This window comes from Streptomyces sp. NPDC006643, assembly GCF_042870175.1.
Lineage (GTDB): Bacteria > Actinomycetota > Actinomycetes > Streptomycetales > Streptomycetaceae > Streptomyces.
The window spans coordinates 288,358-345,529 of the sequence record NZ_JBIAHA010000001.1; the positions used below are offsets into that span (position 1 = coordinate 288,358).

A 57,172-nucleotide genomic window follows, 5' to 3' on the forward strand; every position below is an offset into this window, starting at 1 on the left:
ACGCTCGCCGCGAAGTATCTGATGGTCTGTGTGATGCCGGTGACCTCTCCGTAGGAGGCGCCGATCGCCCGGTTGACCGCGTCGGTGGAGGCCGGGGAGAGGAGCAGACCGATCCCCGCGCCGGCCAGCGCCACGTACGGCCACTGGTCGTGCGCGGAGAGGTCCGTCAGCTTTGACGCCCACAGGGCGAATCCGACCGCCCCGACCGCCGTGCCGAGCCTCATCGCCGGTCTGGCGCCCCGCTTGTCCAGGACGCGCCCGCCCCACTGCGACGCGAGGGCGAAGCCCACGAAAAAGTACAGCAGGAAGAGCGCGGCCTGGTTCGGCGACGAGCTCAGCGAGACCTGCGCGTAGACGGACGCGAAGAAGAACACCGGGACGAACGCGAGCATGGCGAAGAACAGCACCGCGCTGTCCACCGCGAAGGCCCTGTCCTTGAAGACCTGGAGCTTGACGAGCGGTTCCCGGACGCGGAGTTCGAAGAGGCAGAAGCAGACCAGGACGAGTACGCCGCCGACGATGCATCCCCAGGTGGCCGCGCTGCCCCACCCCCACGCGGACGCCTGCTGGAAGCCCAGCACGCTCAGCCCCATGCCGACGGCCACCAGCACGGCACCGGGCACGTCGAGCCGGTCACGGCGCGGGGTGTTCCTGATGTGCGCCCTGGCGGTCAGTACGAGGGCGATGACGGCGACCGGGACGTTGACCCAGAAGATCGCCCGCCAGGTCCAGCCGGTGAGCCAGCCGCCGAGGAGCGGGCCCACGGCGGTGAGGGCGCCGGAGAGTCCGAAGAACAGCGCCAGCGCCCGGCCGCGCCGCTCGACCGGGAACACGGCGATGACCACGGCGAGCGCGGCGGGAAACATCAGGGCGGCGCCGAGGCCCTGGCAGGCCCGGAAGATGATGAGCCAGCTCTGCGCGTAGCTCCCGGCCGGCACGCATCCGCACAGCACGGACGAGATCACGAAGACGAGGGTGCCGATCACCATGATCCGGCGATGCCCCACGATGTCGGCCAGCCGCCCGCCGAGCGCGAAGAACGCGGCCAGCGTCAGCAGATAGGCGTTGATCACCCACTGCATCCCGGAGGACGAGAGCCCCAGCTCGTCGACGATGTCCGGCGCGGCGATGGAGACGATCGTCTGGTCGATGAACGTCATCGAGACGGCGAACAGCATGGCCGCGAGGGCCACCGTCTGATTCGGCGCGCCAGTGGTGGAGGAATCGCCTCTTTCACTCATGGACCGGAATTTTCCCCTGCTCCACGCCGACGCGCACATTCAGCACATTTCAGTCACGGAGGGTGATCGTCCGGTGGGGGTCGACCGCCGGATTCGGCAGTGGTCCACGCCACACGAAGTGGTATGTGTAACCGCCGGAGCGCCGGGCATTCGCTCTCCAGGTCCCGCCGCGTTTCCCCCGTCGCGGCGGGGCCGCACAGCTCTGCGCCGGCCCGGCGGAGTCGATCAGGCGGGCCCGGTCACGCGTCGTGGGCTCCGGTGCCGGCCACCGAGTCCGGCTGGGTGCACGGCGCTATGTGGGCGACGTAGTCCTCGATGGCCGCGTCGAGACCTATGTCGTGCCCGGCCCTCTCGGACAGATACCACCGGTGCTCCAGCACCTCGTGGTAGGTCTGCGCCGCGTCCGTCCGGCTCCGCAGCTCCAGCGGTACGGCCCGTACGGTCGGCCGGAACACATCCCGGACCCAGCGGTGCGCCAGGACCTCGGGGCGCGCGCCCAGCGGGTCGCCAGGCGCGTAGTCGTCCTGGCCGGCCATCCAGCTCTCCAGGTCGTTGAGCAGCCGCCGTGCCTGGTTCTCCTCCGCGTCCAGGCCGGTCAGCCGCAGCAGTTGGCGCTGGTGGTGACCCGCGTCCACCACCTTGGGCAGGAAGGTGACCGTGTCGCCCACCGGCGACCGCTCTATCTGCATCTCCGCAACGTCGAAACCGAGTTCGTTGAGCCGGCGGATCCGGCGGTCGATGTAGTGGCCCTTGTCGACGGGGTAGACGGACTCCCGCGTCAGCTCGTGCCACAGGTCTTCGTAGCGCCGCACGATCGCCGCCCCGAACGGCACCGGGTCGACCGACGGATGCAGCGAGCCGGAGGCTTCCAGGTCCATCAGCTCGCCGGCGATGTTCACGCGTGCCAGCTCTATGTCGTAGTCGCGCTGGCCACGGCTGAGCGCGGGCTGGATCTGACCGGTCTCGGCGTCCACCAGATACGCGGCGTAGGCGCCCGCGTCGCGCCGGAAGAGCGCGTTGGACAACGAGCAGTCGCCCCACGCGAACCCCGTCAGATGCAACCTCACCAGGAGGACGGCGAGCGCGTCCATGAGGCGCTTCACCGTGCTGGGGCGCATGGTCGACTCGAACATCGAGCGGTACGGCAGCGAGCCCTTGAGGTGTCGCGTGATCAGCGCGGACGACAGCGGTCTGCCGTCCGCGTCGACCCGGCCCGTGACCACCGCGACCGGGTCGACCGCCGGTATGCCCAGCCGGTGCAGATCCCTGAGCAGCCCGAACTCGCGCACCGCCGGACGCTCCGCGATCTCCTTGACCGCCAGCACCTCGGAACCGGCGTCGGCGAAGCGCACGACATGGCGCGAGATGCCGCGCGGCAGCGCCACCAGGCGGTCCTCCAGCCACTCTTCGAGCGGGATGCCCCAGGGCAGGTCGAGGAGCACGGCCGGCTGCTCCGGGTTGGTCGCGCTGATCTGGAGCGCCATACGGCTCGCCTCCGACGTCTGTTCATCACTCGATGCCGTGCCATCAGGTCCTGACCTGTACGAGCCCGTGCGTCCCGCTCGTACGCCATGCCTGGTCCGTACCGCCGTCGGCCGTCTCTTCGAGCCGCGCCACGGTGCGCGGTTCGAGGCCGACGATCACATCGGACTTCAGGGTACGCAAGGCGGCCACCGGCCCCGGGAAGTACGCGGTCCGCCCGGCGAACGGCGTGGTCGGCGACCAGAGCCGATCACCCACGAGGCGCCGGTAGTTGAGGTCGCCCTTCACGATCGTCAGGACGGCACCGGCGAACTGCTCCCGCAGATCGGCGGGCATCTCGCCGTATCCGAACGGCGCGCAGAAGAACCCGTGCGCGCGGACGTCCAGCCGCCCGTCACCCATCGCGGCCCAGAGGCGCTTCCCGGCCTCGCCCGCACCGCCGGACGCCTGGGCGAGGCGGCGCGCGCAGTCGACGACGTCGGCCATGGTGGCGTCGGAGACGTAGTACGGATACGGCTTCACATGCAGGACGACACCGTCGGCGCGGCCCGAGTCGAGGAGGTAATCGATGAGGACGAGGTCGGGGATCAGCTCGCGGCCGGAGTTGTCGGCGACGAGGTGGACGGTCCGCGCGGTGCCCGGCGAGCCCACGCCGGGCAGCAGCGACCACAGCGCCTCGCTGTCGTCCGCGACGAGGGGCGGCGGGTCCTCGCCGGAACGCGCCTCCGAGCCCTCGCCGGTGCCCTGCGCACCGACGGTGAAGCCCAGGTCCGCGCGGTTGCCCCAGAGCGAGCCCTGGAGGTAGGCGGCGGCCCGCTCCCGGGCGGGCCGGCGGGCGAGCACGTCGAGCGCGGCGAGTTCGTCGTCCACGAGCGACCCGCGCAACTCGGCCTCTTTGAAAGGCGCGAACGGGTCGATGCCCTGCCAGGGGCCCGGCGCGAAGTGGCCGACGGCTTCGAGGAGCAGGCGGTAGAAGTAGCTCTCGGACCAGAGGAACGGCACGTCGAACCACGACCGGCCGAAGTACTCCGCGCCCCACGCGTCCCACTGCTCACGGTCGTGCGCGTCCGGACCCAGCGGTTCAATGACGCCTTCTGTGGAGGAGCGGAGCAACGCGTCGAGCGCCCGGTGCCGGTCCGGTGACCACGGGACGGCGTCCCTCACCTGCTGGATGAGGGCGGGATGGCGCTCGGCCAGCACGCTCCGCGCGAACGAACCGGGTGCGCTGCTCACGATCACGGGCGCGTCGTCCGCTTCAGCCATGGCTTCCTTGTCCTCCTGGGCCGGTCGGGGCGGTCTCCGACGGAGCGTACGCGGACCTACTCAGACGCCGCCCGAGTAGCCGCGCGGATACCGGGTCCCGCGCTCCGGACCGACGCTGATGCGCATGACGAAGACGAGCACGACCTCACGCCCTCTGAACCGTCCGCGCCGCACGGGCGCCCTGAACCGCGCGCGCTGGGCGGCGATGCGCGCCCTCCTGAAGACCGTCGGCCGCGCGAGCGCCGGGATCCGCGTCGGGTACCGGCACGGGTTCGACAGCGGATCGATGCTGGACTACGTGTACGTCAACAAGGCGGGCGGCTTCCCCCTCGTGGGGCATGTCATCGACCGCGTGTATCTGAACGCCGTCGGATGGCGTGCCATCCGGGCCCGCCGCGACCTGCTGAAGGACGTCCTCGTCAAGGAGATCGCGCGGCGCGGCGGCGGGGCGCGGGTCCTGGACGTGGCGTCGGGGCCCGGACGGTATCTCCAGGACCTCCTCACGGAGTATCCGCCCGGCGCCGTCCACGTCGAGTGCCGCGACATGGACCGCGCGGGCCTCGCCCAGGGCGAGCGCCAGGCGGCCGAGCGAGGACTGACGGGGATCTCGTACGCGTACGGGGACGCCCTCGACCCCGCGCCGTCCCCCGAAGCCCCCGACATCATCGTCGTGTCGGGGCTCTACGAACTGCTGCTGGACGACACCGTCATCGAGGCGTCCGTGGCGCGGCTGCGCGACATGCTCGCGCCCGGCGGAGTGCTGGTCTTCACGACCCAGACCCACCACCCTCAGCTGGAGTTCATCGCGAACGTCCTGCCGAACCGCGAGGGCGTCCTGTGGCAGATGAGGTGCCGCCCGGTGGAGCTCGCCGAACGGTGGGCCGCCCGGGCCGGGTTCACGGAGGTGGCGAGCCGGCGGGAGTCCGTGGGGCTGTTCACCGTCACGACAGCGAGGCGCTGACGATCAGCGCGAACCCCGCGACGGCGAAGAGCGTACGGACGGCGTGGAAGCGGTTCCAGCGGCTCTCGAAGGCCGCGCGGACGGCGCTGTCGGGGTTCGCCTCCGGCGACGCCTCGGAGGACGCCAGGGCGTTGTTGAGCGGGATGTTGCCCGCGACGGTGACGAGGTGGTTGACGACGACGCAGATCAGGCCCGCCAGCAGCAGCCACCACTGGGTGTCCGAGCGGTCGTCGACGGGGACGGCGAGCGCGGCGATCGGGAAGGCCACCTCGGCGAGGAACACGAGCAGGAACAGCCCGCGCGGTACTTCCTCGTTGACCCGGCGCATGGCCGTCACGAACTGCCCGTCCGTGAGGCGGGCGAGCGCGGGCATGATCCCGGTCAGGAAGATGAGCATGATGCCGGCGTACAGACCGGTGAAGACGACGGCGAGCGCGAGCAGGACAGTGGCCATGCCGCACATCATGGCGCGTGACGTGGGGCGGCGCAGCACCGTTTCGGCGCCGGATCCCCGAAGGACCCGCCGCACCGCCCCACGCTCTCCCGCTCACCGCCGGCCTCTCACGCGGTCGGCCTCAAGCGGTCAGCCCCGCGCCCGGTCCGCCTGGCCGATCGCCTCCGCCAGCTCTTCCACCGATTCGTCCTCCGTGGAGGCGGCCAACGTCCGTGCCCGCTTCTCCAGTTCGGCGAGATCGGGCGCCCCGGGCGGAGCGCCGTACGCCTCGCCGGTGCCCGCGTCGTCGGCCGACTCGCCGCGCAGCGCCTCGGCGAAGTACGCGGCGACGGCGGTGACCTGGAGCCGCGGCCTCGCCTCGCCCCAGAGCGGGGAGTCCACGGCGCCCACGCCGACCGAGCCCGACCGCTCGCGCGGCGCCCGGGTCCCGGGATCCAGCCAGCGCACCGTCGCCCTGGCCACCGCGCCGCTCGCGCCGGGCCGGAGCTTGACGGCGTACAGCGCCGTCACCGTGTGCCCCGGTCCGACCTCGCCGCCGTCGACGCGATCGTCCCGGAAGTCCTCGTCCGCGACGGCCCTGTTCTCGTAGCCGATCAGCCGGAACCGCTCGACCGCGCCCTTGTCGAACGCCACCTGCGCCTTGGCGTCCCTGGCGCGCAGTTCGACGTTCGTGGGGAGCTGGTCGACGAAGACCTTCCTGGCCTGTTCCCTGTCGGAGACGTAGGTGGTGTGTCCGTCGCCCCGGTCGGCCAGCTGTTCCATCAGGGCGTCGCCGTAGTCGCTGCCGACCCCGACGCCGAAGAGGGTGATGCCGTGCTCGGTACGGGCGTCCGCGATGCGTTCGAGGATCGCGTCGGCCTGTGTCTCGCCGGTGTTGGCCAGCGCGTCCGACAGCAGGACGACCCGGTTGGTGGCGCCGCCGCGCAGCCCCTCGACGGCCTGCGCGTAGCCGTGCTCGACGCCCGCCCCGAGGTTGGTCGACGCGGCCGGTTCCAACTCCTCGACGACATCGTGGATCCGGGAGCGGTTGTCGCCGACCCGGGTCATCGGCAGCCTGGTCTCGGCCTCGGCGCTGAAGGTGACCAGGGCGATCGAGTCGTCGCCGCGCAGCTCGTCCGTAAGGATGCCGAGCGATTCCTTGACGAGGTCGAGGCGGCCCCGCTCGGCCATGGAGCCCGAGATGTCGATCACGAACGTGAGCGCGGCCGACGGGCGTTCACCTCCGTGATCGGCCTGCCGGGTGGCGAGGCCGACGCGTACGAGGGACCAGTCGTCGGCCGCGCCGGGCGCCGCCGCGCCGTCCACCGTGACGGAGAAGCCGTCCGACTCGGGGCGCGGGTAGTCCTGGCGGAAGCTGTTGACGAACTCCTCGGGCCGTACGGTGCCGGGATCCGGCAGCCGTCCCTCGCCCAGGGTGCGGAGCGCGTATCCGTAGGAGGCGGTGTCCACGTCCAGTGCGAAGGTCGACAGGTAGTCCGGCTCCGGCGCGAAGTCGCTCCCCGGTTCCCGGTCCTGCTTCTGTTCGCCGTCCCGCTGCCCCTCGTCCTGTGCGAGACCGTCGGCCGGGCCCCCGGTCCCCGACCCCGAACCCGCTCCGGTGCCGGGCCCGCCCGCGCGGGCCGGTCCGTCGGCGCTGTGGCTCGTCTCCCCCGTACCGCCGCCCGAGCAGCCGGTGAGCAGCAGGCCGCCCGCCAGCAGGGCGGCCACCGCACCCCGGTATGTCGTCGTGCGGAGCCTTGTCCTTGTGTCGCGCTGAGTCACGGTCCCCCCTGGAATCACCGGCACTTGTGAATCTGACGTTCGAGACGGCCGGCAGGACCGGCGCCGGAGGTTGCGGATGAATCTCAATGCGGCAACGGGCGGAGGCAGTTCTCCGCCTCCACACCGTTTTGGCAAGGAGTCGCCACTCCCTGAACTGCACTTGTCACGGTGTGCAGTCTCATGAGTACATGGAGTGGCGTACGGCTCCGAGGGGATGGCGGGGGTGGTCAGCCGTGGCACATGTTCCGGGCTCCGTGCTCAACAGGTCGGCGCTGCCGAGAAGCGCACTGCGGGGGGACGCGGTGGAGAGTCTCCGACCGGCGAGCCGGCCGGTCCGCGGCACCCATCAGGTGGCCGCCACGCTGGCGGCGCTCGTCCGTTCCGCGCGTCACGAGTTGCTGACGTTCGACGATCCGGGCAACTCCCTGGGCAAGGGTCTGCCGTTGCCGTTCCTGGAGTTCGCCACGTCGTGCGTGCGCGCCGTGGCGGAACGGGCCGATCCCGAGGCGCGCGCGGAGCCGGGAGCGGGCGCCGGCGGTGGCTCAGGTGCCGGGGCGGGAGCGGGCAACGGCGCAGGCGCCGGAGCGGGATCCGATGCCAGGACCGCTCCCCTGCCCGCCGTTCCGCTCACGGTCCGCCGGATCGTGCCGCGCCGGGGCCTGGCGGCGCTGCCGTACGAGCTGCGGGCGCTCGCGCGCGGGGCACGGCAGACGGAGTCGATCCCGTTCAAGATGGTCCTCGTGGACCGTACGACGGCCGCACTCCCCCTCGACCTCGATCTCCATTTCAACGGGCTGCTGTTGGTCCAGGACCCCGTCGTCGTCGGCGCCCTGGTCCGTATCCATCAGCACTGGTGGGACAGCGGCGAGGAGTATCCCGCCCGGGGGTACGCGTCGGACGGCGCCCTGTGGGACCCGGCGACGGGCCCGGCACCGGCAGACACGGAGACCGGTGCGGGCTCCGGCGCCGCGGTGGGAGGCGGCCTTGAGACCGACGTCCTGCCGCCCCACTTACGTCCGGTGCTCGAAGCGATGCTGTGCGGGCTCACCGACGAGGCCGCGGCGGCGCGCCTCGGCATGTCACCCCGCACCTACAGCAGACGGGTCGGCCAGCTGCTCACGGCCCTCGGCACGACGAGCCGCTTCCGCGCGGGGGCGGAAGCGGCTCGTCGGGGCTGGCTGTGAGCGGGGCGCGCCCCGCCGTCAGGGGCTCAACTCACGATGTCCTTGCGGGAGAAGTTCCGGAAGGCGAGCGCGAAGAGGATCAGGGCGTAGGTGACGGAGATCGCCGAGCCCTTCAGCATGCCGGTCCACTCCAGCTGGGGCTGGACGGCGTCCGCCCAGGCGAACTGCCAGTGCGCGGGCAGGAATTCGCGCCAGTCCCCCAGCGCCGTCACCTGGTCCAGCACATTGCCGATGATCGTCAGCCCGACCGCGCCGCCCACCGCGCCGAGCGGCGCGTCGGTCTTGGTGGAGAGCCAGAAGGCGAGCCCCGCCGTGACCAGTTGGGAGACGAAGATGTACGCGATCACGAGCGCCAGGCGCGGTACGGTGTCGGCCGTCCCGAGGGACCCGCCGGTGGGCAGCTCCAGCGGCCCCCAGCCGTACGCGGCCGTGCCCGCCGCCAGTCCGACGACCGGCAGCAGCACCATCGCCGCCAGGCTCATGGCGAGCGCCACGGCCAGCTTGCTCCACAGCAGCCGGGCGCGCGGCACCGGCGCGGCCAGCAGATAGCGCAGGGAGGACCAGCTCGCCTCGGAGGCCACGGTGTCCCCGCAGAACAGCGCGACGGGCACGACCAGCAGGAAGCCCGCCGAGACGAAGAGACAGACGGCGGCGAAGTTGGCCCCGGACGCGGTCGCGGTGTCCATCAGGTTCAGCCGGCTGCCGCCCCCGCCGTCGCCGTCCTCGTCGCTGCCGGGCGTCCCGCCGATGGCGAAGGCGACGATCAGGACGAACGGCAGGATCGCGAGCACTCCGCCCATCGCCATCGTCCGCCTGCGCTTGAGCTGTCGCAGGAGTTCGACACGGAGCGGGAGGGTGCGGCCCGCCCGGTAGCCCGGAGCCGATTCGGTCAGCGCGCTCATGCGGAGGCTCCTGAGATGAGGGTGAGGAAGGCGTCCTCCAGGCGGCGGTGCGGCCCGACACCGGTCAACGCCACATCCAGCCGGATGAGTTCGGTGACCAGGGTGTTGGTGCTGGCGCCGTCGAGCCGTACGAGCAGACCCTCGTCCGTACGGATCGCGGATCCGATCCCGGCCAGCGCGGCGATCTTGTCGACGACCGGTTCGGGCACCTGTCCGGCCGTGGTGACGAGCACGGTGTCGCCGGAGCCGGTGATCTCGGCGACGGGACCGGCCTGTACGAGCCGGCCGCGGTCCATGACCACCAGATGCGTACAGGTCTGTTCGACCTCGGAGAGGAGATGGCTGGAGACGATCACGGTCCGGCCGTTGGCCGCGTAACGGATCATCACGTCGCGCATCTCACGGATCTGCGGCGGGTCGAGGCCGTTGGTCGGCTCGTCCAGGATGAGGAGGTCCGGCAGACCGAGCATGGCCTGGGCGATGGCGAGGCGCTGCCGCATGCCCTGCGAGTAGGTGCGCACGGCGCGGGCGAGGGCGTCGCCGAGCCCGGCGATCTCCAGGGCCTCCTCGATGTGCGAGTCCTCGGCGGGGCGGCCGGTGGCCCGCCAGTACAGCTCCAGGTTGTCCCGCCCGGACAGGTGCGGCAGGAAGCCCGCGCCCTCGACGAAGGAACCGACATGGGACAGGACGGGTGCGCCGGGCCTGATGGAGTGCCCGAAGACCCGGATGTCTCCCGCGTCGGGGGTGATGAGGCCCATCAGCATGCGCAGGGTCGTGGTCTTGCCCGCGCCGTTCGGGCCGAGGAGCCCGAGCACCTGCCCCTTCTCGACCCGGAAGGAGAGGTCCCGTACGGCATAGCGGTCGGCGGACTTGGCGTAGCGCTTCGACAGGTCCGTGATCTGGAGCGGCACATCGGCCAGCGCCGGATCGGGCGCCGGTGCGCTGACGCGGCGGCGCGCGGTGAACAGCAGCGCGGCGGCGATCAGCACACCCGCCGACGGCAGGCCCCAGACCCACCAGGCGAGCGTGGGCGCGGCGGTGGTGAGGGCGGGCGCCGTGGGTACGGACAGGTCGCCGGCCGGGGTGACGGTGTAGCCGGCGGGGGCGAGAGGTGAGGCGTAGGCGAGGTCGGTCGACGCGAGGACGACACGCAGCCGGTGCCCGGCCTCCAGTTTATGGTCGACGGCCGGCAGGGTCAGTTCGACGGTCCGGCCGTTGCCCGTCTTGACGCCTTCGAGGCGCATGGGGGCGACGAGTTGGGAGGGCAGGACCTGGCGGCCGTCGGGTCCGACGTCGTAGACCTTGCCGAAGAGCACGGCGTCATCGGTGTCGGCCTTGACGGTGACCCGGACGGTCGGTGAGCCCGTGATCTGGAGCGACCGGTCGAGCGGGCGCGAGTCGAAGCGGGCGAACTGACCGGGGAAGTCGAGGGCGAGTCCCATGCCGAACGAGGACAGCTGGGACAGTCCGCCGCCGACGCCCGGCACGGTGGAGATGGCGGGCGGGCTGGCGCCCGCGGGGTTGTCGAAGGACTGCGGGCGGCCGGAGAGCGGGACGTTCGTTATGCCGCTCCGCAGACCCGGGTAGCTGTCGCTGCTCGCGCCCCGGAGCAGCGCCTGCCCGTCGGTGGAGTCGACACCGCCGGTCCGGCTGACCCGGAAGGCGGGTCCGGTGTCGGCGCTCGTGTCCTTCTTGAGGTAGTGGTCGAACCAGGACGAGATACGGCTCTCGATACGGCCGGTCTCGGCGTTCCCGCCGTCGTGGCCGCCGGCCATCCAGTCGACGGCGACGGGCGCGCCGTTGCTCTTGATCGCCTTCGCCATGGCGTCGGACTGGCTGAGCGGGAAGAGCGAGTCGGTCTGCCCCTGGATGATCAGCGAGGGCACCTTGATGCGGTCGCCGACCGCGGACGGGCTGCGCTCCGCGAGGAGTTCACCGGCCGCCGCGTCGGGCTTCCCGGCGACGGCGACCCGGTCGTACATCTCGCAGAGCTGCTTCTCGAAGGTGTCGCAGCCGCCACCGGTGGAGAAGAAGATCCCGGCCCAGAGCTTCTTGAAGACACCGTCGGGGAAGAGCGAGTCGGCGAGGTTCCAGTAGGTGATCACGGGTGCGATCGCGTCGACGCGCGGGTCGTGGCCCGCGCCGAGCAGCGCGATCGCCCCTCCGTAGGAGGCCCCGCTCATACCGACGCGTGGGTCGCCGTCTCCGTCGAGCTGGACCTCGGGCCGCCCGGCGAGCCAGTCGATCAGCCGGGAGACGTCCTTGACCTCGTAGGCGGGGTCGTTGAGCCCGATCTTGCCGGTGGACTCGCCGAACCCCCGTGCCGACCAGGTCAGTACGGCGTAGCCGTCGCGCGCGAGCTTCTCGGCCTGGGCGCGTACGTCGTTCTTGCTGCCGCCGAAGCCGTGGCCGAGCAGGACGGCGGGCCTGCGCCTGTCGCCGTCACCGGTGGTGAAGTACGAGGTGTCGATCCGGGCGCCGGGCATCTCCATCGTCTGGTCGGCCCGGTGCACGGTGGGTGTGCTGTCCGAGGCGACGGCGGTCCAGGTACCGGCACCGACGAGCACGGCGGCCACGGCCGCACCCGCGAGCCATCGTGTGCGCAGCCGTAGCCGTCGGGGGGTGGGGATCTCCATGCTTGAACCCTAAACGGCCCCGCGCGGCGCCCGCACTGACACCGGTCGGAACTCACAGGCCTCCTTGAGGAGTACGGGATAACGTCGCCGTACACCAGCCGTGGTACGCGCCCGGCGACGTACGAGGAGAGACGACCCATATGACCGGCATGGAGATCCGTCGGGCGACGACGGTCGGCGAACTCGTCGCGGCCCAGCATCTGTACGACGGCCCGGCCCGCCCGGAGTGGGCGGAACGCTTTCTCGCCGCTCCCGGACATCTGCTGCTGATCGCCTATGTCGGCGGTGTCCCGGCCGGATTCGTCTCCGGCATCGAGATGCTGCATCCGGACAAGGGCGTCGAGATGTGCCTGTACGAGCTGTCCGTCGACGAGCCGTACCGCCGCCGGGGCATCGGCCGGGCACTGACCGAGGCTCTGGCGACCGTCGCGCGCGAAGGCGGCTGCTACGACATGTGGGTGGGCGTGGACACCGACAACGACCCGGCACTGGCGACGTACCGCTCCGCCGGCGCGCGCGACGAGGGCCGCTTCGCGATGCTGACGTGGGAGTTCCCGACAACGGGCCGGGACTAGGGCCACTCGGCGGTGACGAGCCAGAGCCGGCTGGTCAGCCGTACGCCCTGACGGGTCTCGAAGGCGTGGAAGGCCTCGGTGGCGGCGTCGTGGGCGCGGGTGCGTGTCCGCTCGTCGGCGTCGGCGAGGGTGAGCCAGTGCTGGAGCGGCCCCCAGCCCATCAGGAAGGCGGACGCGTCCGAGGCGTCCTTGCCCCAGTGCTGGCTCAGCGCCAGGGCCCGCAGCCCGATCCCCTTGAAACCCGCCTCGCTCAGGACGCGTTCGGTGTGCGCCGGGTCGGCGAAGGAGGCGGGCTGGTGCTTGGCGTCCTCGTTGACGGCGGGCAGCGTGACCTGGGTGCCGATGGCCGCGAAGATCACCGCCTGGTCCATGAGGCTGAACGACTGCGGGCAGACGAAGGCGAGCCGCCCACCGGGCCGTAACGCACGTCCGATGTTGCGGAACGCGGCGGCGGGATCGGCGAAGAACATCACCCCGAAGCGGCTCACCGCGATGTCGAAGGACGCCTCCTCGAAGTCGTACACCTGCGCGTCGCCCCGTACGAACGTGACGTCCTCGATCTCCTCCGCCACCGCGGACTCCCTGGCCCGCGTCAGCATCGGCGCCGACAGATCGATCCCGACGGCCCGCGCGCCCTGCCGCGCCGCGAGCCGGGTGACCCGCCCGTTCCCACATCCGACATCGAGAAGCCGGTCGCCTTCCTTTATGCCGGCCGCTTCGAGCAGCGGGGCATTGGCGGCGTCGTTCAGATTGTCGTACCGATCTTGGTGCTCCGCCCAGTGCCTGCCCTCATAGCCGTTCCACGCCTCGGCCTGGGCTGAATTCACCATGTCCGTCATGCCTTCCATACTGCCGCTCCTCCCGTCTTGCGCCCATAGCATGGCGAGAACTCGACGCGCCCGGCGCGTCGGTTTCACGAGCTGTGACGAGGGGATCCTGAAGCGCCGCTCCGGGCACCGCCGCGGCGGCGACGCATCTTCCGAAGGAAGGACGGCGGGTCCACAGACACACATCACCGCTCGTCGCGACGGCGACGGCCTCCCCGGAGGGAGAGCAGCCGCGCCAAGGTTCGGGCGCGACCCTCCGCGCCCTAAAGTGCGCAGTGCCCCCGTCTGTCCTGTGCGGGCCCGAACATCTGGAAGGAAAACGTCGTGAAGACCTTCACCTTGCCCGGTACCGACATCCTCGCCCCGAACCTCGTGCTCGGCCTGATGCGTATCGGCGACAAGACGGACGAGGAGGTCCGCGAACTCGTCCGCACCGCGCGTGACGCGGGCATCGACTTCGTCGACCACGCCGACGTCTACGGCGCCGAGCTGCACGACTGTGAACGCCGCTTCGCCGACGCGATGGCGCTGAGCCCGTCCCAGCGCGACGGGCTCACGATCCAGACCAAGGCGGGAATCGTGACGGACGGGCCGTACTACGACTTCTCGTACGAACACATCGTCAAGTCGGTCGAGGGCTCACTCGCGGCCCTGCGCACCGACCGCGTCGACATCCTCCTGCTGCACCGCCCCGACGCGCTGGTCGAGCCCGAAGAGGTGGCCCGCGCCTTCGACGAGCTCGAATCCTCCGGCAAGGTGCGGGCCTTCGGTGTCTCGAACCACACCCCGCGCCAGATCGACCTGCTGCGCAAGTACGTGCGTCAGCCCATCGTGGCCAACCAGCTTCAGCTCTCGATCACACACGCGCCGATCGTCGCCGAGGGGGTCGCCGCGAACATGCTCGCGGAGCGGCAGGCGGTCACCCTCGACGGCGGAGGGATCGTCGACTACTGCCGGCTGAACGACATCACCGTCCAGGCCTGGTCGCCCTTCCAGGCCGGCTTCTTCACGGGTGTCTTCCTCGGCTCGCCCGACCACCCGGAGCTGAACGCCGTCATCGACCGCCTCGCCGGCAAGTACGACGTCCCCGCCATCGCGATCGCGACCGCCTGGATCACCCGCCACCCCGCCCGGATGCAGGTCGTGCTCGGCACCACCAGCCCGGAGCGCGTCGCGGGCGCCGCCCAGGGCTCCGAACTGCCCCTCACCCGGGCCGAGTGGTACGAGCTGTTCCGCGCCGCGGGCCACCTCGTTCCCTGATTCACACACGTCACCCGGGAGGTGCGACGGCCCGCGCGGAATAGGGGTACCGTGCGGGCCGTCGCGGTCAGGGGTGGGCCGCCGCGGTCAGTGGTTGCGGGGGAAGCCCAGGTCCACACCGGCCGGGGCGTCCGCCGGGTCCGGCCAGCGGGTCGTGACGACCTTGCCGCGCGTGTAGAAGTGCACGCCGTCGTTGCCGTAGATGTGGTGGTCGCCGAAGAGCGAGTCCTTCCAGCCACCGAAGGAGTGGTAGCCCACCGGCACCGGGATCGGCACGTTCACACCGACCATGCCCGCCTCGATCTCCAGCTGGAAGCGGCGGGCCGCGCCGCCGTCGCGGGTGAAGATCGCCGTGCCGTTGCCGAAGGGGGAGGCGTTCATGAGGGCGACGCCCTCGTCGTACGTCTCGGTGCGCAGCACGCACAGCACCGGGCCGAAGATCTCGTCGCGGTAGGCGTCGGAGTCGGTCGGGACATGGTCGAGGAGGGACAGACCGATCCAGTGGCCGTCCTCGTAGCCGTCGACGCGCAGGCCGGTGCCGTCCAGGACGACCTCGGCGCCCTGGGCGGCGGCTCCCGTCACGTAGGACGCGACCTTGTCGCGGTGGGCCGCGGTGATCAGCGGGCCCATCTCGGACGCCGGGTCGGTGCCGGGGCCGATCTTGATCTTCTCGGCGCGCTCGCGGATCTTGTTGACGAGTTCGTCGCCGATCGCGCCGACCGCCACGACCGCCGAGATCGCCATGCAGCGCTCACCGGCGGAGCCGTACGCCGCCGAGACGGCCGCGTCGGCCGCCGCGTCCAGGTCGGCGTCCGGCAGGACCAGCATGTGGTTCTTGGCGCCGCCGAGCGCCTGTACGCGCTTGCCGTTGGCGGACGCGGTGGCGTGGATGTAGCGGGCGATCGGCGTGGAGCCGACGAAGGAGACCGCAGCGACGTCCGGGTGGGCCAGGAGGGAGTCGACGGCCACCTTGTCGCCGTGGACGACGTTGAGGACACCGTCCGGCAGCCCCGCCTCGGCGGCGAGTTCGGCCAGCAGATTCGCCGGCGAGGGGTCCTTCTCGCTCGGCTTCAGTACGAAGGTGTTGCCGCAGGCGATGGCCAGCGGGAACATCCACATCGGCACCATCGCGGGGAAGTTGAACGGCGTGATGCCGGCGACGACGCCCACCGGCTGCCTGATCGACGAGACGTCGACCCGCTGGGACACCTGCGTCGACAGCTCGCCCTTCAGCTGGGTGGTGATCCCGCAGGCCAGCTCGACGATCTCCAGCCCGCGCGCGACCTCGCCGAGGGCGTCGGAGTGGACCTTGCCGTGCTCGGCGGTGATCAGCGCGGCGATCTCGTCCCGGTGCGCGTCGAGCAGCGCGCGGTAACGGAACAGGATGCCGGTGCGGGTGGAGAGCGAGGACGTGCCCCAGGTGCCGTACGCCGTCTTCGCCGCCGTCACGGCCGCGTCCACCTCCTCCGGCGAGGCGAGCGCGACCTGTGTGGTGACCGCGCCGGTCGCCGGGTCGGTGACCGGGCCCCGGTTGCCCGACGCGCCCTCGACGGTCTTGCCACCGATCCAGTGGTTGACGGTCTTCATTACCTGCTCCTTCGGGTCCATCGGGTCCAGCGGCGCGGTCGATGCGTGCGGTGCGTGCGCGGTCCGTGCGGTGTGCGCGCGGTCCGTGCGTGCGGTCCGTGGCGGTGCGTGCGTGCGTCAGAGGTGGCGCCGGCGGGCCGCCGCCTTCCGGTCGTACTCCTCGCGTGCCGTGACCGCGGACGGGCGGGTCGCCGTCTCGGCCACGGGAACATCCCACCACGCCTGGGCGGGAGGCGCGCCCGACACAGTGTCTGCCGTTTCGGTCTCCGCGTAGACACATGTGGGGACGTCGGACTCGCGCGCGACGGCGAGGGCTTCACGCAGGTCACGGATGGTTTTGGCGCGGATGACACGCATCCCGAGCGAGGCGGCGTTGGCGGCGAGGTCGACGGGCAGCGGGTCGCCCGTGTAGGTCGGCGAGCCGATCGTGTCGGCCTCCCGGTAGCGGTACGCCGTACCGAACCGCTCCGCGCCGACGGACTCGGAGAGGCCGCCGATCGACGCGTAGCCGTGGTTCTGGAGGATCACCAGCTTCAGCGGGAGGCGTTCCTGGACGGCGGTGACGATCTCGGTGGGGTTCATCAGATAGGTTCCGTCGCCGACCAGCGCCCAGACGGGCCGCCCCGGATCGGCCAGCAGGACGCCGATGGCGGCCGGGATCTCGTAGCCCATGCACGAGTAGCCGTACTCGACGTGGTACTGGTCGCGGGCGCGGGACCGCCACAGCTTGTGGAGGTCGCCGGGGAGCGAGCCGGCCGCGTTGATGACGATGTCCTCGTCGGTGACGAGCGCGTCGAGAAGGCCGAGGACCTGCGGCTGGGTGGGCCGCAGAAGGTCTTCGGAGGTGTCGAACGCGGCGTCGACCCGCTCCTCCCAGCGCTCCTTGTCCTGTGTGTACTCGGCGGCGTAGGCGGCGTCGACACGGTGGCCCGTGAGAGCCGTGGCGAGTTCTTCCAGGGCCGTGCGGGCGTCGGCGACCAGGGGCGCGGCGGCGAGCTTGTGGGCGTCGAAACCGGTGATGTTGATGTTGAGGAAGCGGACGGACGGGTGCGAGAAGAGCGTCGCCGACGCCGTGGAGAAGTCGGACCAGCGGGTGCCGACACCGATCACCAGGTCGGCGGTGCGGGCGAGTTCGTCGGCGGTGGCGGTACCGGTGTGGCCGATGCCGCCGACGTCCGCCGGGTGGTCGTGGCGCAGCGAGCCCTTCCCGGCCTGGGTGGAGGCGACGGGGATGCCGGTCGCCGTCGCCAGGGCGGCCAGCGCGTCCTCGGCCGCGCTGTGGTGGACTCCGCCGCCGGCGACGAGCAGCGGACGGCGGGCCGCGCGGACGGCCGCGGCGGCGTCGGCGAGTTCGTACGGATCGGGGCCCTGCCTGCGCACCCGCCAGACGCGCTCGGCGAAGAACTCCTCCGGCCAGTCGTACGCCTCCGCCTGGACGTCCTGGGGCAGCGCGAGGGTCACCGCGCCCGTCTCGGCGGGGTCGGCGAGGACCCGCATGGCGGCGAGCGCGGCCGGGACGAGTGCCTCGGGGCGTGAGACGCGGTCGAAGTACTTCGACACGGGGCGCAGCGCGTCGTTGACGGAGACGTCGCCCGCGTGGGGCACTTCGAGCTGCTGGAGGACGGGGTCGGCGGGGTGCGTGGCGAAGATGTCGCCGGGGAGCAGCAGCACGGGCAGCCGGTTGATGGTGGCGAGGGCGGCGCCCGTGACGAGGTTGGTGGCGCCGGGGCCGATGGAAGTGGTCACGGCGTGGGTGGAGAGGCGGTTGCTCTGGCGGGCGAAGCCGACGGCGGCGTGGACCATGGCCTGTTCGCTGCGGCCCTGGAAGTACGGCATCTCGGGGCCCGCCTGGACGAGTGCCTGGCCGATGCCCGCCACGTTCCCATGGCCGAAGATGCCCCAGGTGGCGTCGATGAGCCGGTGGCGGTTGCCGTCGCGTTCGGTGAACTGGCGGGACAGGAAGGCGATCAGTGCCTGGGCCACGGTGAGGCGGCGCGTACTCATCGGTGGGTCTCCTTGTCCGTGTCGCGGGCCGTGTCGGACCCGGTGTCGGGACGGGTGTCCGCCCGGGGGGCCTCGTACATCGGCAGCCGGGGATCGACGGCCTGGCCGGGCCAGGTGTCGCGGATCCAGCCGTGGTCGGGGTGGTCGCGGATCAGCCACTGTCTGGTCTCGCCCGGCCCGGCCATCACGTTCAGGTAGTACATGGTGCGGCCGGGGGCGGCGATGGACGGTCCGTGCCAGCCGTCGGGGATGAGGACGGTGTCGCCGGTGCGGACCTCGGCGATGACGTCCGTACCGCCGGGCCTGGAGGGCGAGACACGGTGGTAGCCGAGGCCGTCGTCCTCGATCTCGAAGTAGTAGATCTCCTCCAGCTCGGACTCGACGCCGGGGTGGTGCTCGTCGTGCTTGTGCGGCGGGTACGACGACCAGTTGCCGCCGGGCGTGAGGACTTCGACGGCGATCAGCCGGTCGCAGTCGAACGTGTCGGCGGCGGCGAAGTTGTTGACCTGGCGGGAGCAGTTGCCACTGCCCCGCAGTTCGACCGGAACCTCCGGTGCGGAGCCGTAGCGAGCGGGGAGTCGTCGCTCGCACTTCGCTCCTGCCAGGGCGAAGCGGCCTCCCGCACCGGAGGCGATCTGGGCGTGGGCGTCACGCGGAACGTACGCGAAGTCCGTGACGGAGCTGAACACGCTTTCTCTGCCCAGCAGTTCAAAGATCTCGCCTTGCGTGTGCACCGTACAACCGCCGCTCAGCGGAAGCACGATCCACTCACTGTCCCCGCTGTCCAGCGTGTGTGTACCGCCGGGCGGCAGGTCGAGGACGCGCAGGGCGCTGTGCAGCCAGCCGGCCCGCCTCGGTGCGATGTCGAGCGTGTACGGTCCGCTCGCCGCGGCGCCCGCGCGCACGTGCCGTTCCAGGAATTCACCGTCGGAGCCCGTGTCGGTGCCGGTGCCGGTGTCCGTCGTCATGGTCGTTCCGTATCCTTCCGCGCCTGTGCCTACTCTCCCCGTGCCCCCTACAAATGCCGCCACCAGAGCGGCCACGCGCCCTACAACAGACCCACGGCGGTGTCGACGGCCGTCGCGACGTCCCCGTCCACCGGGTAGAGGAGCGAACGCCCCACGACCAGTCCCCGCACTGTGGGCAGCCGCAGCGCCTTGCGCCACTTCTCGTACGTGCCCTCCTGGTCGTCGCCGATCTCGCCGCCGAGCAGGACGGCGGGCAGGGTGGAGGTCTCCATCACCCGGGCCATGTCGTCCGGATTGGCGGTGACGGGCAGCTTCAGCCAGGTGTACGCCGAGGTGCCGCCGAGGCCGGAGGCGATGGCGATGGAGCGGGTCACGGCCTCGGCCGACAGGTCGTTGCCGAGCCGTCCGTCCGTACGGCGGCAGATGAACGGCTCGACGAACACGGGCAGCCGTCGCTCCGCCATGGCGTCGACGGCGCGCGCGGCCGACAGGAGGGTGCCGGCCGAGCGGTCGTCCTCGTAGTCGACGCGGAGCAGCAACTTGCCCGCGTCGAAGCCGAGTCGGGCGATGTCCTCGGCGCGGTGGCCGGTGAAACGGTCGTCCAGTTCGAAGGCGGCGCCGGCGAGGCCGCCGCGGTTCATGGAGCCGACGACGACACGGTCCTCCAGGGCGCCGAGGAGCAGCAGGTCGTCGAGTATGTCGGCGGTCGCGAGGACGCCGTCCACACCGGGGCGGGACAGCGCGAGGCAGAGCCGCTCCAGCAGGTCGACGCGGTTGGCCATGGCCAGGCGGCGGTTGCCGACGGCGAGGGCACCCCGGGCCGGGTGGTCGGCCGCGACGATCATCAGCCGTCCGCCGGGGCGCAGCAGGGGGCGGCGGGTGCGGCGGGCGGCGGCCTCGGCGATCGCCTCGGGGTGGTGCGTACGGATCCGTACGAGTTCGGCGACGTCGACACGGGTCACAGGGCGGCCTCCGGTGGCAGCGTTCCCGGTGTGGGGACGGGGCCGCCGCCGAGGACCTGGACGACTTCCCGGGCGTACGGCATGGCGGAGGAGCAGGCGAGCCGGGCGGCGACGATGGCGCCGGCGGCGTTGGCGTACCGCATGACGCGCTCCAGGTCCCAGCCGGCCAGCAGTCCGTGGCAGAGGGCGCCGCCGAAGGCGTCCCCGGCGCCGAGGCCGTTGACGACCTCGACGGGGACGGGCGGCACCTCGGCGACGGTGCCGTCGCGGTGCATGGCGAGGACGCCCTTGGGGCCCTGTTTGACGACGGCCAGTTCGGGTCCGGCGGCCAGGAGCGCGCGGGCGGCGGCGTACGGTTCGCGCTGCCCGACGGCGACTTCGCACTCGTCCAGATTGCCCACGGCGACGGTGGCGTGGCGCAGCGCCCGCGCGTACAGGGGCCGGGCCGCCGCCATGAGGGCCGCCGGTCCGTCGGGGTCGCCGCCGTTCTCCGGGGCGTCGCGGGCCTCGGCCGGCGCCGTCCAGAACATCGGGCGCCAGTCGAGGTCGAAGACGGTGATGGCGGTCCCGGGCCGGCGCCCGGAGGGCCGCTGCTCGGGGCCGGGTGCCCGCGCCTCGCCGCGTGTGCGCAGGGCCGTCAGCGTGGCCTCCCTGCTGGGCTCCTCGCACAGTCCGGTGCCCGTCATCCAGAAGATCCGTGCGGACCTGATGGCGTCGAGGTCCAACTCGTCGGGGCGGATCTGCAGATCGGGTGCCGTGGGCTGCCGGTAGAAGTAGAGCGGGAAGTCGTCCGGGGGGAAGATCTCGCAGAACGTCACCGGTGTGGGCCACCGGTCGACCGGTGTCACCCACCGGTCGTCCACCTCGAACTCCCGCAGGGCGTGGTGGAGATAGTCCCCGAACGCGTCCCGTCCGGTGCGGGTGATGACGGCGGTACGGCGGCCGAGCCGGGCGGCGGCCACGGCGACATTCGTCGCGGAGCCGCCGAGGAACTTCCCGAAGGTGTCGACCTGCGCCAACGGGACTCCGGTACGCAGCGGATAGAGGTCCACGCCGATCCGCCCCATGGTGATCACGTCGTACGGCTCAGGCATACGCGTCCCCTCGTTTCGACGGCCAGTGCCAGGTCTAGTGCTCTGTCCCGACCTCTGTCAACGTTTTGTCCTTACATTCGGACGAACGCTTGACACTCTTCTCGGACGGCCGCGAGGCTGACCGGTATGACCTCCTCCGTACCCCCGCTGAACCGCATCAGGGTCGGGTCGGCACCCGATTCCTGGGGCGTCTGGTTTCCCGACGACCCCCAGCAGGTTCCCTGGCGGCGTTTCCTCGACGAAGTGGCCCTGGCCGGATACGAGTGGATCGAACTCGGCCCGTACGGCTACCTCCCGACCGATCCGGCCCGGCTGGCCGACGAGACGGCCGCGCGCGGTCTGAAGGTCTCGGCCGGCACCGTGTTCACCGGGCTGCACCACGGGCCCGCCGTGTGGGACAGGACCTGGGCGCATGTCGCCGACATCGCGGCGCTCACCAGGGAGATGGGCGCGGACCATCTGGTCGTCATCCCGTCGTTCTGGCGTGACGACAAGACGGGCCAGGTGCTGGAGGAGCGGACCCTCACCGCGGCGCAGTGGAAGGACCTGACGACTCAGACCGAACGGCTCGGCCGTGAGGTGCTCGACCGCTTCGGGCTGAACATCGTGGTCCACCCGCACGCCGACACCCATGTCGACACCGAGGAGAACGTCGGCCGGTTCCTCGACGCCACCGATCCCGACCTGGTGTCACTGTGTCTGGACACGGGGCACTACGCCTACTGCGGCGGCGACAGCGTCAAGCTGATCGAGACCTACGGCGAGCGGATCGGCTATCTGCATCTCAAGCAGGTCGATCCGGAGATCCTCGCGGATGTCGTCGCGGACGGGGTGCCGTTCGGTCCGGCCGTCGCGCGGGGCGTGATGTGCGAGCCGCCGGGCGGAGTGCCCGCGCTGGGACCGGTGCTGACGGCGGCCCAGAAGCTGGACGTCGATCTCTTCGCCATCGTCGAGCAGGACATGTATCCCTGCCCGCCCGACAAGCCCTATCCGATCGCCGAACGGACGCGCCGTTTCCTCCGCTCGTGCGGGGCGTAACCCGGGCCCCCTGTCGAACAGTTGGGCCATCGCCACACTCCTCTCCAATGCGTTGCTTCTGTCACAGAGATCCGCTTAACGTCACGCATATCTCCATTACGCGGGTTTTACGTCACAGTGGCGCGACAGCCGCTCCCTCTCCGTCACTGTGAGTCGTTCAACGGGCACAGGCTCAGTGATCACCAGCGTCTCAGTCGCAGCCCTCCAGACGGCCCCCCGGCCGCCGCTGCGGCGGACGCAGGGAGGTGCCACTCATGACGGACAGAAGTCTCTGGTCCTACAAGGAGATTGCCGCGCACATCCGGGTACAGCCGGACACCGTCCGTTCCTATCGCAAGCACGGTCTGCTTCCGCCGCCGGACCACGTGGAGAACGGCAAGCCCTACTGGTACGCGGACACCGTCCGCGCCTGGGTGGCCAAGCGCCCGGGCAACAGAGGCCGCAGAGAGTGAGCCGCGGGAGCTGATCCCCGCGCCGGGTCCGCACCCCGGCGGGCTCACGGGGCCCCGTGTATCCACCGGCGGTGGATACACGGGGCCCTCGCGGTCCAAGGTCCGGCTCAGACCCCGACCTTGTCCCGCTCGTCCGCCCCGGACACGGCGCCGCCGGGCCCGCCGGCGCCGTCCGCGGCGCCCGTCGCAGCCGCGGGACGCGCCTCGCCCTCGCTCACCCCGAACCGGTCGTGGAAGCGGCGCAGCGGTCCCGGCGCCCACCAGGTCGCCCGGCCCGTCAGCTTCATCACCGCCGGGACGAGCAGACTGCGTACGACCATCGCGTCCATGACCACCGCGAGCGCGATACCGAGCCCGAGCATCATGGTGTTGGTCACCCGCGAGGTGCCGATGGCGACCATGACCACCGCGAGGATCACCGCCGCCGCCGTGATCAGGCCCCCGGTGCGCTGAAGCCCGAATATGACGGACCGCTCGTGGTCCCCGCTCCGGTCGTACTCCTCCTTGATCCGCGATATCAGGAAGACCCCGTAGTCCATGGAGAGTCCGAAGGCGACACAGAACATCAGCACCGGAAGCGTCGTCTCGATGTCCCCCGTGGGGGTGAATCCGAGCAGCCCGGAGAGATGGCCGTCCTGGAAGACCCAGACGACCGCTCCGAACATCGCCGTGAGACTGAGCGCGTTGAGCGCCACCGCCTGCACCGGGATGAGGACGCTGCCGGTGAGCAGGAAGACCAGCAGCAGCGTCACCACGACGATGATGCCCGCGGCCAGCGGCAGCCGGTCCGCGATGGCGTCCTTCGAATCGACCAGTACGGCGGCGGTGCCGGTGACCGAGGTGTCGAACGCGGCCGGTTCGGCGCGGAGTTCACGGACGAGCCGCTGCGTGTCCTGGTCCACCGCCTCGCCGCGCGGCAGCACGGTGAAGTACGCGTGGTCGCCGGAGACGACCGGACCGTCGACCCGCAGCACATCCGGCAGTGCGGCCACCCGGTCGCGGTAGTCGGCGTACTCGGCGGCGGTCGCCCCACCCTCGCCGAGCACTTCGAGCCCACCCCCGGGGCTGCCCGGGAAACCGCTCCTGATGTCCTCCTGGACCACTCGGGACTCCGCGCTCGACGGCAGCTGCCGGTCGTCGGCCGTGCCGAACTTGACGCCCAGGAACGGCAGTCCGAGCAGCACCAGGCCCGCGGCCGTCGCGACGGCGAAGAGCGGCGCCCTGCGCATCACCAGCGCCGCCGTACGCCCCCAGCCGCCGCTCGCCGCGTCCGCCGTCCGGTCCGCCGTCCCGTCGCCGGGCGCCGGCTTCTTCCGTCCCCTGCTGAACAGCCGCCGCAGATCGAGGGAGTTGACCCGGTGGCCGAGCAGCATCAGCGCGGCCGGCAGCAGGATCAGCGCGGCGGCTGCGGCGAGCAGCACCACCGCTATCCCGGCGTATGCGAACGAGCGCAGGAAGTACTGCGGGAAGACCATCATCGCGGCGAGCGACACCGCCACCGTCAGCGCGGAGAACAGCACCGTCCGCCCGGCGGTACGGAGCGTGGTGCCCACCGCGTCCCGCACCTCGACGCCCTCGGCCAGCTCCTCCCGGAATCTGCGCACGATGAACAGGGCGTAGTCCACGGCCAGTCCGAGCCCGAGGGCCGTGGTGAGATTCTGCGCGAAGACCGAGACGTCCGTGATCTCGGTGATCCCCCGCAGCACGGCGTTGGTCCCGAGGATGGCGACGATGCCGATCCCCAGCGGCAGCAGGGCGGCGATCGCGCTGCCGAAGACCATCACGAGCAGGACGAGTGTGACCGGCAGGGCGATCAGCTCGGCCCGCAGCAGGTCCTCCTGGATGATGGCCTGCATCTCGTGCCGTACGGCGACGGGCCCGCCGACCGAGACGTCCAGGGACCCCTGGGTGCCGCGGAATTCGGGCGCTATCCGCTCCAGGGTCTCGCCGGCCTCCTTCTCCGTGCCCACGATCCTGGCGGCGATCAGTGCCTCGCCGCCGTCCTCGGCGCGCAGCGCGGGCGCCCGCGTCTGCCAGTACGACCCGACGCCCACGACACCTTCCTCGGCGGCCAGCCGCTCGGTGAGCCGCCGGGCCTCGGCGGCGACGGCCGGGTCGTCCACCTTTCTGTCGCCCGCGTCGACGAGCAGCAGGAGATTCGGCTGGGAGGCCGGGAACTCACGCTCCAGCGCCTTCGTGGCGTAGGTCGACGAGGCGGCGGGGTCCTCCCAGCCGCCGCTGCCCATCCGGTCGCCGACTCCGCTCCCCGCGAAGACCGCCAGCGCCGTGATCACCAGGGCGACCAGCAGCGAAAGCCGTGGGCGCGCCGTGACGAACCGGGTCCAGCCGCCCGTTCGCGACCCCCTGTTGACTTCGGACATAGTGCGGTGTCCCCTTCACCGTGACCCAGAGCATGGGTCGACGACTGCCATGGAATGACAAACACGAGCGATCGCTCGCATAAATCAAGAATGCGAGCGATGGCTCGCATTTGTCAATCGCAGTCAACCGATCGAGGGATCCTGGGAGTTCACGTGCCGGAAGCGAGGAGAGGCGGAGCCGTGGGACAAGGCATCCAGGGCGGTGCGGCCGAGGGCGGTACGGCCAAGAGCGGCGCGGCCAAGAGCGGGGCCTCCGCCGACGACACGGGCAGGCCACGCCGCCGTCAGGCCCGCGGCGAGCGGCGTATCGCCCAGCTCCTCGAAGCCGCGGGCCGCGTCTTCTGCACGACCGGCTACACGGCGGCGAGCACCAACTCCATCGCCCGGGAGGCCGGCGTCTCACCCGGCACGCTCTACCAGTTCTTCCCGAACAAGGAAGCCATCGCCGTCGAGCTGGGCGACGTACTCCTCAATCGCTGGCGCACGACGTACGGCCAGGCGTTCACACCCGCCCACATGGAGCTGCCGCTCCCCGAGATGCTGGACGCCGTCCTCGATCCGCTGATCACGTTCAACTTCGAGAATCCGGCGTTCGCCGTCCTGATGCACGGCTCCGAGATCCCGGGCCAGGTGACGGAGAAGCACGACGTCCTGCACGACACGATGCTCACCCGGGTCGAGGAGATCCTGGGCAGCTACCTCCCCGACACCCCGCGGGCCGAGCGCACCAGGACGGCGGAGTTCGTCTTCGTCCTGTTCAAGGGCGGACTGGACCTGATCCTGTCGCACGAGGGCGAGGAGCGGGAGGCCTACATCGGGGAGCTGAAGAACGCGATGTTCCGCTACCTGGAACCCCTCGTCGGCGACGCGCTCCCCCTCTGCCGGCCGCAGCAGGAGGCGGCACCGACCGACTCCTGACCGAGCACGAGACCCGCACGCCGCGGCCCGGACTCGCATTCATACCCCCTAGGGGTATAGTCTGCCGTAGGTCAGGGCGTCGCGGCGTTTCCGTCGCCCCCTGGCATCCCTTCCTTGTTCCGCACGCCCGCCCCGGAGGAGAACGCCATGACCGCAGAGACGAAGACCGAGACGGAGACCGCACAGGCCGCAGGCTCCTGCTGCTCGCCGACCGGCTCCTGCCACGACGGCGCCGCCGGGACCGCGACGGGCGCCGTCACGACGGTGTACGCGGTCACCGGCATGACCTGTGGCCACTGCGAAGGCGCGGTCTCGGGCGAGATCTCCGCGATCAAGGGCGTCACGTCGGTGACGGCCGAGGCCGCCACCGGCCGGGTGACCGTGCTCTCCGAGGCCCCGCTCGACGAGAGCGACGTGCGCGCGGCGGTCGACGAGGCGGGTTACGAGCTGGCCGGCCAGGCCTGAGCGACCTCGCCTCGGGGCCGTACGCGACCGGGTTTCACCTCGGCGACGTGCGGCCCCTCCGTCGTTCCGGCCACCCCGCGCCACAACGCCCCCGCTCAGCGGCGTGATCGGCGGACTTGGCGACGGCTGTTTCATCTGTTTTCGTAGTAACCAACAATTTGCGGTCCGCCTCCTTCACATGAGGCACAGGACCTTCACAAAGAGATCTAGATCACATAGATTTAGGGGTAACCATCCGGGCAGCTCGCGAGTCTAAGAGGCGATGCCGAGAACGTCTTGGGGGACGTTCATGAGATGTCTTGGGGGATGTCTCAGGCAAGCGTTGGCCGGGGGACGTGCAACTGGGGAGCTTTGAGCGGCCCCCCTGGTTCGTACGGACCCCGGCAGACCGCGTGAAACTGGCTTCTGCCGGCAACCGCAGACGCCCGGCCCGGATCCCGTGGGGGGAATCCGCACCGGGGATATGGGAAGCGCCCCGCTATACCGACCCGTGGGGGGATCGGGAAGCGGGGCGCTTTCTGTTGCGCTCGGGCGACGCCCGTCCGTCGAGGCTCAGCGGCTCTCGACAGGGACGAAGTCACGCAGGACCTCGCCGGTGTAGATCTGGCGGGGGCGGCCGATACGGGAGCCGGGCTCCTTGATCATCTCGTGCCACTGGGCGATCCAGCCGGGCAGCCGGCCGATCGCGAAGAGCACGGTGAACATCTCGGTCGGGAAGCCCATGGCCCGGTAGATCAGACCCGTGTAGAAGTCCACGTTCGGGTAGAGGTTGCGCGAGACGAAGTAGTCGTCGGAGAGCGCGTGCTCCTCCAGCTTCAGCGCGATGTCGAGCAGCTCGTCGGACTTGCCGAGCGCCGAGAGGACATCGTGCGCCGCCGCCTTGATGATCTTCGCCCGGGGGTCGAAGCTCTTGTAGACGCGGTGGCCGAAGCCCATCAGACGGACGCCGTCCTCCTTGTTCTTCACCTTGCGGATGAAGGAGTCGACATCGCCGCCGTTGGCCTGGATGCCCTCGAGCATCTCCAGCACCGACTGGTTGGCGCCACCGTGCAGCGGGCCCCACAGGGCGCTGATGCCGGCGGAGATCGAGGCGAACATGTTCGCCTGCGACGAGCCGACCAGCCGCACGGTGGAGGTCGAACAGTTCTGCTCGTGGTCCGCGTGCAGGATCAGCAGCTTGTCGAGGGCGGAGACCACCACCGGGTCCAGCTCGTACTCCTGGGCGGGGACCGAGAAGGTCATGCGCAGGAAGTTCTCCACGTACCCGAGGTCGTTGCGCGGGTAGACGAAGGGGTGACCGATCGACTTCTTGTACGCGTACGCGGCGATCGTCGGCAGCTTGGCCAGCAGCCGGATCGTCGAGAGGTGGCGCTGCTGCTCGTCGAACGGGTTGTGGCTGTCCTGGTAGAACGTCGACAGCGCGCTGACCACGGAGGACAGCATGGCCATCGGGTGCGCGTCACGCGGGAAGCCGTCGAAGAACCGCTTCACGTCCTCGTGCAGCAGCGTGTGCTGGGTGATCTCGTTCTTGAAGGACGCCAGCTCGTCGACCTTGGGAAGTTCACCGTTGATGAGCAGGTAGCCCACTTCGAGGAACGTCGAGCTTTCGGCGAGCTGCTCGATGGGGTAGCCGCGGTACCGGAGGATGCCCTGCTCGCCGTCGAGATAGGTGACGGCGGATTTATAGGCGGCGGTATTGCCGTAGCCGCTGTCCAGGGTCACCAGGCCGGTCTGGGCCCGCAGCTTCCCGATGTCGAAGCCCTTGTCGCCGACGGTGCTGTCGATCACCGGGTAGGTGTACTCGCCATCGCCGTACCGCAGTACTACAGAGTTGTCGCTCACGTCATCCCTCACCGACGTAGTGCCTCTTCTTCGAGGTGCCCTGACTGACTCCACCATCCCCCATTTGGCTCAGGAGAGTGCACTCGGGGTCGACCATTAGGCCTATTCGCGGCACTGAGTGCCGCCAACTTCCACATCCTGCCCCCTTCGCCCCGGTTCCGAAAGTCCGGGGTGGGCATTCCCTCTCCCGGACACTCCCCTGGAGGGGCCCCACCAGGTCCGACCGCAGGTCCGACCCCAAGTCCGGACCGGGCGCGGGGCCGGGGCCGGGACCTAGAAGCCGCCGGCCTGGAGGCTGCCCGACAGCCGGTGGTCGAGGGCGGTGAAGCGGCGGCCGGCGGAGACCGTACGGACAGCCTGGCCTATCGCCTTCCGGGAGCCGACCAGGACGACGAGTTTCTTCGCCCGGGTGACCGCCGTGTAGAGCAGATTCCGCTGGAGCATCATCCAGGCGCCGGTGGTGACCGGGATGACCACGGCCGGGTACTCGCTGCCCTGTGAGCGGTGGATCGTCACCGCGTAGGCGTGCGCCAGCTCGTCCAGCTCGTCGAAGTCGTACGGCACCTCCTCGTCCTCGTCGGTGCGTACCGTCAGGCGCTGGTCGTCCAGGTTCAGCGAGGTCACGACCCCCACCGTGCCGTTGAAGACCCCGTTCTGCCCCTTGTCGTAGTTGTTGCGGATCTGGGTGACCTTGTCGCCGACGCGGAAGACCCGGCCGCCGAGCCGCTTCTCGGGCAGCTCGGGCCGGGCGGGGGTGATGGCCTGCTGGAGCAGCCCGTTGAGGGTGCCCGCGCCGGCCGGGCCGCGGTGCATCGGGGCCAGCACCTGGATGTCGCGCCGGGGGTCGAGGCCGAAGGTGGCCGGGATACGGCGGGCCGCGACGTCGACCGTGAGCTTCCCGGCCTCCTCCGTCTCGTCCTCCACGAAGAGGAAGAAGTCGCGCAGGCCCTGGGTGATGGGCTGGACCCCGGAGTTGATGCGGTGGGCGTTGGTCACCACGCCCGACTGCTGGGCCTGCCGGAAGATCCGCGTCAGCCGCACCTGCGGCACGGGCCCGCCGTCGGCGAGCAGATCCCGCAGCACCTCCCCCGCCCCCACCGAGGGCAGCTGGTCGACGTCACCGACGAGCAGCAGATGTGCACCGGGTGCCACCGCCTTCACAAGCTTGTTGGCGAGGAGCAGGTCCAGCATGGACGCCTCGTCGACGACGACCAGATCGGCGTCGAGGGGCCGGTCCCTGTCGTACGCGGCGTCCCCGCCCGGCTTCAGCTCCAGCAGCCGGTGGACGGTCGACGCCTCGGCGCCGGTCAGCTCGGCGAGGCGTTTGGCGGCGCGGCCGGTGGGCGCCGCGAGCACCACCTTCGCCTTCTTGGCCTTGGCCAGCTCCACGATCGAGCGGACCGTGAAGGACTTTCCGCAGCCCGGTCCGCCGGTCAGGACGGCGACCTTACGGGTGAGGGCGAGCCGCACGGCTGCCTCCTGCTCGGGGGCCAGGTCGGCTCCTGTGCGGCCCGCGAGCCACGGCAGGGCCTTCTCCCAGACCACGTCCTGGAAGGCGGGCATCCGGTCCTCCCCGGCGCGCAGGAGCCGCAGCAGCTGGGCGGAGAGCGACAGCTCGGCGCGGTGGAAGGGCACCAGATAGACGGCGGTGACCGGCTCTCCCCCGTCGGGGCCCGGCACCTTCTCCCGGACCACGCCCTCGTCCTCGGCGGCCAGCTCGGCGAGGCAGTCGATGACCAGTCCGGTGTCGACCTGGAGAAGCTTCACCGCGTCGGAGATGAGCTGTTCCTCGGGCAGGAAGCAGTGACCCTGGTCGGTGGACTGGGAGAGCGCGTACTGAAGCCCGGCCTTGGCGCGGTCCGGGCTGTCGTGCGGGATGCCGACGGCCTGCGCGATGCGGTCGGCGGTGAGGAAGCCGATGCCCCAGACGTCGGCCGCCAGCCGGTAGGGCTCGTTCTTCACGACGGAGATCGAGGCGTCGTCGTACTTCTTGTAGATGCGGACGGCGATCGAGGTGGACACACCGACACCCTGGAGGAAGATCATGACCTCCTTGATGGCCTTCTGCTCCTCCCAGGCGGCGCCGATCATCTTCGTCCGCTTGGGGCCGAGGCCGGGCACCTCGACGAGCCGCTTGGGCTCCTTCTCGATGATCTCCAGGGTGTCGACGCCGAAATGGTCGACGATGCGCTCGGCGATGCGCGGGCCGATGCCCTTGATCAGACCGGAGCCGAGATAGCGGCGGATGCCCTGGATGGTCGCGGGCAGGACCGTCGTGTAGTTCTCCACCGTGAACTGCTTGCCGTACTGGGGGTGCGAGGCCCAACGGCCCTCCATGCGCAGGGACTCCCCCGGCTGCGCGCCGAGGAGCGAGCCGACCACGGTGAGCAGATCGGCGCCCCGGCCGGTGTCGACGCGGGCGACCGTGTAGCCGTTCTCCTCGTTGCTGTACGTGATCCGCTCAAGAACGCCTTCGAGCACGGCCAGATTGGACATGATCCGACGCTACCGCCCGGGTACGACACCCGGCCCGCCCTGTGGACAACTCCGGGTCGCACAGGGCTTCGAGGGGATACCCGGAAAGCTCTAGGGGCCCGGTCCACCGGACCGGGCCCCACGCACTCCCCCCTCCAACGTCAAGCTTCCCGATCCCCCCGGATCCCTCCCCGGAAGCTTTGACGCCATGTACGACAGACATCACCGCGAAAGGGTTGCACGATTGCGGGCAGTTATTTTTCCGCCACCAGTAAATGGTGACAGAGGATGACAGAACTCCCCATTTCCCTATGAGGGAGACTTCGTCGCGACAGACGTGCCCCGCTCAGAGGGCATGCCTCACATACCGCTCCGCGACATCGGCCAGCAGCTCCGCGCCGTCCCTCACCCACAGGGTGTCGTTGAAGAGTTCGACCTCGATCGGGCCGTCGTACCCGGCCGCGTCGACCCGTTCACGCCAGGCCCGCAGATCGATCGCGCCGTCACCGATCAGGCCGCGGCCGTTCAGCACCCCGGCGGGCAACGGGGTCGTCCAGTCGGCCAGTTGGAAGGAGTGGATCCGGTCCGCCGCCCTGGTGATCGCCGCCGGGGCCCGGTCGTCCCACCACACGTGGTACGTGTCCACGACGACCCCGACCTGTTCGGCGGGGAAGCGCTCCGCGAGTTCCAGCGCCTGGTCGAGCGTGGAGACGACACAGCGGTCGGAGGCGAACATCGGGTGCAGCGGCTCGATCGCCAGCCGTACCCCGCGCTCCCCCGCGTACGGAGCCAGGACCGCGAGCGCCTCCGCGATCCGTTCACGTGCCCCGTACAGATCGCGGCTGCCGGCCGGCAGCCCGCCCGACACCAGGACCAGGGTGTCGGTACCCAGGGTCACGGCCTCGTCGATCGCCGCGCGGTTGTCGTCCAGGGCGTCGGCCCGTGCCGCGGGCTCGCTCGCCGTGAGGAAGCCGCCCCGGCACAGGGTGGTGACGGCGAGCCCGGCGTCGCGCACGAGCTTGGCGGCGGCCTCCGTTCCGTACGCCCGCACCGGCTCCCGCCACAGCCCCACGCCCGGTACGCCGAGTCGCACGCACGCCTCGGTCAGCTCGGGGAGGGTGAGCTGTTTGACCGTCATCTGATTGATGCTGAAGCGGCCGAGGTCGCCGGGCAATCGGGTCACGCGCGTGTCTCTCGCGCGCGTGCCCGTCCCGTCGGACGGCTGAGTCGCTCCGGTCACGTCGATCGCCTCGTTCCCGTCCGTCACTGGTCCACCCCGTACACGCCGAGCAGCGACCTCATCCGGGCCTCGGCCACCGCCGGGTCCGGGAACAGACCGAGTCCGTCGGCCAGTTCGTACGCCCGCGCCAGATGCGGAAGCGAACGGGCCGACTGGAGGCCGCCGACCATGGCGAAATGGTCCTGGTGTCCGGCCAGCCAGGCCAGGAACACGACGCCTGTCTTGTAGAAGCGGGTCGGTGCCTGGAAGAGATGGCGGGAGAGTTCGACCGTGGGGTCGAGCAGTTCCCGGAAGCCCTTTCCGTCGCCGGTGTCCAGGACGCGTACCGCTTCGGCGGCCACCGGCCCGAGCGGGTCGAAGATGCCGAGCAGCGCGTGGCTGAAGCCGCGTTCGTCGCCCGCGATCAGCTCGGGGTAGTTGAAGTCGTCACCCGTGTAGCAGCGCACGCCCTGCGGGAGCCGTCGGCGCAGCTCCACCTCGCGACGCGCGTCCAGGAGCGAGACCTTGATCCCGTCGATCTTGTCGGGGTGTTCGGAGATGACCTGGAGGAACGTCTCGGTGGCCGCGTCGAGGTCGGTGCTGCCCCAGTAACCGTCCAGGGCCGGGTCGAACATCGGGCCCAGCCAGTGCAGCACCACGGGCTCGTCCGCCTGCCGCAGCAGATGGGCGTAGACGGCGAGATAGTCCTCGGGGCCCTTCGCCGCCGCCGCGAGCGCGCGGGAGGCCATCAGGATGGCCTGGGAGCCGGTCTCCTCGACCAGCGCGAGCTGTTCCTCGTACGCCGCCCGCACCGCCTCCAAAGAATGCTGTCCCGGCGCGAGTTGGTCGGTGCCCAGCCCGCACGCGATCCGGCCGCCGGTGGACCGTGCCTCCGCCGCCGAACGGCGGATCAGCTCGGCCGCGCCCGCCCAGTCCAGGCCCATGCCGCGCTGCGCGGTGTCCATGGCCTCCGCGACCCCGAGGCCGTGCGACCACAGATGGCGGCGGAAGGCGAGCGTGGTGTCCCAGTCGACGACGACCGGTGCGCCGGGGCTGCTGTCGGCGTACGGGTCGGCGACGACGTGCGCGGCTGCGAGGACCGTGCGGGAGACGAGAGGGGCGGCGTCGGCGCCCTTGGTGATGAAGGCGGCCGGTTCACGGCGTGGTTGGTAGATGCGCAGCCGGCCGTCCGCGTCCGGGAGCCGCAGTCCTTGCCCCGGCTTCTTTACCGCAGGTGCGCCGGGCGCCGCGGGGGGTGTGGTCCGGGTGGTCACAGTGAGAGCTCCGGTACGTCGAAGCGGCGTCCCTGCGCCGAGGACTTGAGGCCGAGTTCCGCGAGCTGTACGCCGCGCGCGCCGGCGAGCAGGTCCCAGCGGTACGGCTCGCCGAGCGTGATGTGGCGCAGGAACAGCTCCCACTGGGCCTTGAAGCCGTTGTCGAACTCGGTGTTGTCCGGGATCTCCTGCCACTGGTCGCGGAAGGACTCCGTGGCGGCCAGGTCCGGGTTCCAGACGGGCTTGGGGGTGGCGCTGCGGTGCTGGACACGGCAGCGGCGCAGTCCGGCGACCGCGGAGCCGTGTGTGCCGTCGACCTGGAACTCGACGAGCTCGTCCCGGTTGACCCGTACCGCCCAGGAGGAGTTGATCTGCGCGACGATGCCGCCCGCCAGCTCGAAGATGCCGTAGGCGGCGTCGTCGGCGGTCGCCTCGTACGGCTTGCCCTGCTCGTCCCAGCGGCGCGGGATGTGGGTGGTGATGTGCGCCGAGACGGAGTTGACCTTGCCGAACAGCTCGTGCAGGACGTACTCCCAGTGCGGGAACATGTCCACGGCGATGCCGCCGCCGTCCTCGGCCCGGTAGTTCCAGGACGGGCGCTGCGACTCCTGCCAGTCGCCTTCGAAGACCCAGTAGCCGAACTCTCCTCGTACGGAGAGGATCTCGCCGAAGAAGCCGCCGTCGATGAGGCGCTTCAGCTTCAGCAGCCCAGGAAGGAAGATCTTGTCCTGGACGACGCCGTGCTTGACGCCGGCGCTCTGGGCGAGGCGGGCCAGGTCGAGCGCGCCTTCGAGGTCGGTCGCGGTCGGCTTCTCCGTGTAGATGTGCTTCCCGGCGGCAACGGCTTTCTTGATGGCCTCCACGCGCGCGGAGGTGACCTGTGCGTCGAAGTAGATGTCCACGCTGTCGTCGGCGAGGACGGTGTCGAGGTCGGTGGACCACTCGGTGAGTCCGTGCCGTTCGGCGACCTCTCTGAGGGCGTGCTCGCGGCGGCCGACGAGAACGGGTTCGGGCCACAGCACCTCTCCGTCGCCGAGGTCCAGTCCGCCCTGTTCGCGGATCGCGAGGATGGAACGCACCAGGTGCTGTCGGTACCCCATCCGCCCCGTGACGCCGTTCATGGCGATCCGCACTGTCCTGCGTGTCACGAAGTTCCCTCCATACGGCCGTAGCAAGCGCTTTCTATAGGGTATGAAGCTAGCCTGCCGAAAGCGACCGGACAAGGGTCCGGCGCCGATCCACTCCCACACCCATCTTTCGGAGGAACCGCCGATGACAGTCACCCTGGCCGATGTGGCGGCGCGCGCCCGGGTGTCACCGGCCACCGTCTCCCGCGTGCTGAACGGCAACTACCCGGTGGCCGCGTCCACCAGGGAGCGGGTGCTGCGGGCCGTCGACGAGCTGGACTACGTGCTCAACGGACCGGCCAGCTCGCTCGCCGCCGCCACCTCCGACCTGGTCGGAATCCTGGTCAACGACATCGCCGACCCGTTCTTCGGGATCATGGCGGGGGCCGCGCAGACCGAGATCGGCGGCCAGGAGGGGACGGGCCGGGCGGGTGGCGAGAAGCTCGCCGTCGTCTGCAACACGGGCGGCTCCCCCGAGCGGGAACTGACCTATCTCACCCTTCTCCAGCGCCAGCGCGCAGCCGCCGTGATCCTCACCGGCGGCGCCCTCGAAGACCCCACCCATATCGCGGCGATGTCGGCCAAGCTGACCAAGCTCGCCGACGCGGGGACGCATGTGGTGCTGTGCGGGCGGCCCCCGCTGCCGGGCAGCAGCGCGGTCGTGGCGTCGCTGGCCTTCGACAACCGGGGTGGCGGGCGCCGGCTCACCGAGCATCTGCTGGCACTGGGGCACCGCAGGATCGGCTACGTCGCGGGGCCGGCGGAGCGCACCACGACCCGGCACCGGCTGGAGGGCCACCGGGTGGCGCTGACCGCCGCAGGGGTGACGGACGACCAGGGCCCGCTGACGGTCCACGGCCCGTACGACCGGCGCTCGGGCTACGAGGCGACGCTCGAACTGCTGCGGCGAGCGCCGGATCTGACGGCGGTGGTGGCCGCGAACGACACGGTGGCGCTGGGCGCGTGCGCGGCGGTACGCGACCAGGGCCTGCGCATTCCGCAGGACATCTCGGTGGCGGGCTTCGACGATCTGCCGTTCTCGGTCGACGCGGTGCCGGCGCTGACGACGGTGCGGCTGCCCCTGTACGAGGCGGGGGCGCGGGCCGGGCGGCTGGCCATGGGGTCGGAGGCTCCGCCGCCCGGCGGGATCACGACGATCGCGGCGGAATTGATGGCGCGGGCCTCGACGGCGCCGCCGCGGGGCTGAAGGGGAATCCCGGGCGCGCGGATGAGGGCTCGCGCACGTACGCGCGCGGGCGCGTCCGTGCGCGAGCGGGGACCTGGGGCCGGGGGCCAGGCCAGGGCGGGGCCGGGCGGGGCGAGGCCCGTTCACCCGATCGAGCGTCTTGCCGATCTTGGCGACCCAGGCTTACCTTTGACTCAGTCAAGCAAAAGGTCCGAGCGAAGGCGAAGGGTCGGGGGGCCATGACCATTCAGGAGATCCGCGCGTTCAACCGCTTCTACACCAACCTCATCGGCGCGCTGAATTACAGCAAGCACCTCTACACGCCGTACACGCTGACCGAGTCCCGGCTGCTGTACGAGCTGGCGCACACGCCGGGCACGGACGCCGCCGAGCTCCGCGCCGAACTGTCGCTGGACGCGGGCTATCTGAGCAGAATGCTCACCAAGTTCGAACGGGAAGGACTGGTGGAGCGCGCCCCGTCGGAGCGCGACGCCCGGCGGCAGCGGGTCACGCTGACACCGCAGGGGCACGGGACCGCCGCGCTGCTCGACGAGCGGTCGCGCGAGGCCGTCGGCTCCCTGCTGGACCGGGTGGATCCGGACGAACGCCCGCGCCTGGTGGAGGCGTTGCGGACGGCCAGGGAGATACTGAGCGTCGGCGAGACGCCCCCCGACACCCCTCGGGCCTCCGCCCGTCGCGACGGGCCCGTGCTGCGTGGACCGGTCCCCGGCGATCTGGGCTGGATGGTGCAGCGGCACGGCGCGGTGTACGCGGCGGAGTACGGGTGGGACGCCACGTTCGAGGGCCTGGTCGCCAGGATCGTCGCCGACTTCGCCGCGGACCACGACGAGCGGCTGGAGCGGGTGTGGGTGGCCGAGCTCGACGGACGGCCGGTGGGCTCGGTGATGTGTGTACGGGACGAGGCGCCCGACACCGCGCGCCTGCGGCTCCTGCTTGTCGAGCCGGAGGCGCGGGGGCACGGCCTGGGTGAGCGAATGGTCGACGCGGTGGTGGATTTCGCGCGCGATGCGGGGTATCGGGAGGTGGTGCTGTGGACCAACGACGTCCTGGCCGCCGCGCGGAAGCTGTACGTACGGGCGGGGTTCACCCTCGTCGCCGAGAAACCGCACCGTTCCTACGGAGCGGACCTGGTCGGCCAGGACTGGCGGCTCCCGCTGGTCGACCGGCCCGTCGCGGGTGCTGCCTCATGAAAGGAAACACGGAATGAAATTCGCCTTCTCGACCCTCGGTGTCCCTGGCCTTCCCATCCCCGAGGTCGTCGCCCTCGCCCAGAGGACCGGCTACCAGGGCGTGGAGTTGCGCGCCCATCCGGAGGAGCCCGTGCACCCCGGCATCGACGAGCGGGAACGGGCCGCGGTGGTGGACGAGTTCAAGCGTGGCGGGATCGAGATCCTGACGGTCGCCGGCTACGCACGGGTGGCCGCCGAAGGCGGTGACGAGGACCAGTTGAGCCAGGAGCTCGACGAACTCATCCGGCTGGCGCGCGACCTGGGTGCCCCGTACATACGTGTCTTCCCCGGCGGCGGCGAGCAGGACCCCGAGGCCGCCGACGCCACGGCCGCCCGGCGGCTGGCAGCGGCGGCGCCGCTCGCCGCCGAGTCGGGGGTGCGGATCCTGCTGGAGACCCATGACTCCCATCGCACGGGCGCCGACGCGATGCGCGTCCTCGGTCTTGTCGGCCATCCGCAGGTAGGCGCGCTCTGGGACGTGATGCACACCTGGCTCGGTGGCGAGCGCCCCGTCACCAGCCATGCCTCGCTGTCGCCGCACCTCGGCTATGTGCAGGTCAAGGACATCGCGTCGGCGGAGGACACCACGCCGTTGGCGCTGGGCGCGGGAGTGCTGCCGCTGGGCGAGTGCGTGGGTCTGTTCGCCGGCGACGGGCACGAGGGGTGGCTCTGCTGGGAGTACGAGAAGCGCTGGTATCCGGACGCGGCGGACCTCCCCGATCTGCTCGTCCCCGGGCGTGAGCATCTGGAGGCGCTGCTGACGCGGGGGCAGTGACGGAAGGCGGGGAGGCCCGGGTTCCGGGCTACGCCTGGGGCCGCGGGGGCTTCCGGGCGAGGATCTGGGCGTGCGGGGTCGGCTCGTCGTCGTAGGGCTCGCGCAGGAGTTGGGCGCCCGGCTGGAATCCGGCCTGCTTCAGCAGGTCGGCGATCCGGTCGGGAGACAGCCTGCGGAAGTCGAGGCGGACGCGGTGGCCGAAGGCCTCGTCGTAGTGCCGGGGCTCGTCGCCGACCTGGAAGGCGAGCAGCAGTCGGCCGCCGGGCGCGAGGACCCGGTGAAACTGCGCGAAGACGTGGGGCAGTTGTTCCGGGGCGATGTGGATGATCGAGTACCAGGCGACGAGGCCGGCGAGGGCGCCGTCCGGCAGGTCCAGGTCGGTCATGGACCCTTCCTCGAACCGCAGCTCCGGATAGGTCCGGCGGGCCATCGCGACCATCACGGGTGACAGGTCGATGCCGGAGATGTCGAGGCCGAGCGTGCGCAGATGGGCGGTCATCTGGCCGGGACCGCTGCCGACCTCGACGACCGGACCGCCGCCGTCCGCCCGAACGTATTCGGCGAAGGTGCCGAGCATCGCGCGCCCCAGCGGGTCGGCCTCCGGCTGCGACTTGCTGAGCTCGGCGTAGTCGTTGGCGATGGCGTCGTAGCCGGCTCGGGTGTCCCGGATGAAGTCGGGTTCGGGTGCGGTCATGGGCGAGGAGATTAGCTCCCGCCTCACGACTACGAACAAGGGGGGTGGGGAGGGGGGGTGGGGCCCCCGGAGTGTTGCCGGGAACCTCACGCCTCGCCCATTCGTCCTACTTCATGTGCTCCCGTCGACTTTCCGCAGCGCGGTGTCGGCCCTCGTGCTCACTGGCTACGATCGCTGACTCCCCTCTCCAGGCCGTCTGCGGCCGGGCAGCACACCGCCACCGGTGCGCCCCCCTTTTTGCGCCGGTGGCGGTCCCGTGCTCACGGCCTCCCGGGCTCGTGGGTCCACGGATCGTGGACCCACGAGCCCGGGAGGCTTGCGGGAGTTCGCGGACTACTGACGGAGCGTCGGCATCCGTTCCAGGTCCCGCTTGTCGAGCTTCGAGTCGTACGCGGCCAGCGGCTTCGCCTTCGCGGCGTCCTGCTGCACGGCCGCCGGTGCGACGCCCGCCCAGTCGAGGATCCTGGCCGTGGCCTTCGCGTTCTCCTCGGGCACCAGACCGGCGACGTTGGCGCCGTGGTTGGCGCCCGGCGCGGTGAACACATGGGTGTCCTTGGTGCCGCGGCCGGGACGGAAGCGTTCGGCGCCCCACGGGTCGTTCTCGCCGTAGACGAACATCATGCGGTTCGCGTGGTGGCGGACCCACTTGTCGACGGACGGCATCTCCCACGGCCGGAACTTCATGGGGATGTCCCGGGGGACGAAGTTCCGCGGCGGCTGGTAGCCGTAGCGGCTCAGGTTGCCGAGGTGGGGCAACTTGACAGTGGGCGCGCCGAGTTCGGTGCCCGCCTGGTAGTAGTACGGGGTGTACCCGGCGAGGCCCTGGTCGGTGTAGAAGGAGAAGCCGGAGATCGCGTCGATGATGTTGTAGATCTCCTCGTCCGACGCGGTGGCCGGCGGGATGTCCGCGCAGTCGGCTTCCAGGCTGTACTGCCAGAAGGCCCAGACGAAGTCGAGCACCACGGCCTCGTACGCCTTGTCGAGGGTGCCGACGGTGGTGAAGGTGGCGCCTTCGGCCTTGGCCCACGTCTCGTACATCTTCTCCAGCGGCTCACGCCTGACGAGCGCCTCGCGCTGTACGGCGTTGAGCTTGGCGCGGCACTCCTCGGTGCCGACCTGCTCGAAGAAGCGGTCGTAGGCGGAGTCCTCGTTGTTCACCACGTCGTTGGGCGCGACGTAGGCGACGACGCCGTCCATGTCCCGCGGGTGGAAGCGCTCGTAGTACGTGGCGGTCATGCCGCCCTTGGAGCCGCCGGTGGCGAGCCACTTCTTCGGGTAGATCTTCTTCAGCGCGCCGAAGATCCGGTGCTGGTCGGCCGCGGCCTGCTCGTAGTCGAGCTTGGACCAGTCGGCCGGCTCGGGCCGGGACGGGGTGAAGAAGCGGTATTCGAGCGAGACCTGGTTGCCGTCGATGATCCGTGTGGGCTCACTGCGGCCGGGGTTGGTGGACACGCCGTAGCCGCTCGTGAAGAACACGGTGGGGCGGCTGGTGTCCTTGTGCAGCAGCGTGAGGCGCTGCTTGAAGGTGCCCTTCGACGGTCGTTTGTGGTCGACCGGCTGGGTGTAGTTGAGGACGAAGTATCGGTAACCGGGGTACGGCTTCTCCTCGATCAGGCTCATCCCCGGGATGGCGAGGATCTGGTCCTTGATGTCGGGGGCCGCGGATCCCGCGTTCCCGTCGGCGGCGGTTGCCGCACCGGCCGCGCCCAGCGTGCCGACGAGCAGCACGAGCGACAGCAGCCATCTCAGCGCCTTGCGCATTCACACTCCCTGTGTTCATGACAGACGCCCGCGAACCTAGCCGGGGAGGTACCGCTGCCGCCAGCCCCTACGGGCCGCTCGTACTCCGGATGGCGCTTCCCGTGCGCCGCGTACCCGCCCCCCGCGGAGGGGAAACGGTGGGCGTGGTGGAGGTGTGGGCGTGGCATGAAGGGGGCGCGGAGAACGGCCGGTGACGGGGCGGCGACAGGGCGACGAAGGGGCGGAGAGGGTGCGGAGAGGACGTGAACGAGGCCCGGTGGTGAAAGCGGAACCGGTTGCCCGCTCTTCGGGGCGTAATTGCGGGCGACCTGCCGGAGTGACCCGACCGCCTCCACCGACGCTTAACACGGCCGACACAACAAGGGCATGGCCTTTCCCCGGTGTAACCGGCGCGGCGCCTTGATCTGCCCGGAATACCGCCTTCCCGCAGGCGTCTCGGGCACCTTCCTTCCGGCCATTCGGCTGTTTATCAACCAGGCTCACGACGGCCTGAATTGGTCGCCCCGGGATCGCTTCCTCCGTCGCGGGAACCGGCCTCCGAGCGGCGCGGACGACCCGCGCGACTGCTCTCGGCAGGGCTCGTCGCGCGTGTGCGACGTGTCCGGCGGACACCCTGCCGAGGTATCCAGTCATGACGTTCCGGACATGGCCGTCTCGCGAAGACTCATGAGAACCTCAAATGGATGCTGTGATCTGCGTCACATATTCCGGGCGTGTCGCACCACCCCCCGAGGGCCCGCGAAAGGGCGGAAACCCGAAGCTGAGAGACCGTGCGGGCACCCTCAGGACCGACCGGTGACGAGTCGACAGCACAGGGCGATCACATCCCGCCCTGTTCACCCCACCCACCCGACCGTTTGAACATACGAAGTGGAGGCGAGATGGAGGGGTGTCATGGCCGCGGGTGGCCGACGTCCCGCCCACCTCGGACACGGGAGGAGACAACTCCCGCGTCATGGACGGACGGATCGGACGACCACTCCGATCCGATGACTGGAACGGGGGCAGGAACTGACTGATTCATAGACCGGAAATCCGTACTTCCCGGACCGCGCTCGACCGAACCGGAGAAAGCAGCTCTTCCGGCGGCAGCACTGTGAACGAGCTTGTTGTTTCAGGCCGTCGAGCACCTCGGAATCCGGCGCCTCACCGCCGGACAACCGTGAGGTTGATACAGGTGAATCCACGAAGTGTCCTCAGAGCCCCCCACCTCGGACTGGAAAACGATCACTTGAGAATCCTTCAACTTGTCTCGCAGGGCTGCACCATGGCGCAGGTCGCACGCCGGATGGGAATGAGCGACCGCACACTGCGCCGAAAACTGCGGACCATATGCGATCGCGTCGACGTCGAAACGCCGATCGAAGCGGTCGTGTGGGCCGTACGGAGAAGAATCGTCTGAGTCCCACCCGAGCCGCCCGTTCCAGGCCGTCGAATCCAGTTGGTTCCGTAACCCGGGATCGGCCGGTGTAAACGGCCAGGAGACAACGGAATTCCGGTTCGGACGCGGAGAGTTCCACGAGCGGCGGTGTCGCGTGACGGTTAGCGGAGGAATCGTCACCGGCCGCCGTTCGTCGGGCTGAACCGCTTCGCCGGAAACCGCTCCACCTGAACCGCACCGTCCGAGCACCGCCCGAGCACCGCCCGAACGGCACCGCCCGAACGACACCGTCCGGCCCGCTTCCACGCGGGTCGGTTTTCCCTGCTGACCCGCATGGAAGCGCTTCTCCCCCGAGGACGCGGCGGGCACGCGGTGGGCGTACGGCGGGCATGCGCCGGCCTTGCGTCGGCACACGCGTCGGCACCCGCGTCGGTCGTACCGACGGGCCCCGGGGGGCGGCCGAGCGCCCGCCCGTGACGGGCCGGGACGGCGGTCCCGCGGGCCGCCCACAGCGCGCCGTGGCGCCTCGCCGCGCCCCCACCGCGCCCCGCCCGGACGGAGGGTGGCCGATGGCGGTCAATTCGTTGTCCGCCGACGGCTTCCCGCGATAGAAAACGGCTGTGGCAGGCGAAAAGATTCAATACCCGCAGGGCCGGTCTTCCGCGTCGGCTGTCGACAGTCCCGTGGACGCATCGGTCGAACAGCTACTCGTCCAGCTCGACTTGGGTTCACTCGACGCCTCGGAGGTCTTCTCCTATCCGGGCCGCAACGACAACTGGTCCGGCGTGACCGACACCGGCAACGCCGTATTCGTGAAGCGCCTCAAGGGAAATCCCAAGGAATCCCTGAAGCGCTACCGGCGCCTGATGTCATTCGAGCGCCTGATGAATCGCGGCCAATCCCCCTTCCCCCGCCCGGAATTCCTGGGCGGCGACGAGGAACAGCGTCTGCTGGTCTTCGGGATGCTCGACGACATCAGGTCGGGCAGCGAGCTGGCGGCGGAGGAAGAGTTCACCGAGGCGACATCCGCCGAGGCCGGCCGGACGCTGGCCGCCCTGCACCGACTGCCCTTCCTGCCCGAGGACTTCCCCGAGCCGGACCCGCACCCGTACCCGCCCGTCGAGGACCTGCGCTCGCTGCCGCTGGAGCACTACGTCACCGCCACCGGCGCGTTCATCCAGGGCTGGGGACTGTTGCAGCGCGACGCCGCGCTGCTCGACGGTCTCGAACGGCTCCGGGCGACCGAGTCCGACGCCGCGCTCGTGCCGATCCACGGGGATCTGAGGCTCGATCAGTTCCTGGTCACCGATTCGGCGTTGTACGTGAACGACTGGGAGGAGTTCCGGCTCGGCGATCCGGCGCGTGACGTGGGCGCGTACGTGGGCGAGTGGCTGCACCGCGCGGTGCTGCGGATCCCCTCCCAGGAGGCGGACGACGCCTTCTCGGCGACGCTCACCCACGAGGAGGTCGTGGCGCGCGGCAGCGAGGAGCTGAACCGTGTGCTGCCGCTGATCGCCGCGTTCCACCGGGGTTACCGCGAGGGCGGGGGCCCCGACGACGACGGGCTCGTCGTGCGGGCCACGTCGTACGCCGGCTGGCATCTGATCGACCGGCTGATCGCCTCGACCAGGGAGAGCGGCCGGCTGTCGGCCATCGTCCGGGCGGCGGCGGGGATCGGCAGGACAGCGCTACTTGATCCGCGGAGCTTCGTCTCCACGGTGGGACTCGGGGAGGCCGCATGAGCACGGTCGCAGGCACGGTCACGGACGGGACCACGGACGGGGCCTCGGACTTGGCCCCGGACACCGCCCGCGCCGAACCTGGCGAACCGGCGACGCCGCTTCTCTCCGCCGGTCTGCGCGACGCGCTGGACACGGTCCGGATCGCGCCCGACGGCAGGACCGCCTGGGTCGGCGACGACGAGATCACGGCCGAGTCCCCGCCGGCGATGCGCTTCACGCTCGCCCGCACCCTGTACGAGGTGCTGCACACCGGACGTGGCATACGCGACCGCAAGGCCCCCAAGACGCTGCGCGCGCCGGAGTACGAGGCGCGGATCGCCGAGGCGACCCCGCACCCGACGACCCTCGCGCCCGCCGTTCTCACCGGGCGGCGGACAGCCGCCGGACGCCGCGTGGTGGAGATCGACGGTCTGCGGCTGGGCGTGCCCGACTCGGTGTCGCTGGCGGAGACCGGCCGTACGGTCGGCGATCCGGCGCGCCCCGTGGTCCTGATGACCCTCCCGGCCGCCCGCCCGCTGATCTCGCCGGGCTTCTTCCTGGTGGACAGCGGCAAGGGCCGCACCGGCGGTGGTGATCTGCTGCGCATGTATCTGCGGGTGGCCGACGCCGAGCAGGGGCCGGCCCTGTGGAACGCCGTGCTGAGCACGCTGGAGAGCCGGTCGGCGATCTACCGGGCGAAGATCATCTCGAACCCGGCCAGTCTGCCGCGTAACGACGGCATGGTGGTCTATCTCAGTGCCGAATCCTGGGGTGTGGTCGACGCGTTGACCGAGAGCGCCGTGGCCACCGGGCTGCCGGACGGCCCGTCCCCCGCGTTCGCGCATGTCGTGGCGCCGGGTGTGACGGCCGCGTGGGAGCCGAAGGACGACCGTACCGGTATGCGCGGGCTCAGTTTCGGTGAGCACCGCGCGCATGTCGTGGCGCGCGCGTTCGTGGCCGCGGCGGAGCAGGGGCGCGAGCGCCCGTCCGTCGCCGAGCTGTCGGCGGCCTGCGCCGCGGCGAACGTGGACCCCGCCGACCCCGCCCGGAATCTGGACTCGGCGCCCTGGCCGTGGACGCCCGCGCCGGCCGGAAAGACCGAGGCCAAGCCCGAGGCCAAGACCGAACGGAAGCCCGAGCCCGAGCCCGAAGCCGCGCCCAAACCCAAGCCCGAGCCCAGCCCTCAGACCGAGGCAGAGGCCGCCGCCCCCTGACCACGTCGGCCGTGCGACGACCGAAAGTGACCGGATGCAACCGCAAGCTTGAGGAGAACCACCACCATGGCCAAGGCAGAACCACGTCCGGCCGGCACCGACGAACTGCGTGTCTTCGCCCAGCTCCTGGAGGGCCGCAAGACCGCCGTCGCCGGTGCGGTGGTGATGAGCATGCTCTCCGCCGTCGCCACGCTCCTGCTCCCTCTCCAGGTCCGCGATCTGGTGATCGCCCTCGGCCAGGACGAGCGGCCGATCCGCCCGATGCTCCTGATGGCCGGTCTCGCGCTCGGCGCGGGTCTCACGTCGGCGATCGGCTCGTTCCTGCTCGCCCGCGCCGGTGAGGCCCTGGTCTCCGAGGCGCGGTTCCGGATCGCCGCGCACATCCTGACCCTGCCGCTGCGCCGGGTACGGCGCGAGGGGGCCGGCAATCTGGTCGCCCGCGCCAGCTCCGACAGTTCGCAGCTGCGCTCGGTGGTGGACGTCGGTGTGGCGCAGATCCCGTCGTCGCTGTTCCTGGCGGTCGGCACGCTGATCGCGATGGGGGTGCTGGACTGGGTGCTGCTGCTGGTGGTCCTGGCGACGTTCACCATCGCCGGCCTGGGCATCTTCGCGTGCGTACGGGCGATCCGCAGCGGGGTGGAGCGGCAGCAGAACGCCATCGGTTCGATGTCCCAGCAGATGACGGCCGCGGTGCTGTCGCTGCCGACGGTCAAGGCGTTCCTGGCGGAGCGCCAGGTGGCGTCGTCGCTCGGGCACAGTGTCGACGACGCGCGCAAGGCCGCCGTGTCGGTGGCGAAGGTCAGCGCGCTGGTCGGTCCCACGATGCAGTTCGGCCAGCAGCTGTCGATCGTGGCGGTGATGGTCGTCAGCGGGGCGCGGCTGACGTCGGGGGATCTGAACATCGGCGAGTTCGCCGCGTTCATCGTCTATCTGCTCCAACTGGTGTCGCCGCTGACCTTGTTGGTGTCGGGTTTCGCCCGGATGCAGGCGGGTCTGGCGGCGCGTGGCCGGCTGAACAGCGTGCTGACGATCCCGTCGGAGGACTCCGGCGCCGCCGCCGCGGTCGTGCCGTCCGCGACCGCGCCGGCCGTGGAGTTCGACCAGGTCACCTACGTGGACGGCGACCGCACCATCATCCACGCGGCGTCCTTCGCGGCGCCGGCGCGCGGGCTGACGGCCATCGTCGGTCCCTCGGGTGCCGGGAAGACGACGCTGCTCGGTCTGACGGAGCGTTTCCTGCTGCCGGACTCGGGCCGGATCTCGCTGTGCGGCTCGCCGGTCGAGCAGTGGCCGCTGCGGCAGCTGCGCGGTGAGATCAGTTACGTCGACCAGAGCTTCACCCTGGTCGAGGGCACGGTGCGGCAGAATCTCCAGCTCGGCCGGGACGGCGACGTACCGGAGGCGGAGCTGTGGCGGGCACTGGAGACGCTCGGGCTGCGCGGTGCCGTGGAGGCGCTGCCGGACGGTCTGGACACCGAACTGGGGCGCGCCGAGGACCTGTCGGGTGGCCAGCGTCAGCGGCTGGCGGCGGCCCGTGTACTGCTGCGTGACACGCGCATCGTCCTGTTCGACGAGCCGACGTCCCAGCTCGACAGCGAGAACGAGGAGCGGCTGCGGGCGTTGATGCGTGAACTCGCCGCCGAACGTGCGGTGATCGCCGTCGCGCACCGTATCTCGACCGTCCAGGACGCCGATCTGATCGTGGTGGTGGACGAGGGCAAGATCGTCGACCGGGGTACGCACGAGGAGTTGCTGACGCGCTCCGCGCTCTACCAGGAGCTGGTGCACGGCCAGACGCTGCGCGGCGGCCGGGGACAGGACGGCGAACGGGGACAGGACGGCGGCCGGGGGCAGGGCGGCGCGACCGCCGTCACGCCGGCGCCCACGGCTCCTCCCATGGACCCGGCGCTCGCGCCGGAGCCCGCGCCCGCTTCCGAACCCGCGCCCGTGGCGGGTTCGGAAGCGGGGGCGGCGGCCCGGTGACCGCCGGCGCCGCAGTGCCCGGACCGGTCGGTATCGAACGACTGTTGGTCGTCGGTACGGGGTCGGTGACCGCCGCCCATCTGCCGTTCTGGGCGAGCTGGCTGAAGATGGGGCAGCCCGGGGTGGAGGTGCGTTACGTCCTTACGGGGGCGGCCACCCGGTTCGTCACGCGCGAGGCGCTGGTGGCCATCGGCGGCTGCGACGTCCTTGAGGACCGCTGGCCGCAGGAGCCCGAGCCGCGCGCCCGCCATGTGGATCTGGCGCAGTGGCCGGACGCGGTGGTGGTGCTGCCCGCGACGCTGAACTATCTGGCCCGGCTGGCGCTTGGGCTCGGTGACTCGCCGTCGATGCTCGCGCTCCAGTGCACGCAGGCCGCGATCGCGCTGGCGCCCGCGCTGCCGCCCGGTGGTGTGCGGAGCGCGGCGTACGAGGAGCACTCCGCGAAGCTCGCCGGCCGCCACAACGTGGTCGTCGTCCCGCCCCATCCCGGCCGCAGTACGACCAGTGGCCTGCGCGAGGCGTGGGCGCCCGCGTCGTTCCCCGACGTGCTCGCCGCGGCTGACACGTTGCGGGCGGAGTTGGCGACGGCGCGCGAGGAGCCGCACCAGAACCGGCAGGGGAACCAGCACGAGCAGCCGCAGGGGAACCAGCAGGGGAGCGGGCCGGGGAAGCCGCAGCAGGAAGAGCAGCGGCAGGAAGAGCAGCGGCAGGAAGAGCAGCAGGAGCAGGAAAGGCAGAGGGAGAGAGCATGACCACCGAAGCACCGCAGCAGACCGAGGACCGTACGAACGGCTCCAAGCCCTCCGGGGGAGCAGCCGGCAGCAGCGCGTACGGCGAGGCGCTCGCCGATGTCTACGACTCGCTCTACCCCACCTCCGGCCCGGCCATCGACTCCATGATCACGTTCCTGGAGGAGCTGCGCCCGGCACCGGCCTCGCTGCTCGAACTGGGCGTGGGTACGGGCCGGTTGGCCGTCCCGCTGGCCAAGCACGGCTACCGGGTGCACGGCGTGGACGCCTCCCCCGCGATGCTGGCGAAGCTCCACGAGAACGACCCCACGGGCACCATCACCAGCGCCGTCGCCGACTTCAGCGAGCTGAAGGTGGCGGAGCGGTACGACATCGTCCTCACCGCCCTGAACACGTTCTTCATGCTGCCCACGCAGGAGTTGCAGATCAGCTGTCTGCGCGGGATCCACGACGCGCTCGCCGACGGCGGGGTCGCGGTCTTCGAGACGTACAACCCGCAGAACTACCACCGTCTCTCCGAGGCGACGACGCAGATCGGTCATCTGGCGGCCGACGCGCTGCTGTTGGACACGATCCAGGTCAACCGCCAGCTCCAGTCGGCGCTGGTCGTGCACACGATCCTGGGCCCCGGCGGGCTGCGGAAGGTGCCCGAGGTCAGCCGGTACGCGTGGCCCGCCGAGTTCGACGTGATGGCCAGGCTCACCGGACTGCGTGTCACCGGCCGCTGGTCCGGCTGGGACCGGAGCCCGCTGTCGGAGCTGACGGAGAAGCACATTGTCGTGGTGGAGCGTCAAGACGCATGACAACCTTGACGAAGTGATGTGTTAACGCAATACTCCAACGAGTTAACACATCACTGTTCTTCACTGTTCTCACCATCGGAAGGTGCGGCACATGGCTGCGGCAGCGCTGGAGGTCGACCGCGTACGGAAGAGCTACGGCAAGCGCCGGGCCGTCGACGACATGACGTTCGACATCCGCGCCGGTGAGCTGTTCGGCTTCGTGGGAAGCAACGGGGCGGGCAAGACCACCACGATGCGGATCATCCTCGGAGTCCTGACACCCGACGCCGGGGAGGTCCGCTGGCTGGGCCGCCCCGTCGACTTCGCGGCCCGCAGGCAGTTCGGCTACATGCCCGAGGAACGCGGACTGTATCCACGGATGAAGGTCGCCGAACACCTGCGGTATCTGGGCGAGTTGCACGGCATGTCACGCGCCGCCGCGCGTGCCGCCGCCGACCGGTGGATCGAGCGGCTGGAGGTCTCGTCGTACGCCTCCGAGGAGGTCCAGAACCTCAGCCTCGGCAACCAGCAGCGCGTCCAGCTCGCCGCGGCCCTGGTGCACGAGCCGAAGGCACTGGTGCTGGACGAACCGTTCTCCGGGCTCGACCCGGTGGCCGTGGACGTGATGCGCGACGTGCTCGCGGAGAGGGCCGCCGCCGGCGTGCCCGTCATCTTCTCCAGCCATCAACTGGCCCTCGTCGAACGGGTCTGCCACCGCGTCGGCATCGTCGGCGGCGGACGGCTCATCGCCTGCGGCACGGTCCAGGAGCTGAGCGAGAGCGCCGAGCGCCGGCTGCTGGTCGACGCGCCCGGGGCGCCCGAGACGGGCGTGCACTGGGCGGCGGGGCTGGCCGGCGTGGAGGTCGTGAGCCGCGAGGGCACCCGGACCCGGCTCCGGCTGACGAAGGGCGCGGACGACCAGCAGGTGCTGCACGCGGCGCTCGCGACGGGCCCGGTCGCCACCTTCGTGTCCGAACGGCCGCCGCTGACCGAGCTGTACCGCGATCTGGTGACCAGAGACGAGGCCGAGGCGGAGGCGGAGGCGAAGGCAGAGCCGGAAGGCGCGGCTGCGACCGCGACCACGGCGTCCGCCTCGTCCGCGACCGACGCGGAAGCGGGAGCCGGAGCGGAAGCGGCAGCCGGAACGGAAGCGGGAGCCGGAGCGGTCACGGCGGGCACCAAGGGAGGCGGGCGATGAGTACAACGGCGCGGACGGACACGGACGCACAGCCACCGGCCCCCGATCCCGGCGCGCTCTCGGCCCGCCGCGCGGTCGGCCTCGTCGCCGGGCGCGAGATCAACAGCCGGATGCGGACGAAGTCCTTCGTACTGAGCACGCTGGGCCTGGTGCTCGCACTCGGCGTCTACACCCTGATCATCCTCTTCTCCAAGGAAGGGCCGACCAAGGTCGGTCTCGACCGGGACGCCGCCGCGCTGCGCCCGATGCTCACCGCCGTCGCCGAGCGGGCGACGGACCTCGACTTCGAGTTCGTGACCGTCGACGGTGACCGCACCGAGGAACTGCTGCGCGACGGGGACGTCTCCGCCGTGATCGGCGGCGGCACGGCCAACCCCACGATGACCGTGGAGCGCGAGACGGACGAGGACCTCCTCGCCGTCGTGAACGCCGCCGTGGCCGAGGTGCGCACGACACAGGAGCTGGAACGCGAGGGCGTGGACCCCGTGGACTTCGCGCAGCGTGTGGCGTCGTCGGCCACGGAGACCAAGGCGCTGGAGCCGTCGGGGAACAGCGCGGCCGAACAGTTCGCGCTGATTCTCTCCTCCACCGGACTGCTGTACTTCTTCTTCATCGTCTACGGAATCATGCTGGCGCAGGGCGTCGTGGAGGAGAAGACCAGCCGCGTCGTGGAGCTGCTGCTCTCCAGCATCCGGCCCTGGCAGCTCCTCGCGGGCAAGCTGATCGGTGTGGCCGTGGTGGGCGTGACCCAGCTCGTCCTGCTCGGCGGGGCGGCGGTCGTACTCGCCGAGGGCACCGGAGCGATCTCGCTGCCGACGGCGGTGGCGGGCACGCTGGTGACGATGGGCGTCTGGTTCCTGCTCGGCTTCTTCCTCTTCGCGGCGATGCTGGCCGCCGCCGCGGCGCGGGTCTCGCGCCAGGAGGACCTCCAGGCGGTGGTGCAGCCGGTGATGGTGCTGATCACCACACCGTTCGTGCTGGGCATATCCCTGCTGAGCAAGAACGCCCACGACCCGGTGATCGAGTGGCTGTCGCTCCTGCCGCCGCTCAGCCCGATCCTGATGCCGGCGCGCATGCTGCTGGGTATCGCGCCCGCGTGGCAGGTGGCGGTGTCGCTGGTGCTGGCGGTGGCCGCGCTGGCGGGGCTGACCCGTATCGCCGGGCGGATGTACGCCAACAGTGTGCTGCGCAGCGGCTCCAGAGTCCCGCTCGCCGAATCACTTCGCCTGCGCTAGGCACCCGGCCGCGCGCCCGAACCACCGAACCACCAAACCTCCTGGCCACCGCGACGAACCACCGAACCACCGAACCAGCAAGCCACCGAATCAGCCGATCCCCTTCAACCCCCCACACCCAACCCTCATCTCACTCAACGGGAGTACTCATGAGCACCGCAGTCTGGATCGCCATCGGCATCGCCCTCCTCGTCGCCGTCTTCGCCGGGATCAGCAAGAGCCGGCGCTGATCCCCGCCCGCCCCGCACAGTGACTGAGGGGCCGGTGTTCCCGGGTGGCTCCCGGGAACACCGGCCCCTCTTCGCGCGCCTGGCGAACGACCGTGTGTCAGAAGTCGAGTTCGGCCGATCCCCCGCGCCGCAGCGGCGCGACCGCCGACTCGTCGGCGAGCACCACGCCCGTGAAGTCCCCGGGCCGGAAGAACCGGCGCGCCGCCTCCGCGACCGCCTCGTACGGCACCCCGTCCAGCATCGGCCCCCACCCGTGCAGCCAGTCGGCGCCGACCCCGATGTGCAGCAGGTTCGACAGGCCGGAGGCGAGGGACGCCGGGGAGGACATCGCCGTGGTGAGGGAGCCGATCGCGTAGCTCCTGGCCGCGTCGACCTCTTCCTCCGACGGAGGCTCGGTCGCCATCCGCGCCAATTCGTCGCGGATCACCCCGAGGGCGGCGGCCGTGTGTTCGGCGGCGGTGTCGGCCTCGACCATGAGCGTGCCGGCGCCCGGTACGGACTCCATGCCGGAACCGAGCTGGTACGCGTATCCCTTCTCCTCGCGCAGATGCGCGACCAGCCGCGAAGCGAACGACCCGCCGAAGACCAACTGGGCCAGATGCAGGGCCGGATAGCCCGGATCCGTACGCGGCAGCGCCGGGGTCGCCAGCCGGATCATGCTCTGTACGGCGCCCGGCCGGTCCACCCACAGCGGAGGTCCGCCGACGAACGGCGCCGGTGGCCGGGGTATGTCGTCGGCCGCCCCGGCGCGCCACGCCCCGAACGCGTCGGTGACCGCCGCGAGCGCGTCCTCGGGTCGCAGATCGCCGACCAGGACGAGTACTGCGCCGGCCGCGCCGAGATGCCGCGCGTGCAGCTCGGCCAGCTCCCCGGGTGTGCAGGCGGCGGCCAGTTGCGGCGCGGGCTCCAGACGGGCGGCGGCCTCCTCGCCGTACCGCCGGCGCAGCAGCGCCCGCTGGGCGACGGCCGCCGGCTGGTGGGAGGTGAGTTCGATACCGCGCGCCAGCCTGGTCCGTTCGGGGGCGACGACGTCCTCCGTCAGCCGGGGTTCGAGCACGGTCTCGGCCAGCAGGGCGAGTACGGCGGGCAGGGAGTCGGCGAGGGTGTGACCGGTGAGGGTGAATCTGCGGGCGTCGGCCCCGGCGCCGAGGGTCGCGCCGTGCGTGGCGAGGGCCGTGTCGAAGGCGTCGGCGTCGCGGTGTGCGGTGCCCTGGAGCAGGATTCCGGCGAGGAGTTGGCGCAGCGCGACCTCCCCCGGCCCCGTGGTGGCGTACGGGACGGTGAGGCGGATCTCGACGAGGGGGACGACGGGGGCCGAACAGAGCACCACCCGCAGCCCGTTGGGGAGGGTGGTGTCGAGGTCGGGGAGCGGCAGCCGCGTGTCGCTGTTCGGGCCTCTCATGCCAGTGCCTTCCCGTCGGCGGTGGCGGGCGTGTGGTGCGTGGGTGCCGTGTGCCGCCTGCGCGGTTGGAAACGTACGACCGCCCGGTGCGAGTCGCGCAGCCGGGCGGCGGCGCGGCTCACCTGCTCGCCGGTCACTCCGGTGCGTATCAGCTCGGGCAGCCGTTCGGTCAACTCGGCCTCGCCGAAGAGCATTTCGCGCGCGCCAAGGAGCTGGGCGCGGGTGCTGGGGTCGCCCAGTTCGCGCAGCGCCCCGGATGCCCAGCGGGCGGTGGTGGCGCGCAGCAGCCCGGCGTCGACCTCGTTCTCGGCGAGTGTCGTCAGTACGGTGTCGAGCGCGTCCGTGACCCGCCCGCCGCCCCCGTCCCCATTCCCGCTCCCGTCCCCGACCGCGCTTCCGTACACGGCGAACAGCGTCAGCAGATCGGGCCCCGCCGTGTCCAGCGGCAGCCCGAACAGGCCGCAGCCCACGGACAGGCTCGTCACCCCGGCCGGCGCCGCCGGCCCCCGGCGCAGCAGGGCGTGTCTGCCCTGCCCCAGCAGCGCCGCGAGGACGAGGTGCGCGAGGTAGTCGGCGCGTTCGGTGACGGGGTCCGGCAGCCGGTAGCCGACGGCCACGGCGGGCAGCCCGGCGTGCGGGTCGGTGACCGAGATCCGGGTCTCCGCGCGGGGTTCGGGCTCGGGCCCGTCGGGCGCGGCCACCACCGGGCGTCCCGGGAGGGGTTCGAAGTACCGGCGTACGAGGCGCTGCGCCTCGTCCGGGTCGAACGCGCCGGTCAGCGTCACCTGGGCATTTCCCGGACTGTAGTGGTCGAGGAAAAACCGCTCGCACAGCGGGATGTCAAGGGCTGCGAGATCGACGGTCTCGCCGTATCCGTCCCGCGCGTTTTCGGCGCGGCTGTGCAGGGCACGCGGCAGCACCCAGGGAAAAGCGCCGTAGGGACGATTGCGCACCATGAGACGTATCTCTTCGTCAATCACCGCGGTCTGCGTGCGCAGATTCTGCGGGGAAATACGCGGTGAACGCATTCGATCCACTTCAAGACCGAGGAGCATTTCCAACGCGGAGGCGGGAGCGGCGGCGTAATAGACCGTCAGGTCCTGTCTGGTCTTGGCGTCCGCGAGGCCGCCGGCCCGCTGTACCTGGGGCAGGTATCCACCGGGTGGGGCGCCGTGGCCGCCCTGGACCATGAGATGTTCGAAGAGATGGGCAAGGCCCGTGTGCCCACTGGGTTCGGTCCGGAAACCCACTCCGTAGTGCACGGCGACACCGATTGACGCGCCGGTCGGATTGGGTGCGAGCAGCACCCGCAGGCCGTTGTCCAATACCAGGCGGCGCAGTTGATTTCGGGTCATCCCGGCGAGCATAGACGGGGTCAACTACGGCCTCAACGGCACTCGTTGACCGAAAGCGGCCAGTGTCCGAAACCGGTCAACTCCATTGCCAGCGCGGCACCGGGAGCGGAATGGTGCTGGCACAGCCGGAGAACGTGATTCACCAATTGCCGATCCGGCCACACCGTTCATTCTCGTAATCGTCCAAGGGAGTTGCCATGAACACTCAGTCCCTGATCAGCGGCTACGCCAGCTACGCCGACGCCGACGAGCTCGTCCCCGCGGTCGACGCCCCGGGCGGCACCATCACCGTCACGGTGACCTCGTCGCAGGCGTGCATCTCCGCCGCGTCCGCCATCTCGGCCGTGTCGATCGACAACACCTTCGACCACTCCTGCTGAACCCTCGTTCATCCGAACGCTCACAACCGTTCGAATCACTCTAGGAGTCGCAATGAACACCCAGTCCCTGATCAGCGGTTACACCAGCTACGCCGACGCCGACGAGCTCGTCCCCGCGGTCGACGCCCCGGCCGCCACCGTCACCATCACGACCTCGTCGGCCGCGTGCATCTCCGCCGCGTCCGCGATCTCGGCGGTGTCGATCGACAACACGTTCGACCACTCCTGCTGAACCCGCTGAATCCGCTCCACCGCGTAACCCCCTGAGCACGACGAGCACCACGCACGACGCGAAAAGGGCGGGTGCCCACCGCCGCAATCGGTGGGCACCCGCCTCATCGTGTTACCCGGCTCACTCGTCCCGGAAGCTCTCGCTCTCCTCGCCGTCCATGCCGGACAGCCCCAGGAGGATCGAGGGCATCGCCGCGGCGGTCAGCATCAGCGTGGTGAGCAGCGCGGGAATCCGTTCGATCACATCGGGCTCGTTCTGGAAGGCGACCATGACCAGTACGACCGCCATGCCGGCGCCGACCGCGCACTGGTATCCGATGAACACGACCCGGTTGCGTACGACCCGCTCGCGCTCGTCGAGTCCGGCCACCGGCCGTTCGCCGAGGCCCCGAGTCATCGAGCGGAGCATGCCCCACAGCATCAGCCAGACGACGAAGGCCACGAGCCACCAGGAGTCTGAGAAGGCGTTGCCGTCCGAGATCTGGGACAGCACCACCATCACCGCGCTGAGCGCGCCGAGCGCGATCGCCATCGGCCGCAGGGGGCCCCGGGCCACTGTCGTCGTCTCGTCGGAACCTTGTTGCGGCGTCACGGGCGTTCCTCCTTGTTGTACAGCTGGGCGGAGAGCGGGACGAAGGGCTTACGACTGAAGATCGCCTCGACCGGAAGCCCGAACACGTCGCTGAGCCGGAATGCCAGATCGAGACTCGGGAAGTAGTCACCCCGCTCGATGGCGCCGATCGTCTGCGGGTGGACCTCCACCGAGTTGGCGAGCGCGACCCTGCTGAGCCCGCGCTCCGCGCGCAGGACTCTCAGCTGGTTGTAGATCGGCGATCCCTCGCGATGGCTCACTGGGCTCATACGAAGAAGGTAAGGGAAACACAACATTCCGTCAAGGAATGACAACAGATACAGTCAGCAACACGCACGTCCAGAGCCAGAGCAATCGCCACAGCTACAGCCAGAGACCAGAGCCAGAGCCAGAGCCAGAGCCACAACTAGAGCCCCAGCCACAGCCGGAGCCACAGCAATCAGGGAAGGTGTGCTGCCTCGTGACCACCGACGCCTCCGACCGGTCCACGCTGCCGAGCATCCTCGTACCGAGCATGCCGGACACCACCGAGACCGTCCGTCCCTACGCCGAGCTGGTGCGCGACGGCGACGCGCGACGCGTGTGGATGGGCCAGTCGCTCAAGGTGGAGACACACCAGGTGTTCGCGCATCTCGCCGGCGCGGGGGTACGCGTCCCGGTCGGCACCAGCGTGACCCTGATGCCGCTGCGCCATCCGTACGAGGCCGCTCTCCAGGCCCGTTCGCTGGCCCTGACGACGGGTCACCCGGTGGTGGCCGGCTACGGCGTCGGCGCGCCCGCCTTCGTACGGAGCCTGGAGGGGCGGCCGTACGACAGCCCCCGCACCATGGCCGCCGAGTATCTGCGTACGGTCCGCTCCCTGCTCGACGGCGAGATCGTCGACCACGCCGGTGACTACCACGCCCTGCGCGGACGCCTGATGCCGATGGAACACCCGCGCGTGGAGGTCGGGGTGGGGGTGCTGCGCCCCAACATGGCGCGTACGGCGGGCGGTGTCGCCGACGTCGCCATCACCTGGATGACGCCTCCCGGTTATGTCGCCGAGACCCTGGTCCCCGCGCTGGACGAGGGCGCCAAGGCAAGGGACTCCCGGTGCCGGGTCGCGACCGTCGTCCATGTCGCCGTCGACCGCCCCGGGCGCGACCCGTACGTCCTCGCGCACACCGCCGCCGCCGGGCATCTCTCCGCCGACCACTACACGGACATGCTGCGCCGGGCCGGCGTCGCGGCCGACCCCGCCGATCCGCAGGCCGGTGCCCGAGCGCTGGTGGACAGCGGGACCTATGTGTACGGCTCCGCCGACCACATCGCGGGCGTGCTCGGCACGTACAAGGACGCCGGTGTGGACGAGGTGATCCTCAACTGCGGCGGAGTCCTCTTCACGGAGGGCGAGGCCGCCGCGCTCACGGACGCCCGGGAGATCGTCGCGGCGGTCCGGCGACGGGACGGCCATGGCTGAATCCGCCGGCGGAGCCGCACGCGCCGCTGAATCCGTGGCAGCCACCGACGCCCCGGCGGTCCCCGCGGCGGTACGGCCCGCGGGGGCCGCCGGCTCCGTGACCGTACGCGAGTACGGCACCCGGTATCTGCGGATCAGCGTGCGCTACCACGGCGACGCCCGCTTCAGCTGGCTGCGCGTCCCCGGACCGGCCCACGACCGGCCGCAGGCACCTCCGTCGCCTGCGGCCGGCGTGGCGCTGCGCCGGGTGGACGCCGCCGTCGCCGAGGCGAACGCCGCCACGGGCACGGGTACGAGTACGGGCACGGGTACGGACGCCGGTGCGGGGCGCGGCGCGCGGCTCGCGCTCGGTGAGCGGGCCGCGGCGTCCGAGGCCGGGGAGCGTGGCGGAGTGGTGTACCGGGTGCCCGGCGCCGTCTCGGTCGCCCGGCTGCTGCCCTCCGGTGACGACACCGCCTACCGGCTCTCCGTACGGGCGTTGGCGGACCTGGGCCGGACGCTGCGGCAGCTGCACGACGTGCCGTGGACGTTCCAGGAGCCCGCGCCGCCGCACCATGGCGTCGGCCGGCTCCTGGCCTGGATCTCCGGAGCGGCTCCCGACGGGGACGGCGCGCGGCTGCGCGCCCTGGCCCACGACCGGCTGGGCGCCCGCCTGTGGACCCGGCTGACCGACTGGGCCGTGGCCGCCCAGGAACCACCCGGCAGGGGAGGAGCGGTCCTGCTGCACGGTGCGCCCAGCACCGGCTGGCTGGTCCCCTCCCCTGCCGGTGACCACAGCGTCCTGCTCACCGGCGAGGAGGTCACCGGCGGCGACCCGGCGCTCGACCTCGGCTGGGTGCTCGGTGAACTGCACGAGCTGCGTTCCGCCGCGACCCGCGGTCTCGGCGCGGCCGGCCAGGCCCCGCCGGTGGACTATCCGGCCGCGGCCCGTGCCCTGCTGGCCGGCTACCTCCGTAAGGAGGACGCCACGAACACCGCCGCGAATGCCTCCGGGGACGCCGCCGAAGCGCTCCCCCCGGGCACCGCCCGCGCCGCCACCCTCCGACTCGCCATCCATATGCGGGACTTCGCGTCCTTCGTGGGCTGGCACGAGGATCTGCGCCGCTACGCCGACCTGCTGGCGGAAACCCTCGACACGGACGGCGCGCCCACCCTTCAGTGGTAGGCGCGCGCCCGGAGGGTCACCCCGTCCTGGGGCGGGTCCGGGAAGTAGCGTCGTCCGCCCGCAGGGCGGGGCCCGCG

At 70.8% G+C, this 57,172-nt stretch carries 47 protein-coding genes (1 of these 47 cut by a window edge); 22 read left to right on the forward strand and 25 right to left on the reverse strand.

What is annotated here, in order from left to right; genetic code table 11:
- From ACFYNU_RS01145 to ACFYNU_RS01155, 3 genes are all read right to left on the reverse strand, one after another.
- A protein-coding gene (locus ACFYNU_RS01145; RefSeq protein ID WP_356589787.1) for an MFS transporter crosses the window boundary here: on the reverse strand, nt 1-1,241 show its 5' portion. It extends 439 nt beyond the left edge of the window; only the first 1,241 of its 1,680 coding nucleotides appear in the window; its start codon is at nt 1,239-1,241; the stop codon falls past the left edge of the window.
- Nucleotides 1,242-1,480: 239 nt separating this feature from the next.
- Complete coding sequence (locus tag ACFYNU_RS01150) at nt 1,481-2,725, reverse strand: DUF4032 domain-containing protein (RefSeq protein WP_356589785.1); 1,245 nt, start codon at nt 2,723-2,725, stop codon at nt 1,481-1,483.
- A gap of 43 nt (nt 2,726-2,768) precedes the next feature.
- Complete coding sequence (locus ACFYNU_RS01155; protein WP_356589783.1) at nt 2,769-3,986, reverse strand: damage-control phosphatase ARMT1 family protein; 1,218 nt, start codon at nt 3,984-3,986, stop codon at nt 2,769-2,771.
- Between the two features lie 124 nt (nt 3,987-4,110).
- Here ACFYNU_RS01155 and ACFYNU_RS01160 point away from each other — a divergent pair, with 124 nt between their 5' ends.
- Nucleotides 4,111-4,947 carry a class I SAM-dependent methyltransferase family protein gene (locus ACFYNU_RS01160; protein ID WP_356589781.1) on the forward strand — a complete coding sequence of 279 codons (837 nt, stop codon included), beginning with the start codon at nt 4,111-4,113 and terminating at the stop codon, nt 4,945-4,947.
- On the opposite strand, the gene ACFYNU_RS01165 is transcribed toward ACFYNU_RS01160, so the two are convergent.
- Both ACFYNU_RS01165 and ACFYNU_RS01170 read right to left on the reverse strand, forming a co-directional pair.
- Nucleotides 4,928-5,401, reverse strand: a complete 474-nt coding sequence (locus tag ACFYNU_RS01165) for an anthrone oxygenase family protein (RefSeq protein ID WP_356589779.1) — start codon at nt 5,399-5,401, stop codon at nt 4,928-4,930. The two genes, ACFYNU_RS01160 and ACFYNU_RS01165, sit on opposite strands and share 20 nt — an antisense overlap.
- A gap of 129 nt (nt 5,402-5,530) precedes the next feature.
- Nucleotides 5,531-7,108 (reverse strand): von Willebrand factor type A domain-containing protein, encoded by a 1,578-nt coding sequence (locus ACFYNU_RS01170; RefSeq protein WP_356589777.1) that lies wholly within the window; start codon nt 7,106-7,108, stop codon nt 5,531-5,533.
- A gap of 287 nt (nt 7,109-7,395) precedes the next feature.
- On the opposite strand from ACFYNU_RS01170, the gene ACFYNU_RS01175 reads away from it, so the two are divergent.
- The gene (locus ACFYNU_RS01175; protein ID WP_356589775.1) at nt 7,396-8,346 is read left to right on the forward strand and encodes a DNA-binding response regulator; all 951 of its coding nucleotides are present in this window, start codon (nt 7,396-7,398) and stop codon (nt 8,344-8,346) included.
- Nucleotides 8,347-8,372: 26 nt separating this feature from the next.
- Here the strand turns inward: ACFYNU_RS01175 and ACFYNU_RS01180 are convergent, their stop codons facing one another.
- On the reverse strand, nt 8,373-9,248 hold the full coding sequence (locus tag ACFYNU_RS01180) for an ABC transporter permease (protein WP_356589773.1): 876 nt from the start codon (nt 9,246-9,248) through the stop codon (nt 8,373-8,375).
- Nucleotides 9,245-11,884: an alpha/beta fold hydrolase gene (locus ACFYNU_RS01185; RefSeq protein WP_356589771.1), complete on the reverse strand. Its 2,640-nt coding sequence runs from the start codon at nt 11,882-11,884 to the stop codon at nt 9,245-9,247. Before ACFYNU_RS01185 ends, ACFYNU_RS01180 begins: the two co-directional genes overlap by 4 nt.
- A 149-nt stretch (nt 11,885-12,033) precedes the next feature.
- Between ACFYNU_RS01185 and ACFYNU_RS01190 the strand changes: the two genes are divergently transcribed.
- Nucleotides 12,034-12,459, forward strand: coding sequence for a GNAT family N-acetyltransferase (locus ACFYNU_RS01190; RefSeq protein ID WP_356590025.1), 426 nt, complete (start codon nt 12,034-12,036; stop codon nt 12,457-12,459).
- On the opposite strand, the gene ACFYNU_RS01195 is transcribed toward ACFYNU_RS01190, so the two are convergent.
- Nucleotides 12,456-13,307, reverse strand: coding sequence for a methyltransferase domain-containing protein (locus tag ACFYNU_RS01195; RefSeq protein ID WP_356589769.1), 852 nt, complete (start codon nt 13,305-13,307; stop codon nt 12,456-12,458). The two genes, ACFYNU_RS01190 and ACFYNU_RS01195, sit on opposite strands and share 4 nt — an antisense overlap.
- A gap of 303 nt (nt 13,308-13,610) precedes the next feature.
- On the opposite strand from ACFYNU_RS01195, the gene ACFYNU_RS01200 reads away from it, so the two are divergent.
- Nucleotides 13,611-14,546 carry an aldo/keto reductase gene (locus tag ACFYNU_RS01200; protein WP_356589767.1) on the forward strand — a complete coding sequence of 312 codons (936 nt, stop codon included), beginning with the start codon at nt 13,611-13,613 and terminating at the stop codon, nt 14,544-14,546.
- A gap of 87 nt (nt 14,547-14,633) precedes the next feature.
- On the opposite strand, the gene ACFYNU_RS01205 is transcribed toward ACFYNU_RS01200, so the two are convergent.
- From ACFYNU_RS01205 to iolC, 5 genes are all read right to left on the reverse strand, one after another.
- Nucleotides 14,634-16,133 carry a CoA-acylating methylmalonate-semialdehyde dehydrogenase gene (locus ACFYNU_RS01205; protein WP_356589765.1) on the reverse strand — a complete coding sequence of 500 codons (1,500 nt, stop codon included), beginning with the start codon at nt 16,131-16,133 and terminating at the stop codon, nt 14,634-14,636.
- A 117-nt stretch (nt 16,134-16,250) separates the two neighbouring features.
- Nucleotides 16,251-18,137, reverse strand: coding sequence for a 3D-(3,5/4)-trihydroxycyclohexane-1,2-dione acylhydrolase (decyclizing) (gene iolD / locus ACFYNU_RS01210; RefSeq protein WP_356589763.1), 1,887 nt, complete (start codon nt 18,135-18,137; stop codon nt 16,251-16,253).
- Complete coding sequence (gene iolB / locus ACFYNU_RS01215; RefSeq protein ID WP_356589761.1) at nt 18,134-19,105, reverse strand: 5-deoxy-glucuronate isomerase; 972 nt, start codon at nt 19,103-19,105, stop codon at nt 18,134-18,136. Before iolB ends, iolD begins: the two co-directional genes overlap by 4 nt.
- 80 nt (nt 19,106-19,185) lie before the next feature.
- Entirely contained in the window at nt 19,186-20,067 is an 882-nt protein-coding gene (locus ACFYNU_RS01220) for a deoxyribose-phosphate aldolase (RefSeq protein WP_356589759.1), read from the reverse strand.
- Nucleotides 20,064-21,161, reverse strand: a complete 1,098-nt coding sequence (iolC, locus tag ACFYNU_RS01225; protein ID WP_356589757.1) for a 5-dehydro-2-deoxygluconokinase — start codon at nt 21,159-21,161, stop codon at nt 20,064-20,066. Before iolC ends, ACFYNU_RS01220 begins: the two co-directional genes overlap by 4 nt.
- 126 nt (nt 21,162-21,287) lie before the next feature.
- On the opposite strand from iolC, the gene ACFYNU_RS01230 reads away from it, so the two are divergent.
- Both ACFYNU_RS01230 and ACFYNU_RS01235 read left to right on the forward strand, forming a co-directional pair.
- Entirely contained in the window at nt 21,288-22,199 is a 912-nt protein-coding gene (locus ACFYNU_RS01230) for a sugar phosphate isomerase/epimerase (RefSeq protein WP_356589755.1), read from the forward strand.
- 254 nt (nt 22,200-22,453) lie between these two features.
- Nucleotides 22,454-22,651 (forward strand): AlpA family transcriptional regulator, encoded by a 198-nt coding sequence (locus tag ACFYNU_RS01235; RefSeq protein ID WP_023541603.1) that lies wholly within the window; start codon nt 22,454-22,456, stop codon nt 22,649-22,651.
- 107 nt (nt 22,652-22,758) lie between these two features.
- Here ACFYNU_RS01235 and ACFYNU_RS01240 read toward each other — a convergent pair whose 3' ends face one another.
- The gene (locus ACFYNU_RS01240; protein WP_356589753.1) at nt 22,759-25,032 is read right to left on the reverse strand and encodes an MMPL family transporter; all 2,274 of its coding nucleotides are present in this window, start codon (nt 25,030-25,032) and stop codon (nt 22,759-22,761) included.
- 153 nt (nt 25,033-25,185) lie between these two features.
- Here ACFYNU_RS01240 and ACFYNU_RS01245 point away from each other — a divergent pair, with 153 nt between their 5' ends.
- The gene (locus ACFYNU_RS01245) at nt 25,186-25,950 is read left to right on the forward strand and encodes a TetR/AcrR family transcriptional regulator (RefSeq protein WP_356589751.1); all 765 of its coding nucleotides are present in this window, start codon (nt 25,186-25,188) and stop codon (nt 25,948-25,950) included.
- A 147-nt stretch (nt 25,951-26,097) separates the two neighbouring features.
- The gene (locus tag ACFYNU_RS01250; RefSeq protein ID WP_356589749.1) at nt 26,098-26,415 is read left to right on the forward strand and encodes a heavy-metal-associated domain-containing protein; all 318 of its coding nucleotides are present in this window, start codon (nt 26,098-26,100) and stop codon (nt 26,413-26,415) included.
- A gap of 552 nt (nt 26,416-26,967) precedes the next feature.
- Here ACFYNU_RS01250 and ACFYNU_RS01255 read toward each other — a convergent pair.
- The 5 genes from ACFYNU_RS01255 to ACFYNU_RS01275 form a co-directional block, all read right to left on the reverse strand.
- The gene (locus tag ACFYNU_RS01255) at nt 26,968-28,257 is read right to left on the reverse strand and encodes a citrate synthase (protein ID WP_023541599.1); all 1,290 of its coding nucleotides are present in this window, start codon (nt 28,255-28,257) and stop codon (nt 26,968-26,970) included.
- 273 nt (nt 28,258-28,530) lie between these two features.
- Nucleotides 28,531-30,753, reverse strand: coding sequence for an ATP-dependent RecD-like DNA helicase (locus ACFYNU_RS01260; RefSeq protein WP_356589747.1), 2,223 nt, complete (start codon nt 30,751-30,753; stop codon nt 28,531-28,533).
- Nucleotides 30,754-31,078: 325 nt separating this feature from the next.
- Nucleotides 31,079-31,870 carry a sugar phosphate isomerase/epimerase family protein gene (locus tag ACFYNU_RS01265; protein ID WP_356590023.1) on the reverse strand — a complete coding sequence of 264 codons (792 nt, stop codon included), beginning with the start codon at nt 31,868-31,870 and terminating at the stop codon, nt 31,079-31,081.
- Between the two features lie 125 nt (nt 31,871-31,995).
- A complete protein-coding gene (locus tag ACFYNU_RS01270) occupies nt 31,996-33,159 on the reverse strand; it encodes a dihydrodipicolinate synthase family protein (protein WP_356590021.1) in 1,164 nt (387 codons plus the stop codon).
- A gap of 62 nt (nt 33,160-33,221) precedes the next feature.
- The gene (locus ACFYNU_RS01275; RefSeq protein ID WP_356589745.1) at nt 33,222-34,373 is read right to left on the reverse strand and encodes a Gfo/Idh/MocA family oxidoreductase; all 1,152 of its coding nucleotides are present in this window, start codon (nt 34,371-34,373) and stop codon (nt 33,222-33,224) included.
- A gap of 124 nt (nt 34,374-34,497) precedes the next feature.
- Between ACFYNU_RS01275 and ACFYNU_RS01280 the strand changes: the two genes are divergently transcribed.
- The 3 genes from ACFYNU_RS01280 to ACFYNU_RS01290 all read left to right on the forward strand — a co-directional run bounded on the left by ACFYNU_RS01280 (nt 34,498) and on the right by ACFYNU_RS01290 (nt 37,563).
- On the forward strand, nt 34,498-35,559 hold the full coding sequence (locus ACFYNU_RS01280) for a LacI family DNA-binding transcriptional regulator (protein ID WP_356589743.1): 1,062 nt from the start codon (nt 34,498-34,500) through the stop codon (nt 35,557-35,559).
- Nucleotides 35,560-35,777: 218 nt separating this feature from the next.
- Nucleotides 35,778-36,749 carry a helix-turn-helix domain-containing GNAT family N-acetyltransferase gene (locus tag ACFYNU_RS01285; protein ID WP_356589741.1) on the forward strand — a complete coding sequence of 324 codons (972 nt, stop codon included), beginning with the start codon at nt 35,778-35,780 and terminating at the stop codon, nt 36,747-36,749.
- A 13-nt stretch (nt 36,750-36,762) separates the two neighbouring features.
- Nucleotides 36,763-37,563 carry a sugar phosphate isomerase/epimerase family protein gene (locus tag ACFYNU_RS01290; protein WP_356589739.1) on the forward strand — a complete coding sequence of 267 codons (801 nt, stop codon included), beginning with the start codon at nt 36,763-36,765 and terminating at the stop codon, nt 37,561-37,563.
- Nucleotides 37,564-37,591: 28 nt separating this feature from the next.
- Here ACFYNU_RS01290 and ACFYNU_RS01295 read toward each other — a convergent pair whose 3' ends face one another.
- Together ACFYNU_RS01295 and ACFYNU_RS01300 are read right to left on the reverse strand one after the other, a co-directional pair.
- The gene (locus tag ACFYNU_RS01295; RefSeq protein ID WP_356589737.1) at nt 37,592-38,257 is read right to left on the reverse strand and encodes a class I SAM-dependent methyltransferase; all 666 of its coding nucleotides are present in this window, start codon (nt 38,255-38,257) and stop codon (nt 37,592-37,594) included.
- Nucleotides 38,258-38,590: 333 nt separating this feature from the next.
- A complete protein-coding gene (locus ACFYNU_RS01300) occupies nt 38,591-40,018 on the reverse strand; it encodes a S28 family serine protease (RefSeq protein WP_356589735.1) in 1,428 nt (475 codons plus the stop codon).
- Nucleotides 40,019-42,082: 2,064 nt separating this feature from the next.
- Here ACFYNU_RS01300 and lxmK point away from each other — a divergent pair.
- From lxmK to ACFYNU_RS01335, 7 genes are all read left to right on the forward strand, one after another.
- Nucleotides 42,083-43,141 (forward strand): class V lanthionine synthetase subunit LxmK, encoded by a 1,059-nt coding sequence (gene lxmK, locus ACFYNU_RS01305; RefSeq protein ID WP_356589733.1) that lies wholly within the window; start codon nt 42,083-42,085, stop codon nt 43,139-43,141.
- Nucleotides 43,138-44,334, forward strand: a complete 1,197-nt coding sequence (locus tag ACFYNU_RS01310; protein ID WP_356589731.1) for a T3SS effector HopA1 family protein — start codon at nt 43,138-43,140, stop codon at nt 44,332-44,334. The genes lxmK and ACFYNU_RS01310 overlap by 4 nt, the downstream gene beginning before the upstream one ends.
- Nucleotides 44,335-44,400: 66 nt before the next feature.
- Nucleotides 44,401-46,317: an ABC transporter ATP-binding protein gene (locus tag ACFYNU_RS01315; protein WP_356589729.1), complete on the forward strand. Its 1,917-nt coding sequence runs from the start codon at nt 44,401-44,403 to the stop codon at nt 46,315-46,317.
- Nucleotides 46,314-47,069, forward strand: coding sequence for a flavoprotein (locus tag ACFYNU_RS01320; RefSeq protein ID WP_356589727.1), 756 nt, complete (start codon nt 46,314-46,316; stop codon nt 47,067-47,069). Before ACFYNU_RS01315 ends, ACFYNU_RS01320 begins: the two co-directional genes overlap by 4 nt.
- Nucleotides 47,066-47,869 (forward strand): methyltransferase domain-containing protein, encoded by an 804-nt coding sequence (locus ACFYNU_RS01325; RefSeq protein WP_356589725.1) that lies wholly within the window; start codon nt 47,066-47,068, stop codon nt 47,867-47,869. The genes ACFYNU_RS01320 and ACFYNU_RS01325 overlap by 4 nt, the downstream gene beginning before the upstream one ends.
- Before the next feature lie 91 nt (nt 47,870-47,960).
- Nucleotides 47,961-49,046, forward strand: coding sequence for an ATP-binding cassette domain-containing protein (locus tag ACFYNU_RS01330; RefSeq protein WP_356589723.1), 1,086 nt, complete (start codon nt 47,961-47,963; stop codon nt 49,044-49,046).
- Nucleotides 49,043-50,281 (forward strand): ABC transporter permease, encoded by a 1,239-nt coding sequence (locus ACFYNU_RS01335; protein ID WP_356589721.1) that lies wholly within the window; start codon nt 49,043-49,045, stop codon nt 50,279-50,281. Before ACFYNU_RS01330 ends, ACFYNU_RS01335 begins: the two co-directional genes overlap by 4 nt.
- A gap of 327 nt (nt 50,282-50,608) precedes the next feature.
- Here the strand turns inward: ACFYNU_RS01335 and ACFYNU_RS01340 are convergent, their stop codons facing one another.
- Both ACFYNU_RS01340 and ACFYNU_RS01345 read right to left on the reverse strand, forming a co-directional pair.
- On the reverse strand, nt 50,609-51,913 hold the full coding sequence (locus ACFYNU_RS01340; protein WP_356589719.1) for a pitrilysin family protein: 1,305 nt from the start codon (nt 51,911-51,913) through the stop codon (nt 50,609-50,611).
- A complete protein-coding gene (locus tag ACFYNU_RS01345) occupies nt 51,910-53,268 on the reverse strand; it encodes a pitrilysin family protein (protein WP_356589716.1) in 1,359 nt (452 codons plus the stop codon). The genes ACFYNU_RS01340 and ACFYNU_RS01345 overlap by 4 nt, the downstream gene beginning before the upstream one ends.
- A 197-nt stretch (nt 53,269-53,465) precedes the next feature.
- Between ACFYNU_RS01345 and ACFYNU_RS01350 the strand changes: the two genes are divergently transcribed.
- Complete coding sequence (locus ACFYNU_RS01350) at nt 53,466-53,648, forward strand: LxmA leader domain family RiPP (RefSeq protein ID WP_023541579.1); 183 nt, start codon at nt 53,466-53,468, stop codon at nt 53,646-53,648.
- A gap of 52 nt (nt 53,649-53,700) precedes the next feature.
- A complete protein-coding gene (locus ACFYNU_RS01355) occupies nt 53,701-53,880 on the forward strand; it encodes an LxmA leader domain family RiPP (protein ID WP_023541578.1) in 180 nt (59 codons plus the stop codon).
- Nucleotides 53,881-54,000: 120 nt separating this feature from the next.
- Here ACFYNU_RS01355 and ACFYNU_RS01360 read toward each other — a convergent pair whose 3' ends face one another.
- Both ACFYNU_RS01360 and ACFYNU_RS01365 read right to left on the reverse strand, forming a co-directional pair.
- A complete protein-coding gene (locus tag ACFYNU_RS01360) occupies nt 54,001-54,471 on the reverse strand; it encodes a hypothetical protein (RefSeq protein WP_356589714.1) in 471 nt (156 codons plus the stop codon).
- Nucleotides 54,468-54,740 carry a helix-turn-helix transcriptional regulator gene (locus ACFYNU_RS01365; RefSeq protein WP_189107025.1) on the reverse strand — a complete coding sequence of 91 codons (273 nt, stop codon included), beginning with the start codon at nt 54,738-54,740 and terminating at the stop codon, nt 54,468-54,470. The genes ACFYNU_RS01360 and ACFYNU_RS01365 overlap by 4 nt, the downstream gene beginning before the upstream one ends.
- A 191-nt stretch (nt 54,741-54,931) precedes the next feature.
- On the opposite strand from ACFYNU_RS01365, the gene ACFYNU_RS01370 reads away from it, so the two are divergent.
- Complete coding sequence (locus tag ACFYNU_RS01370; RefSeq protein ID WP_356589711.1) at nt 54,932-55,930, forward strand: LLM class flavin-dependent oxidoreductase; 999 nt, start codon at nt 54,932-54,934, stop codon at nt 55,928-55,930.
- Nucleotides 55,931-55,964: 34 nt separating this feature from the next.
- A complete protein-coding gene (locus ACFYNU_RS01375; protein ID WP_356589709.1) occupies nt 55,965-57,095 on the forward strand; it encodes a hypothetical protein in 1,131 nt (376 codons plus the stop codon).
- The last annotated feature ends 77 nt before the right edge of the window (nt 57,096-57,172 follow it).

Bases quoted from the DNA above. Each gene is read 5' to 3' on its own strand.
- ACFYNU_RS01330 (WP_356589723.1), top strand. From the start codon at position 47,961: ATGGCTGCGGCAGCGCTGGAGGTCGACCGCGTACGGAAGAGCTACGGC.
- ACFYNU_RS01295 (WP_356589737.1), bottom strand. From the start codon at position 38,257: ATGACCGCACCCGAACCCGACTTCATCCGGGACACCCGAGCCGGCTAC.
- ACFYNU_RS01365 (WP_189107025.1), bottom strand. From the start codon at position 54,740: ATGAGCCCAGTGAGCCATCGCGAGGGATCGCCGATCTACAACCAGCTG.
- ACFYNU_RS01350 (WP_023541579.1), top strand. From the start codon at position 53,466: ATGAACACTCAGTCCCTGATCAGCGGCTACGCCAGCTACGCCGACGCC.
- iolD (WP_356589763.1), bottom strand. From the start codon at position 18,137: ATGAGTACGCGCCGCCTCACCGTGGCCCAGGCACTGATCGCCTTCCTG.
- ACFYNU_RS01315 (WP_356589729.1), top strand. From the start codon at position 44,401: ATGGCCAAGGCAGAACCACGTCCGGCCGGCACCGACGAACTGCGTGTC.
- ACFYNU_RS01340 (WP_356589719.1), bottom strand. From the start codon at position 51,913: ATGAGAGGCCCGAACAGCGACACGCGGCTGCCGCTCCCCGACCTCGAC.
- ACFYNU_RS01240 (WP_356589753.1), bottom strand. From the start codon at position 25,032: ATGTCCGAAGTCAACAGGGGGTCGCGAACGGGCGGCTGGACCCGGTTC.
- ACFYNU_RS01180 (WP_356589773.1), bottom strand. From the start codon at position 9,248: ATGAGCGCGCTGACCGAATCGGCTCCGGGCTACCGGGCGGGCCGCACC.
- ACFYNU_RS01150 (WP_356589785.1), bottom strand. From the start codon at position 2,725: ATGGCGCTCCAGATCAGCGCGACCAACCCGGAGCAGCCGGCCGTGCTC.
- ACFYNU_RS01165 (WP_356589779.1), bottom strand. From the start codon at position 5,401: ATGGCCACTGTCCTGCTCGCGCTCGCCGTCGTCTTCACCGGTCTGTAC.
- ACFYNU_RS01260 (WP_356589747.1), bottom strand. From the start codon at position 30,753: ATGTCCAATCTGGCCGTGCTCGAAGGCGTTCTTGAGCGGATCACGTAC.
- ACFYNU_RS01285 (WP_356589741.1), top strand. From the start codon at position 35,778: ATGACCATTCAGGAGATCCGCGCGTTCAACCGCTTCTACACCAACCTC.
- ACFYNU_RS01310 (WP_356589731.1), top strand. From the start codon at position 43,138: ATGAGCACGGTCGCAGGCACGGTCACGGACGGGACCACGGACGGGGCC.
- ACFYNU_RS01345 (WP_356589716.1), bottom strand. From the start codon at position 53,268: ATGACCCGAAATCAACTGCGCCGCCTGGTATTGGACAACGGCCTGCGG.
- ACFYNU_RS01250 (WP_356589749.1), top strand. From the start codon at position 26,098: ATGACCGCAGAGACGAAGACCGAGACGGAGACCGCACAGGCCGCAGGC.
- ACFYNU_RS01230 (WP_356589755.1), top strand. From the start codon at position 21,288: ATGACCTCCTCCGTACCCCCGCTGAACCGCATCAGGGTCGGGTCGGCA.
- ACFYNU_RS01160 (WP_356589781.1), top strand. From the start codon at position 4,111: ATGACGAAGACGAGCACGACCTCACGCCCTCTGAACCGTCCGCGCCGC.
- ACFYNU_RS01335 (WP_356589721.1), top strand. From the start codon at position 49,043: ATGAGTACAACGGCGCGGACGGACACGGACGCACAGCCACCGGCCCCC.
- ACFYNU_RS01355 (WP_023541578.1), top strand. From the start codon at position 53,701: ATGAACACCCAGTCCCTGATCAGCGGTTACACCAGCTACGCCGACGCC.
- ACFYNU_RS01205 (WP_356589765.1), bottom strand. From the start codon at position 16,133: ATGAAGACCGTCAACCACTGGATCGGTGGCAAGACCGTCGAGGGCGCG.
- iolC (WP_356589757.1), bottom strand. From the start codon at position 21,161: ATGCCTGAGCCGTACGACGTGATCACCATGGGGCGGATCGGCGTGGAC.
- ACFYNU_RS01290 (WP_356589739.1), top strand. From the start codon at position 36,763: ATGAAATTCGCCTTCTCGACCCTCGGTGTCCCTGGCCTTCCCATCCCC.
- ACFYNU_RS01185 (WP_356589771.1), bottom strand. From the start codon at position 11,884: ATGGAGATCCCCACCCCCCGACGGCTACGGCTGCGCACACGATGGCTC.
- ACFYNU_RS01325 (WP_356589725.1), top strand. From the start codon at position 47,066: ATGACCACCGAAGCACCGCAGCAGACCGAGGACCGTACGAACGGCTCC.
- ACFYNU_RS01190 (WP_356590025.1), top strand. From the start codon at position 12,034: ATGGAGATCCGTCGGGCGACGACGGTCGGCGAACTCGTCGCGGCCCAG.
- ACFYNU_RS01235 (WP_023541603.1), top strand. From the start codon at position 22,454: ATGACGGACAGAAGTCTCTGGTCCTACAAGGAGATTGCCGCGCACATC.
- iolB (WP_356589761.1), bottom strand. From the start codon at position 19,105: ATGACGACGGACACCGGCACCGGCACCGACACGGGCTCCGACGGTGAA.
- ACFYNU_RS01280 (WP_356589743.1), top strand. From the start codon at position 34,498: ATGACAGTCACCCTGGCCGATGTGGCGGCGCGCGCCCGGGTGTCACCG.
- ACFYNU_RS01155 (WP_356589783.1), bottom strand. From the start codon at position 3,986: ATGGCTGAAGCGGACGACGCGCCCGTGATCGTGAGCAGCGCACCCGGT.
- ACFYNU_RS01265 (WP_356590023.1), bottom strand. From the start codon at position 31,870: ATGACGGTCAAACAGCTCACCCTCCCCGAGCTGACCGAGGCGTGCGTG.
- ACFYNU_RS01300 (WP_356589735.1), bottom strand. From the start codon at position 40,018: ATGCGCAAGGCGCTGAGATGGCTGCTGTCGCTCGTGCTGCTCGTCGGC.
- ACFYNU_RS01195 (WP_356589769.1), bottom strand. From the start codon at position 13,307: ATGGAAGGCATGACGGACATGGTGAATTCAGCCCAGGCCGAGGCGTGG.